Raw genomic sequence first — 57,671 nt, 5'->3', positions numbered from 1 at the left:
TTTGTATGTTAAGTATGCTATTGATGAAGGGTATAAATTGGAAGATGCTCATTTGTATGTAGGGTGTTTGGGTGATATTCCAGTTAATAAAAGTGGGAATCCACAAATTGGCCATTTCCCATATAATATGAGTGAAGATATGGTTGATGGTGGGATATTTGTAATTCCGTCGGATTATCTGTTGAACTTAGAATGTGACTGCTGGGTGGTTGCTGCTCATGCAGTTGTTTCGAAAATGGTAGGTGAGGAATATTGGGAAGAGACAGCTTGGAGTGACGGAAATGAATTTGTGGATGATAGAAATTGGGGTACTTATAGTGTAAGTGATTGCTGGTGTAATGAATAGATATTGAACTGACTATGTGTTAGTAGTCTTAAGGGAATTGAAATTTTATAAGCCTGTTGGTTTTTTTTAAAAAAATCAACAGGCTTTTTCTATTTAGTTTTATGTAATTAATTAAGTCATTCAACAAAAAAAATATAGTGTTGATCACTTTATGAAAGAAGGTGCTGGTAGGAATATTATATTGGGTAACCATTTGTGGAAAAATCAATTCTTAAACCCAATTAATTGGGATTGAGGAGGCGAAGCTATATAATACATGCAAGATGTTTTTTTGTTTATAATTGTCATATTCCTATAAGTTTGAAGTTTATTAGAATATTATATGCGGTAATATTGCTTGTTATTAATAGCTATGGCTATTGTAATAGGGAAATAAGTTATGATGTAAAAGAGCTTAAGCTCTTATCTAAAGCAGATGCTGGAGAAGATGCAGAGGTTTGTGGTTTGGTATATAATCTACAGGCGGAATTAGATGGAGGTAGTGGATTTTGGGAACTGTACTCAGGTCCTGGGCAGGTAGAATATTTTTCCAATATAGAAGATCCTAATGCTACTGTTCAAGTAAATCAATACGGTACCTATGTGTTCCAGTGGACTGAAATATTAGGGGAGAGTCAATCAATAGATAGGGTTGAGGTTGCATTTAGGGATCACCCTGTTGCTTTTGCCGGAGAGGATATGATTTTGGAATATATTTTTTCAACTAAACTTAATGCTACCGAAATACTAGCCAATGAAATTGGGATATGGGAGCTTGTTAGTGGAGATGGTTCAATTTTAAATCCAGATATGGCCCATACTGAAATAAACAGTTTATCTTTAGGAAATAATGTCTTTAGGTGGACAGTTTCCAATGGGGTATGTCCTTCTTCTGAAGATTATATTGTAATTAAAGTAAATAACCTTGTTATACCTTCATTGATTACTCCTAATTATGATGGTAAGAATGATGTTTTTTTATTAAGGGGTATTGAGACATTGGGGAAAACAGAATTGTTAGTTTTTGATAAAAGGGGAATGATTGTTTACGAGAATCCAAACTATGATAATCAGTGGAATGGAGTTGATCAAAAAGGGAATCAACTACCTGATGATACTTATTATTACAGGATAAAGTCATCTGATGGAAAAACTATTAGCGGATTTGTTGTTGTTAGAAGGTAAATGTTTTCTATGAAGTTAAAGATTCTATTCAGCACTATTCTCTTTATTACTTTTACAAATGTAATATGTCAGAATATTGGTAATCCTACACAATATACCTTAAATCCAATTTCGATTAATCCTGCATTTGCAGGAGGTCGTGAAGCTCTAAATATTTCATCGTTTTTTCAAGAAAAATGGTCTGGGATTAATGGTGCACCATCTACATTTTCGTTGAGTGTTGATGCTCCGTTGTTTGATAATACAATTGGACTAGGGGTTATGTATACCAAAGATACTTATGGAGTAACTGATGATGATAAGTTTTATTTGTCTTATTCATATAGAATCTATTGGGGTAAAAGTGTTTTGTCGTTAGGTTTGGGAGCAGGAATAAATAATACTCAAACACGATATTCTGATTTAACAGTTATAGATGCAGGTGATGATATTTATCTGCAGAAATCAAAATCATATCTAAAACCAAATTTTAGATTTGGGATATTTTACTCATTTAAAGATTTATACTTTGGGTTCTCCGTGCCAGAAGCTGTAAATTATGCTTTTGATAAGATAAATGATGAATATATTGTTGATTTTGATTTTAAATATTATGAGTATTTATACAATATAGGATATGTGATCAGAGTAACTCCTAATTTTAAAGTTTATCCTTCTGGATTGGTAAGCTATATGTCCCAAAGAAATTCTTCAAAGTACTATTATGATGCCAGGTTTCATTTAGGTTTTTTTGATAAAGTATGGTTTGGGGGATCGTATCGAAGCGAACGGTCGCTAGGTAGCTTGATCCAGGTGCAGTTAAATAACCAATTAAGCATTGCTTACTCATATGATTTTGATATTGGTCAGTTAAGTAGGTACAGCAACGGTACTCATGGAATAATGCTTCGTTATGTTTTTCAACATAAAGGAGATGCGATTAGTCCGTTACTTTTTTAAGCTTATAATTATAATACGCTCTTATGTTTGTGAAAATTTTATCCATAGTATTATTTGCCATTAATGTAATTAGTATTTATGGACAACATGGTGTTTATACTGTAGAAAGAGCTGGTTTTTCTTCAGGAAGATATGATGAATTTTCACCTGTGTATTATAAAAATGGGATAGTCTTTTGTTCAAATAGAGGAAGTGTTTGGTTTCAAAAGTTTTCAAACTCTAAAAATCTTGAGCAGTTTAGTATTTATTATATAGAGAAGGACAAGTCAAATAGATGGCGTAAAGCTGTTTTGTTTTCTAAAGAATTGGATACTCAGTTTAATGATGGGCCAGCATCTTTTGATTGTAGTGGAGATGTTGTGTTTTTCTCAAGAAATATATTTGTGAATAGTAGTTTGGAGAAAAATACTTACAATAGTAATCGGCTGGGAGTATTTTCAGCTAGCAGATACGATGGTAGATGGACCCGGATTCGGGAATTTCAGTTCAACAATGATTGGTATAATGTAACTACACCTTGTTTGTCGAAGGATGGGGAACGGTTGTTCTTTGCATCAGATAAGCCTGGAGGGATGGGGGGCATGGATATTTATTATAGCGATAAAAAAAGTGGTTTATGGGGTGATCCTATAAATATGGGACCTAAAGTGAACACAGAAGGTAATGAGCTATATCCGTTTATAAATGATGTAGGCGAGTTGTATTTTGCCTCTGATGGGTATGGTGGATATGGAGGAAAGGATATTTATATTACAAAACAGAATGGTAACGACTGGTATGATCCTGTACATTTGCCTGGTTCATTAAATTCAAAAAGCAATGATTTTGGTATTGTTACAGATGGTTTAGGTAGAAAAGGGTATTTTTCTTCCGATAGAGGAAAGACTGTTGATATTTATGAGTTTTCAACAGTTAATAGAGACATATTATACAGTGTTCCTCAGGTTGAAAATGATTATCGTGTTATGTTGCAAGATTCTTGTAATGTGGCTATTGATACTTTTTTGTTGCAGCATGAATGGGAATTTGAAGATGGTACAAAATTGTATGGAGCCAAGGTGTGTAGACGATTTGATAAAATAGGGAGTTATAAGGTTAAACTTAATATAGTTGACCGATCAAGCCATAAGTTATTCATGCAAAAAAGTGAATATCTAATTAAAGTAAACGATATAGAACAGCCATATATCAATTCCAGGGATTTTTTTACAGTAGGAGAAAGTGCTCTGTTTGATGGATTGAAATCAAATTGTCAGGACTATGAGGTTGTAGATTATTATTGGCAAATTGGTGATTCAACATATTCCACTGGTTCAAATATTTCACATGTTTTTCAAAATGTGGGGATACACAATGTGAAGTTAGAAGTGGTGTTTAAATCAAAGATTGATGAAAGCTTAATTAAAAAATCGGTTTATAAATCGATAAGAATCTTTAACAATACTTCGAGTAAAGATGAGTTTTTAAAAAACAAGTCTGAAGCTTATGATTTAACCAGGCGATATAAAAGCAACCATACAATATCTGATTTAAATTTCATTCCTTGTGATGTTCAGCCCAGCGTGTTTAGATTGGTGCTATTTTCATCAAAAAATAGAGTTTCATTACATAGTCAGGTGTTCAGAAATATTCCGGAAAAGTTTGATGTTATTGAGTCATATGATCAGTTAGATAAAATATATAGTTACTGGATTGATGAACAATATGACCTGATGGATTTATATCTGACATATAAAAACTTGTTAAAGATAGGGGACGAAGGTTATAAAGTTGAATATATAGAATTAAATGATCCGGTAAAAATTGAATTGTATAAGATCGTTAATAAGTATGGCAATTGTACAGATGATTATTTCAATGATAGAAATATTTTAAAGACAAATGGGATTCTTGTTTTAAATAAAGTAATAGGGTTGTTGCACAAAAATCCCAAAATAAATATAAAAATAAAAGTGCATACAGATAATAAGGCGTTGCCAAGTCAAAATAAATATCTTTCGCAAATGCAAGCACAACGTATCTTTGATTATATTACAGGAACAGGGATTAAGTCGGATAGGTTAGTGGTTGTAGGTGTAGGGGATGAAATTCCTGTTGCATCAAATGAATCTGAAGTTGGCAGGAGGAAAAACCGGAGAGTAGAGTTTCGTTTGGTAAACAATAGATAATAAAATGTGAAAATGATCAAATTTTTAGATATAAAGAAAATAACTGATAGTTATCAGCCGGATATCAAAAAAGCTGTAGAAAGAGTAGTGAGCAGTGGTTGGTATTTATTGGGGGAAGAAACAAGTGGTTTTGAGGAGGAATATGCTAATTATATTGGTACAACGGAGTGTATTGGTGTAGGAAATGGATTAGATGCTTTACGTTTGATTTTTAAAGCGTATATAGAGCTGGGGATTATGGAAGAAGGTGATGAAGTAATTGTTCCAGCCAATACTTATATTGCGTCAGTATTGGCAATAACTGATAATAATCTAAACCCTGTTTTTGTAGATGCCGATATTAATAGCTATAATTTAGATTTATCTTTAATAGAAAAATATATTTCACCAAGGACAAAAGCTATTTTAGTTGTTCATTTATATGGGCAGGTTTGTTGGTCTGAGGAGTTAGCTGATCTGGCAAAGAAACATAATTTAAAGATTGTTGAGGATAATGCTCAAGCAGCTGGTGCTTTCGGAAGATCAATGGACAAAGGTCTAAGGTCATTGAGGCGAAGTGGTTCGTTAGGTGATGCCGCTGGGCATAGCTTTTATCCAGGAAAAAATTTAGGTGCCTTGGGTGATGGAGGCGCAGTAACTACAAATGATATTGAATTGGCATCTGTAATAAGAGCTTTGGCAAATTATGGATCTCAAAAAAAATATGTAAATGAATATAAAGGATTAAATTCAAGATTAGATGAAATTCAAGCTGCAGTTTTGCGTGTAAAACTAAGGGGGTTGGATGAAGATAATCAACATAGAAGAGAGATTGCTAATTATTATTTCGAGAAAATAAAACATCCAGATGTAATTTTGCCAAAACTAAGTTCTAATGTTTCTTCACTCATTTCTTTAGATCATGTATGGCATTTGTTTGTAATTAGACATCATGATAGGACTAAACTGCAAGGTTATTTAATGAATCATGATATACAAACCTTAATTCATTATCCAATACCTCCCAATAAACAGGGAGCATATAATGAATATAATAAATTGAATTTCCCTATTACGCAAAAAATGCATGATGAGGTATTGAGTTTGCCAATAAGTCAAGTGATGACAATGGAGGAAGCTAATGTAGTTGTTGATGCAATTAATAAATTTTATGTTTTGTCATAGCATTATTGTCATTTACCAAAAATACATTAGTGTTGATCATTTAAGCTTTTTAAAAGAGAGGAGTATTGTTAATTTAGAAAAGTATAATACTCTTATATCCCTTGTTTGTCATGGGAGTGAGGAGACGAAGTTGTGTCTGTGTTTGAAAATATTGATGAAGTTTATTATGGTTTTTTAGGAACATAAAGTTCTATTAATAAAGAAATATCTTATGAAAATACAGATGGTGGATTTGGTTGGTCAATATCAGAAAATACAGAATGATGTTAATGCATCAATTCAAGAAGTTATAAATTCTGCCACATTTATAAATGGCCCCGCAGTAAGTTCCTTTGAGAAAAATCTAGCAGATTTCATTAATTGTGTAGAGGTTATTGGATGCGCGAATGGAACCGATGCTTTGCAAATTGCTATGATGACATTGGGGTTGAAGCCAGGGGATGAGGTTATTGTGCCGGTACATACATATGTGGCAACTGCAGAGGCGATTGCTGTGTTAGGCCTGGAGCCTGTTTTTGTGGATGTGCAAACGGAATTCTTTACAATTGATGTGTCCCAAATAGAAAATAAGATAACAGCTAAGACAAAAGCTATTGTTCCGGTGCATTTATATGGTCAATGTGCGGATATGGAGACAATAATGAAGATTGCAAATAAATATAATTTGTTTGTAATAGAAGATACCGCTCAAGCTTTGGGTGCAGAATTTTCTTTTTCAAATGGGAAACGTTCAATGGCTGGAACAATAGGACATATTGGATGTACTTCATTTTTTCCATCAAAAAATCTCGGTTGCTTTGGAGATGGAGGTGCATTGATGGTAGATGATAGGGAACTTGCAGATAGAGCCAGGATGATTGCCAGCCATGGTCAGAAAATTAAGTACCATCACGATATTGTAGGTTGTAATTCACGGTTGGACAGTATACAGGCTGCAATATTAAATGTTAAGCTTCCTTTTTTAAGCAAATACAATGAAGCTCGTCAAATTGTAGCACAAAGATATGATGAAGCATTTAAAGATATTAGTGAAGTTGTTATCCCACAAAAGGCACCTTATTCTACACATGTTTATCACCAGTATACAATAAAGGTTGCAGGAATATGTCGCAATAAGTTAAAGCAAAAACTTCAAGATAAAGGTATCCCTTCAATGATATATTATCCAGTTCCCTTACATTTTCAAAAAGCATATGCTAAACCAGGTATAGGGAAAGGTTCATTTCAAGTGTCTGAGCATCTGTCTGAGGTTGTGTTATCTCTGCCTATACATACAGAAATGACATTAGAGCAACAGCAATATATAGTTTCAGAAGTAAAAAAGGCCATAAAAGAATTATTATGAATAAACCTTTTTTTGTACACGAATCATCTTTTATTGATGAGGGATGTGATATTGGAGAGGGAACCAAAATATGGCATTTTTCTCATGTTATGAGTAATTGTAAAATAGGAGAAAAGTGTAATATTGGACAAAATGTTGTAGTATCTCCTGATGTTGTTCTTGGCAAAAATGTAAAGGTACAGAACAATGTTTCTATTTATACTGGAGTTGTATGTTGTGATGATGTTTTTTTAGGCCCCTCAATGGTTTTTACAAATGTTATAAATCCCCGTAGTGCTATAAACAGACGAGGGAAATATGAAAAAACAATAGTGGGACAGGGAGCCTCGATTGGTGCAAATGCAACAATTGTATGTGGAAATAATATTGGGAGATTTGCCTTTGTAGGAGCAGGAGCTGTAGTTACAAAGGAAGTAAAAGATTATGCGTTGGTTATAGGTAATCCGGCTAAACAAGTAGGTTGGATAAGTGAATATGGTCATAAACTGGAATTTAATGAAGAGGGGGTAGCTGTTTGTATAGAAAGTGGGGAAGTGTATAAACTTATTGATAATAATGTAAATAAAGTAAGTAAATGAAGCAATTTGCCTTGATTGGAGCATCAGGATATATAGCTCCACGACATTTAAAAGCTATAAAAGAAACAGGAAACAATTTGGTTGCAGCTTTAGATCCTTATGATGGAGTTGGCATAATGGATAGTTTTTTTCCGAATGCTGATTTTTTTGTCGAAACAGAACGCTTTGATAGGCATATTGAAAAACTAAAATATGAGAAAGGAATTGATTTGGACTTTATGAGTATTTGTACTCCAAATTATTTACATGATGCTCATATACGAATGGCTTTAAGAAGAGGTTCGGATGCAATATGTGAAAAACCATTAGTTCTGAATCCATGGAATATTGATGCCTTGGCAAGAGTTCAAGAGGATACCGGAAAGAAGATCTATAATATTTTACAATTACGCCTGCATCCAAGCATTATTTCACTAAAAAAGAAAGTGGAAAGTGGGCCTCAGGACAAGGTTTACGATATTGACTTATCTTATATTACTTCCAGAGGTCATTGGTACTATACATCGTGGAAAGGAGATGTTAGTAAGTCTGGAGGGATAGCAACAAATATAGGGGTGCATTTTTATGATATGCTTTCTTTTATTTTTGGTAACGTTAAACAAAATATAGTCCATATACACACGCATGATAGGGCTGCTGGCTATTTGGAGTTTGAGAAAGCCCGGGTGCGATGGTTTTTATCCATAAATGAAGATGTTTTACCAAATATGATCAAAGAAAAAGGGCAGCGTACATTTAGGTCTATTACAATTGAAGGCGAAGAATTAGAGTTTAGTGGAGGATTTACCGATTTGCATACGCGTTGTTATGAAGAGATATTAAAGGGAAATGGTTATGGGATTGATGCTCCTCGTCAGGCAATTGAAATTGTGCATGCCATCAGGCATGAAAAGCCCGTTGGGCTGATAGGAGACTATCATCCTTTGGCAAAGAAACCTCTGGCAAAACATCCTTTTGAGAAGTAATAACCAAATCGATAAATTATATTCATGAATATTGTAACTATTATAGGTGCTCGACCTCAGTTTATAAAAGCAGCTACAGTTTCAAGGGCAATAAGTAAGCAAAAAGGTATCAATGAAATCCTGGTACATACGGGACAGCATTTTGATTCAAATATGTCGGATGTATTCTTTGATGAGCTGGAAATACCTAAACCAAATTATAATCTTGGTATAGGGGGTGGATCTCATGGGGAGCAAACAGGGCTGATGTTACAAGAAATTGAAAAGGTATTAATGAATGAAAAGCCGGATTGGGTATTGGTTTATGGTGATACAAACTCAACTTTGGCAGGGGCCTTGGCTGCTTCAAAAATTCATATTCCTGTTGTTCATGTAGAAGCCGGACTTCGATCCTTTAATATGAGAATGCCTGAAGAGCAAAATAGAATATTGACTGATCATATATCTTCTGTATTATTTGCACCAACAGATATTGCAATAAAAAATCTTGAGAAAGAAGGAATCTATAATAACGTTTTGAACGTTGGAGATGTTATGTTTGATGCAGCTTTGTTTTATGGTGACTTAGCAGAAAGGAAGTCAAACGTATTGAAAAATATAGGAGTACAGACAAAATCTTATGTATTGGCAACAGTTCATCGGGCAGAAAATACAGATGATTCCAATCGGTTATTGATGATTTTTTCGCAACTAAATAAAATAGCTATTCAAGAAAAAGTTATTTTACCCTTGCATCCCAGAACGAAAAAGGCTTTGGAAAGAGAAAAATACGATTTTTCAAAGTCATCAATTTTTTTTATAGATCCTGTTGGCTATTTGGATATGGTGGCTTTAGAAAAAAGTGCTAAAATGATAGTGACCGATAGCGGAGGAGTTCAGAAAGAAGCATATTTTCATAATGTGCCATGCATGACTTTAAGGGATGAAACAGAATGGCTTGAGACTGTTGATGCGGGTTGTAACCATATCATCTCAGATCTGTTATCAATTTTTGATAGATTTCAATCTTTAAGTAAACAACAATTCGATTTCTCCAGGAAATTATATGGAACTGGGCGTAGTGCTACAGAAATAGTTGAGTATCTTATGAAGTAAAATGTCTATTCAAATTGGGTCTAATATATCTTTACTATTTTAAATATGACTAAATATCTATTAATATATCTTTTTTTGATTGGTTTGTTTGGAAGTTCATGTACTTCACGCAAGAATTTAACATATCTAAAAAGAACAGGCATAAGTAAAGAGCATCATGACAATAACTTAATGTATGAAGAAATAGATCGGGTTACAGAATATAGGATAATGCCTTATGATCATTTGTACATTAGTGTTATATCTCCTGATCCGCAGTGGTCCTCAATTTTTAATACGGTTTCTGAGGAAGATATAGATGGTTATGCAGTAGATAATCAAGGTTATGTTGATATTCCTTTTGTTGGAAAAGTTGAGGTTAAAGGAAAATCTTTAAATGAGGTAAAAGATATATTAAAGCATACTTTTAGTAATTATGTAAAGGATGCGTCAATTACCGTCCGTTTGGTGAATAATCATATTAGCATTATTGGCGAGGTTGAAACTGCTGGAAGATACTTATTAACCAAAGATCGAATAAATATCTTTGAGGCTTTGGCTTTGGCTGGTGATTTAAGCGAGTATGGAAATAGAAAGAAAGTTCAATTGGTAAGGCCGACGCAATATGGTCCTGTCGTAAAAGAATTATCATTGTCAGATCAAAGCATATTTACATCTGAATATTATTATGTTATGCCAAATGATGTTGTTTATGTCCCTCCGCAGAGGGGACGAACATTCCAAATGAATGTGTCAATTTATATGTTAGTTTTTAGTTTGTTAAATACAGCTGCTGTTGTATATACGTTGGTGCAAAGCAATTAGTGCTAATCTGTTTGTAGGTCGATGAATACAGGGGTAATCTTAAAAGGAAGTGAGTTGATCGGATATGAATAACAATAATAATAAAGAATCCAAATTTAGAGAAGTTGGAATAGATCCGTTTGTTCTTTTCAGGATTTTTATAAAAAACTGGTATTTTTTTGTACTTACAATTGTAGTTGCATTTGTATTAGCGAAAATGAAAATAGCAGATACTATTCCTACTTTTAGGGTATCATCAACAGTTTTGATTTTTGAAGAGGAAGAAAGAGGGGGAAATGAGAATGAACAACTAATGCAAGGATTAGGGATGCCTGCTGGTATGAGAAATTTAGATAATCAAATTACCATTTTGAAATCTAGAGATTTAACATCTAGGGCACTGGGAGTGTTGGATTTTGAGGTTGAGTATTTCTATAGGGCATCAGGAGACTTAATTCCGTTGTATCATAGCTTGCCCATACGAGTAAAAAAAAATAAAGGTGCAGATTTCCCAAAGGGTGTGCCAATTGATTTTACTTATTTGGGTGATAATAGTTTTAAGCTAAAATCAGAGAATGGGAATATAGATATACAGGCATCTTTTGGAGATATTATAAATATAGGAAGTGGCTCAATTACTATAGAATGTTATAATACAGATTGGTTTGATTATAATCCAGAAGTAACACTTACTTTTGTTTTTAGGAGTCATGTGAGTTTGGTTAGAGCTTTTAACAATCGTCTTAATGTGAAAGCACTTTCCAATACAGGTTCAGTATTGGAAATTAGTTTGGTAGGTACAAATGTTGCACGGGATGTGGATTTTTTAAACAAGCTCACGGAAGTTTTCCAAGCCTTATCATTGGAGAAAAAGAATCAGGAAGCAAATCGTCGCATTCAGTTTATTGAAAATCAGTTGGATGGTATTTCTGATTCCTTGGTTATAACAGAAAACCAGTTACAGCAATTTCGTTCTACACACAGGGTCATGAACTTGTCTGCGCAGGGACAAGAGATCATAAGTCAGGTTTCGCGATTAGAAGAAGAAAATGCCAGATTAAAATTAGAGGCAAATTATTATGATAATCTTGCTGATTATTTACAAAATGATATAACAGGAGACCTTCCTCTACCTATAAGCATGGGTATTGAAGACCCTGCTTTGTCAGGATTAGTTACTGAATTGGCAGATTTACAATCTCAATTAGCTGCATCTGGAGCTGGAGAAATGAATCCATTGCAAAATTTATTAAGTCAACGGGTTGGCACTAAAAAGAATGAGCTGATGGAGACATTGAATGGTTTACGAAGGGCTAATATTATTGCAATTAGTGAAAATCAGTCACAAATAAACAGAGTAAATTCACAAGCTTCTGCGTTACCTGTTACAGAACGGCAATTGTTAGGTATTGAAAGAAAGTTTAAGCTCAATGATGAATTATATACCCTTTTGCTGGAAAAGAGGGCTGAGCTACAAATGCAAAAAGCCTCTAATAGGCCAGATAATGAAGTGATAAACCCAGCAAATTTGTTATATGCAGAACAGGTTGCTCCCAATCCTCGCATGATTTATTTCATTGCATTGTTTTTAGGTTCTTTTATCCCATTTGTTCTTTTGTTTCTTAAACATTTACTTAATAAAAGGATACATGAAGAGGATCTTCAAAGGTATAATCATATTCCCGTTGTAGGAACGATTCCAAGAGTGAAAAGTATTAGGAGTATAGAGGTGTTAAATAATCCAGATTCAGTTTTTGCTGAGTCATATCGGATAATGCGGTCAAGGTTACAGTTTATTACAAAAAGTAAAAAGAATCCAATTATTCTTGTAACCTCAGCAATGCCTGGAGATGGGAAAACGGTTTCTGCCATAAACCTGGCTTCGGTATACAGTTTATTAGGAAAAAAAACGGTTTTGGTAGAATTTGATCTTAGAAACCCTAAAGTTTCAAAGGAGTTTGATGTAGATAGAAACAAAGGAATTTCTACTTATTTGATTGGTCGGGAAAGTATCGATAATATTATTCAGGAAACCCAGTTCAATAACCTTTCAATAGTTACTGCTGGTCCAATTCCTCCAAATCCTTCTGAATTAGCAGCGTCATCAGAAGCTAAAGAGTTCTTTGAGCAATTAAGGCAGAGGTTTGAGTATGTAATAGTTGATTCGGCTCCGGTAGGTCTGATCTCCGATACTCAAAACCTGGTTGAGAGTGCTGATGCATGTTTAGTAGTTGTTAGGGTAAAAAAGACAATTAAAGATATGCTTGGAAAGACTTTGTCTGAATTACAAACTAATACTGGTCATTCATTAAGTTTGATTGTGAATGACGTTACTATTGATACTTCGCGGTATGGTTATGGAAAAAAATACGGATACATTAAGACCTGAATTTAATTATTAATATATGGATGCTACATTAATAACACTACCTAAACATCATGATATAAGAGGGAACTTATCTTTTATAGAAGAGGATACTCATCTTCCTTTTGATATTAAAAGGGTGTACTGGATATATGATGTTCCTGGGGGTGAAAAAAGAGGGGGGCATGCATTTAAAGAAACTGAAGAGCTTATTGTTGCCTTGTCTGGTAGTTTTGATGTAGTATTAAATGACGGGACAAGGGAATATAGGTTCTCTTTGAATAGGTCTTACTATGGTGTGTATATTCCAAAAATGATGTGGCGGGAGTTGGAAAATTTTTCCACAAATTCTTTGGCAGTTATAATATCGTCTACAGATTACAGCGTTAATGATTATATAAGAGATTTTGAGAAATTTAAGGGGCTGAAAGGATGTTAAGTTTTATTTCTGATATTCATAATTGTAATGTTGTTGAATTACCTAAAATTCACAATAGAGCAGGTAATATTACTGTTATTCAAAACGGGGATCACCTACCATTTGATGTAAAGAGACTTTATTATTTATATGATGTTCCAGGTGGTTCCGATAGGGGCGGGCATGCGCATAAAAATTTATATCAGCTAATTGTTGCGGCTAGTGGTTGCTTTGATGTCATTATCGATGACGGCAAGAATAAAAAAATAATTCAACTTAATCGACCAAATTATGGTCTGTTAGTTATACCAGGAATATGGCGTGAAATTGTAAATTTTTCATCTGGAGCAATTTGTTTTGTGTTGGCTTCGCAGAAATATAGTGAAGAGGATTATATTAGAGACTATGATGAATTTCTAACCTTTAAAGCATCAAGTAATGATCATTGAAATTGATGAAAGAAAATTTCAGAATATTTTTGGCATAGATCCCCATCCTTTCATATCAAATAAGTTCTTATCTCTAAATAGAAATAAAGTAGAAAAAATAGTATGGCTTGTTGAGAATATTGGTAAACCAGAAATAGGATTAGTGGCTGGTATTAAAGATGATAAGTTGTTGTCTCCTTTTTCAGCACCATTTGGAGGTTTTCATTTTAAAAAGGAAAATATATATTCAACAACGGTTGATCACTTTATTCTATTGCTACAAGAATATGTTATGTCTGTTGGTTATAAGGAGTTCCGGGTAACACTTCCTCCAAATATTTATCATCAAACATTTAATGCCAAATGTACAAGTTCATTATTAAGGGCAAATTTTCAAAGTTTAATACCTGAAATTACTAGTTGGGTTGATTTACAGCAATTTAAGGGGGTGTATGGCCAAAAAAATAGTAGAGAGTACTACAGACAGGCCTTGAGAAATGAATTAGTTTTTGAATACACAGAAACGGAAGATGATAAATTAGAAGGATATAATTTAATAAAAGATAATAGAGCGAAGTTTGGACGACCTATTTACATGTCTTTAGATGACATTAATCAAACAAGTAATCTTTGGCCTGTGGATTTTTTTAAAGTATCAACAAAAGAAGGAAATATAGTTTCTTTTGCAATTTTATATCGTTTAAATCCCCAAATAGTTTATGCTGTATTTTGGGGAGATAATGAACTGGGAAGATCCCAGAGGGCTATGGATTTTTTGTTGTTAAATCTATGGTCTCACTATCATAAACTGGGTTATAAATATGTTGACCTTGGGATATCAACAGAAGATAGCATTCCAAATAGTGGATTGTTAAGGTTTAAAGAGACTCACGAAGCGGTTTCATCTCTTAGATATAAATTTAATTTGATAAATTAATTTTTTCGCTCTTCATAAATTCATGATTTGATGTTTGTGTTAAATCCGGACCCATATAGTTTACCATCCTATAGAATAGGACCTTTTCAAACAAAACATGTGGCTCTTAATAATTCTTTGCCAGACAATAATGGTGTTGTACATTATTTAAATGAGAAATTTGAGGGAAACGATTATTATTTTACTGAAAATGGAAGACAGGCTATTAACATTGCGTTATCGTATTATAATCTAGACAAAAATGATGTTGTCACAATACTTACCACAAGTGGAAATTTTTATATAAGCGGTTGTGTTACTAAGGAAATAGAAAAAATATGTCAGTGGTCAAGAAACATTTTATCAGAAACAAAACTAATTTTTGTTAATCATGAATTTGGTTATGTATACCCTGAAATGGATTTCTTGTGTTCTTTAGATATTCCTATTATAGAAGATTGTTGTACAACTTTTTTTAGTCAGGATGAAAAGGGAAAAATAGGTAAATATGGAGATTTTGCAGTGTATAGTTTTCCAAAGTTTTTCCCTGTTCAGGTTGGAGGGGTTTTAGTAAATAATAAAAAGAATAGATTGAATAAAGAACCTCAAATTAGTGAACCTCTGTTGCAATATATAAAAAATGTTATTAGCTATTATGTAGCCGACATAAAGGAATTGGTAGGGCAAAGAATATCTAATTATGATTATGCTATATCAGTTTATAAACAGTTGGGATTAAATGAGTTTTTTACTAAATCCAGCCAGGAAGTTCCATCTGTTATGATGTTAAAAAATAATTCAATAATAAAAGATCTGAACTATTTAAAGGAGACCCTTTGGGCTCATGGAATTCAATCGAGCATTTTCTATGGTGAAGATGCTTTTTTCTTTCCTAGCCATCAAAATTTAGGTAAAGGTGATATTCATTATTTTGCAGATGTTTTAAATTCTTTGATATTAAATAGAAAATAAATGATTATATCAAATATTTCTTTAGGTGAAAGAGTGGATGTGGATCCATCTTCAAACATAAATTATGCAAAGATAGGAAATGGGGTTAAAATCGCTAAGCGTTGTAGTGTTTTCGGTGGTCCGGATTGTCAATTGGAAATTGGAGATGAATCCTATTTTGGGATAAACACTGTCGTTATTGGTTATTGGGAGAAAATAATAATTGGCGGAAATGTTAGTATTGCACAAAATGTGAATATAATGTCTGCATCGGGACCAAATGCTTCAGCTAAAATGCAAAGGGTCTTCCCAATAATGAAGGGGAAAGTGGAGATTGGAAATCATTGTTGGATTGGTGCAAATTCAATTATTATGCCTGATGTTGTGTTAGGAGAATATTGTGTTGTGGCTGCTAATAGTTTTGTTAATTCTTCATTTCCACCTTATTCAGTTATTGGTGGGAATCCAGCAAAGTTAATCCGGATTTTTACGAATGAAGAAATTGCTAAACTTGATGAAGATTGTTGATTGTGTTTTGATGGTTAGAATAATTGTAAAGAAGAATAATTTGTCACAATGAGTTCTAATAGTGAAGTTTTGCAAGATAATCCAATGATAATGGATGTAGACAAAGAAGGCAATAATAATGGTTGTGTTGCTGAGGATAGATCTTCTTATAGACAAATATTAAAGGCCACATCCTTATTTGGTGGTGTTCAGGTGTTCAATATTTTTGTAACCTTATTAAGAGGCAAATTGTTAGCTGTTCTTATAGGTACCGCTGGGATGGGATTGAATGGTTTATTGAATTCAACACTAGAAGTAATCAAATTGGCATCCGGTATGGGGCTTAATGAAAGTGCCATCCGTGATATATCAAAGGCTAAAGAAGCAAATGATAAATCAGAATTAAAGAAGGTATATACTATATTTAGCAGTTGGATATGGCTGTCTGCTATTTTGGGAGTCATTCTTACTATTGCATTATCTCCTTTGTTGAGCAGATTGACATTTGATGATTATAGTTATACAAAAACATTTATGTTTTTATCAGTAACGTTTTTGTTTACAGCCTTAACGGGAGGTTTATATACCCTTTTAAGAGGGATGAGAAAGATAAACCTTTTAGCAAGTGCTAATATTTCAGGGTCTGTAGCTGGTCTTTTGGTAGTAATTCCTATATTTTATTTTTATGGGATAAATGGTGTAGTTCCTGCAATAGTAGCTTCTTCTGCTACAACTTATGTTGTTTCTCTATACTTTAGAAAGAAAGTAAATGTAAAAGCTATCAACATGAACTTTCGAGATGTTTTTGCAGGAGGAAAACAAATGGTTGTGCTGGGTGTCGTTTTAACATTGAGTACATTGTTAACAACAGGAAGCAATTTTTTGCTCAATGCGTTTATTTCTAAAGTTGGAAGTCTTGAAGAGCTTGGGCTTTTTAGTGCTGGGAGTAGTATTATGACTGGATATGTGGGTATGGTTTTTGTTGCCATGAGTACGGATTATTTTCCTAGGCTATCTGGGGTTATTAATGATTCAGCAAAATGGAAAAATGTTGTAAATCAACAGGCAGAAGTAGTTATTTTAATTCTAGGGCCTATTCTGTCAATTATTTTATTGAGTGCGCCTATTTTAGTGAGATTATTGCTGAGTGAAGAGTTTTTACCGGTTATTGGTTATTTAAAATGGGCATCACTGGCTATTATGCTTAAAGGTATTACCTGGGTTTCAGGTTTTGTGCTTATATCTAAAAGAGATAATAGTCTGTTCTTCATAACAGAGTTAATAGGAGTACTTTGGTTTTTGTTTTTTAACGTTCTTTTCTTTAAACTATATGGAATAGAGGGATTAGGAATTGCACTAAACATTAATTACTTGTTTAGTGTAATCATGTTATATGTTATATTAAAGAGGAGATATGGTTTTGTTATATCAATGTCAGCATACAGACTTGTTGGGTTGTATATGTTTTTGTTATCTATTGGAGTTGGATGTATTGTTTACCTTGATTTTCCGAACGCATATTATGGATGCGGTGTTGTAACTATAGTAGTGAGCATTATCTCTTTGAAAGAACTTGATAAAAGAATTGGAGTAAAAAATATCATAAGTAATTTCCGAAGTAAATTGTTTTAAAGAGGATAATCATGGATTTAGTTACAATTGCTACCAGTACTTATAATAGTAGTAAACATATTATTGAAACCTTAGAGAGTTTTGCGCAACAAACATATCCAAATATAGAGGTTGTAATCGGAGATGATGCATCAACTGATGATACTTTAGAAAAAGTAAAATTGTGGTTAAATTTAAATAATAATAGGGAGCGTTTTGTAGACGTTAAAATAATTCAGGTGTCGGAAAATACTGGTGTTTCCGCTAATGCAAATCGAAGTCTAAGAGTTGCCAGTGGAAAATGGATTAAGTTTATAGGAGCTGATGATGTTCTTTTACCAAATTGTATATCTGATAATATGCAATTTGTTAAAGAAAATTTTGGTGTCAAGGTGTTGTTTTCAAAGCTTAAAATTTACAAAGATAGCTTTGAGGAAAAAAACTATTTAAACACAATTCCAAAAGAAGTTGATGAAACAAGTATTGTTTTTAATGAGCTTACGTCTGAAAATCAATATCAATTACTTTTGACCTCAGATAGGATAAATTTTTCGCCTTCTGTTTTTCTTCATAAAGATACGCTATTATCCGTAGGAGGGTTTGATGAGCGTTTTAGGTTGCTTGAGGATTATCCATTATGGTTAAATCTTACAAAGAATGGCTATAAACTTAGTTTTATGGATAAAATCACAGTTAATTACAGAAGGCATGCAAAGGCAATAAACAATAACGGAAAGAAGTGTGTTGTTAATCCTAATTTTTTTAAGCAGGAAGAATTTAGGCGAGTTTATATTTATCCAAACCTACCTAAAGATATAAGACTTAATCAGCGATTTGTTTGGTGTGTTTCCCAAATTTATAGGTTAGATTGGATTAATAAAAAGTCAATATTATCAGATTTGGTTTATTTGTTTATTACAGTTTGGATAAACCCTTTTCGGTACTTTTTATGGGTAAAGAAGAAAACATCATTTTATGCTAAAAATAGTATGTTTTATCAATAGCTTAATGTTAAGATTATAAATTTAATAATGATACGTCTTTCTGTGATTATTCCAATGTACAATGTTGAGCCTTATGTCGAGAGGTGTATACGTAGTCTTCAAAATCAGGATTTACCAAAGAATACATATGAAATAGTATGTATAAATGATGGTTCTCCAGATAATAGTTTGGGTGTTGTTCAAAAGCTCTCTGAAGAATTTGATAATATATGTATTATAGATCAGGTTAATCAGGGAGTATCCATGGCTAGGAATAATGGTATGGATATAGCAAAAGGAAAATATTTACTTATGATTGATCCTGATGACTATGTAAAAGAAAACACTTTAAAAGAAAGGTTGGATATTCTTGATAGAAACGATATTGATGTAGCATTGACTGGGTATATAATTTTAGATGTATCTGGCGAAGAGGAATATGTTTTTGATCCAATCCACGAAAAAAACGAGGTTCTTAGCGGTATTGATTATTTTGATAAATATGTAAGAGGTAAATCTGAAATTCGGGATCCCCATCGTTCTGTTGCCATTTTTTATAATAAGGATTTTCTTGATCGAAATAAGCTTAGGTATTTATCCGGAGTACCATATCTGGAGGATGGGGAATTTTTAGCTCGTGTTCGATGCCTGGCAAACAAGGTGAATTTTATTAATAAACCGTTTTATCTAAGAACAACCAGGCCAGGATCAGCTACGCATAGTGGATTGTTTTACACAGAAAGGGCAAGAGAGGGGTTCCTCAACGCAGCTAAGAATTTAAAGGTGTTTAGGAATAAATGTCCATTAGAAAAACAGAAAACTTTCTTAAACCAGCCCATTATACATTTTACTCTTTTGTATATTTTTTCGTTTGGAATAAGTAATTATTTAAAGAATAGAAAAGAAATAAAGGAGTCGCTTAAAATAAATTCATTATCCACATTAGAAGTGAAAGGTTGTAGCAAACAATATGCTCTAATAGGTAGATTATATAATGTTTCTATTAGGTATATGTTAGGGTATATTTTACTGGATAGGTTTATAGATTCATTGAGAATTAGGATGAAATTTAATTAAATTTCCTCGGAATTTCTCTGAATGTTTGACAAACTGACCTGGTTTCTCTGAAAATTATAAACGCATGAAAAAGAATATTAGTGTTCATTTATATGGTGCAAGTCATTATATATCTTCGGCAGATGGAAAATTTGATATCTATTATCAAGGTATTCCTTCTTTGTTGAATATCAATAATTCGGAAGTAGATTGGGGCGACAGAATATTGAAATGTATGGAAAGTCGTTTGGATGTCGAAAGTGCAGTTATGGATGTCATAGAGAATACTACTGGTTTATTTTCATTAATAATTGTTTCTGAAGGTGAGTGTATAATTGTTTCAGATATTATTAGAAGTTTTCCCCTGTTTTGGGGAAATAGAGATCAGAATCTCTTTATTACAGATCAGTTAGAAAAGTACCAGCAGGAATATGATTATTTCTCAATTGATAAGAATAAGCTGGAAGAATATACAATCTCTGGTTTAGTGTTTGATAATGGTACAGTATATGAAAAAGTATATGGGATAAAACCAGGGGAGGTAGTAGTTTATAAAGAAGGAGAATTCAGTCATAAGCAATATTTTAATTTCTCTAAAAATAATAACTACCCGCAATACTCTTCTATTGATGTCTATGCAACAAAAGCTGATGAGGTTTTATTATCTTGTTTTAAAAGGATGCTGGAAAACTTTCCCAATGTAAGGAAATGGGTAGTTCCTTTAAGCGGAGGACATGACTCCCGATTGATAGTAAACTATCTTCATCGATTAGGTGTGAAAAATGTACTTTGCTTTTCATATGGGCAATGCAATAATAACGTTCAGGCTGACATAAGTAAGGAAGTGGCGAAAACCTTAGGTTTTGAATGGTATTTTGTTGAATATAGTGAACAAAAGTGGAAGGAATTACATGATGATGGACTTATTGATCAATATTTGGAATTTGCATTTAACGGTGTTTCAACTTCACATTTCCAGGATTTATTGGCGATATACGAATTGAAAAGTAGGAATGTTATTAGTAGTGAGGATGTTGTTATTCCAGGACATACCTCAATGTCTAGCAGACTTTGGGGTAAAGAATTGAATGATTTGTCATATGAAAAGATAAGAACCGATGCATATTTTGAAGATTTAATTGTTATACATGCTCAAAAACATAAAGATATTTATAACTATGTAGAAGCATTCGGTAAAGAGGAAAGCTTAGAAAAGGACATGTTCAGGGCAAAATTTCATTGGCAGGAAAAACACTCTAAATTTATAATCAATAGTATACGAGGATATTATTTTCAGGGATTAAGAGTGGCACTTCCTTTATGGGATAAAGAATTAGCAATTTTATGGTTAAGTCCATGTTCATTCGAGCTTCAAGGTAGAAAACTTCTTTATGAAATAGAGAAACTAACATTGTTGACAGATAGCTTAAAGCAGGTGAGATTTGCAAACGATCATGGACCCAAAAAGGTATTAACTTTAAGAGGTGTGCTAAAGAATATGATTCCATTGTCAATAATACATTTGTTAGTAAGATTTTTAGGGAAAAATGTGAAAACCAGTGAGGGAATGAATCAATTATATGCATTGAGGTTTAAAACGATTAAAGATTTAATATTGCCAGTGAAACATGTAATGCCTGTCAAATTACTTCCATATATAAAACCATATTATAATAGGTCGCCTTATCGTATGGATCCAAATATGATGACTGTTCTATTTACTTTAACGAAGCTATTAAACAAAAACAAACTCTAAAAATTTAATGGATAAAAAAAAAGTTTTACTAGTTTCTAACGGATTTTACCCTGAAATTTCACCTAGAAGTTTCAGAGCTACAGAATTAGCAAAAGAACTATATAGAAAAGGTCATTCTGTTACAGTTTATTCAAAACATAGAGATCATGATTATTCTTCTTTTCTGAAAGAATATCCAATAACTTTTAAAATGTGGAGGAAACCGTTTTTTCCAGAGCTTAGAAGTGTTGGAATATCTTTCCTTGATAGATTATTAGCTATTATTAAAAGGATCTTAGGAATTTTGGTGGAATATCCTGCTATAATGGATATGTTAAAGGTAAAGTCTGTTTTAAATAATGAGGAGAATTACGATTTGCTGATTTCTTTTGCAGTTCCATACCCCGTTCATTGGGGGGCTGCCTGGAGTAGAAGTGGAAAACATCGTATTGCAAAAGTTTGGGTAGCTGATTGTGGGGATCCCTATATGCTATCCCGGTTTGATTCTTTTAGAAAGCCTTTTTACTTTAAATACATGGAAGACTCTTTTTGTAGGAAATGCGATTATATTTCTATTCCATTTAGTGAGTTGCAAGAGCAGTTTTACCCTCAGTATAGATCTAAAATGAGAGTTATTCCTCAGGGGTTTAATTTTAACGAGGTTAAATTAAGTACCGTCTCACACTGTAACAAAGAATTAACTTTCATTTTTTCGGGTAGTGTTATCCCCGGGGTACGAGATTTAAACTTGTTTTTTGATTATATATCAAACTCAACTCATGAATTTATATTTGTAGTTTATACTAATCAGCCTGATTATTATAGAAAATATAAGGATGTTTTAGGTAATAAGTTGGAACTTAGGGATTATGTGGATAGGTTGTCTTTGATTTTTGAGTTAAGCAAAGCCGATTTTTTAATTAATGTTGATACAATACATGATAGTAATGAGAACATTGAAGCTATTCCGAGTAAGCTTATAGATTACTCACTTTCCAATCGACCTATCCTAAATATAAATTCAGCTAATCTTGATGAAGAGAATATAGATCGTTTTTTTAATAAGGACTATTCTGGGAGAAGAATTATTGATAAAGAAAGATTTAATATTGAAAAAGTAGCAAATAAATTTCTTGAGCTAACAAAATCAGAATAATCGTAGTGTCAAATGGCTGATTTTATGAATTCACGTTTTGAAATATGGAATTATTATACCAGGAATAATAGAAGTGTTTATTTCTATATATTATTTTTTATTTGGCCATTTGTTGGATTTTTGAGTGCAGTTTTCAATTTTAGGGATCAAAATGCTCGAAGAGTTATTTATCTTTTCCTGATCTATTATGGATTTTTATTTGTAAATGATACGGTAGGGATTGATTCCTACTCATACAGTCTTAAGTTAGTTGAAAATTCCTATTTATCATTTAGCGAATTTTGGTCTTCAGTAGATACTGATATTGTTGAGCCATTAATATCATTTTTAATCTCCAGGATAACGACAGAGGATAGTTTGTATTTTGCTTTTTGGGCTGCATTTATGGGCTATTTTTATATTAAGTCTATTGAAATGCTAAGTGAAAAATTTGACCCCTCCTTTAATATAAATAGAATAATTTTTGTTGTTTTATTTATATTTATCTCCCCAATAACAGATATTAGTGGTATACGAATGCCAACCGCGACCTGGGTTTTTTTTTATGGAGCAATGCGCGTTCTAATTAATGGAGATAAAAAGTTTCTATTACTGACTCTATGTGCATCTCTAATACATTGGAGTTTTATTACTGTAAATTTACTATTGTTTGTTTATGTTTTAATGGGCAATAAAAATATTATATATATTCCAATCGCTGTTTTATCATTTGTATTGCCTGGTTTGTTGAGTCCCTTGTTTTCATTGCTTTCAGTAAAGTTTGGAGGGTCGGTACAGGAAAGATACAGCGGTTATAGCAATGAATCATATATGGAGGCTGTAATAGCTGCCAAAGAAAATGCTTCCTGGTTTATGAAGGTTATGAATGAATATATGTTTTACTTTCTGATTTTAGGGATCATTTTTGTTTTTGTTATTAGTTTAAAAATGCAAAAAACAAAAGGTGAATCAAACCTATTTAGTTTTTTATTGCTATTGGTTTCGTTTGTCAATTTTGGGAGTGCAATTCCAACCTTTGGAGGTCGTTACAGATATGTTTTTTATTTATTTGCTTCTTTCTTTATTCTGTTGTTTTTTAATAAAACAGAAGGGCGAAAGATTCATCCTATAAACATGGTGGGACTATTACCTATTTTAGTATTTGTTATGGTTCAGTTCCGAATAGGAACCGGAAGTATAAATGCTTGGATGTTATGTCCAGTATTCGGGTTGCCCCTGTTTATTGGTGATTTGTCGTTATCAAGTGTGTTGTTTAATTGAAATGTAAAACGATTGAAAACAAAAATAATTAAAAACATAAAAGGACTTTATAACTTATTTGGTTGGTCCACATCAAGAAAAATTGTTGTAATCGAGTCTGATGATTGGGGGAGTATTAGAATGCCATCCATCGAAGTTTATAATAAATTTAGACAAAAAGGTTTTGATCTGACAAATTCTGATTATAACAGACTTGATAGTTTAGAATGTAATGACGATCTGAGTGAACTTTTGGGGGTGTTGGATTCTTATAAAGACTCCATTGGTAATTCGGCTGTAATAACGGCTAATATGGTAGTGGGGAATCCTGATTTCAGGAAAATTAAAGAATCTGGGTTTACTGAATATCATGTAGAGAAGGTAGAGGAAACCCTATCGAGATATGATCATCATGATAGAGTGTTGAGTTTATGGAAAGAAGGTTATTCAAAACATTTGTTCTATCCTCAGTTTCATGCCCGTGAGCATGTAAATGTGGTGAGGTGGATGGATGAGCTTAATAAAAGGACTAAGGAGATTCTTTATTCATTTGAAAATGGAACTACGTTTTCGGGAAAGGGAGATTATAGCTTTATGGAAGTATTGGATTACAATACTCCGAAAGATCTGCATTTTATGAAAGAGAGCCTTAAGGAAGGGTTAAATATGTTTGAGGAATTATTTGGTTTTAGATCAAAATCATTTATTCCTCCATGTTACGCATGGGATAGTAATGTTGAAGACACTCTGGCAAAAGGAGGGGTTAAATATATACAAGGATTATTTGTGCAGTGTGTTCCTACGGGTACTTTTGGTGAATATAAAAGAAAGTATCATTTTATGGGAAGTAAAAACTCTTATGGGCAAAGGTATTTGGTTAGGAATTGTTTTTTTGAACCGTCTATAACAAATAATAACGATCCGGTTGGAGAGTGTTTGCAAAGGATTCAATACTCTTTTAGGTATAATAAGCCAGCAATTATTTCTTCGCATAGAATTAATTTTATTGGGGCTCTTGTAAAGAAGAATCGGGAAGTAAATTTAATATTGCTTGGAAAGTTGCTGAAAGAAATAGTAAAAAGGTGGCCTGATGTTGAGTTTATGACTTCCGATCAACTCGGGGATTTGATGACGGCCAATGACTAAACATTTACTATGCATTATAGAGTTTGTTGTAGCTAAATATTTTGACTATAGTGAATAACGAGACAGTAAAAATACTTATCACGGGCGATTTTTGTCCTATAAATAGGGTTGAAGAACTTTCTAAGCAAGGAGAAATAAAATCAATATTTAATGATTTTATAGAAGAGCTTAAAGGAAATGATCTGAATATTGTAGATTTAGAATGCCCTTTAACAAATTCGGAAACAACAAGACCTAAGACCGGTCCATATCAGAAAGCACACCCTATAACAATTAATGCATTAAAATATGCTGATGTTTCAGCAGTAACCATGTCGAATAATCATATTATGGATTACGACAGCAAAGGGGTACAAGAAACTTTGAATCTTTGTAGTGCCAATGGAATAGAAACAATTGGAATAGGAAAATCAGGAGATGAGGCTTCAAAAATATACTCAGTTAATATAAAAGGAAAAAAAATAGGTGTTTTGACCTATGCCGACAATGAGTTTCTTACTACTTCTGAAGGAATTTATTCTGCTAATCCTTTAGATACCGTAAAATGCTATTATGATATTAAAGAAGCAAAAGAATCACACCACTACGTAATTGTAATTATTCATGGTGGAAATGAATTCTATAACTTACCTTCTCCGCGTACTAAAAAACTTTTTAGGTATATGGTGGATGTTGGTGCAGATGTAGTTTTATCACATCATACTCATGTTTTTTCCGGGTATGAGCAATATAATGGGAAACCTATTTTTTATGGCTTGGGAAATTTTGTTTATGATTGGCCCGGTAAAGTAAATTCAGATTGGAATAGAGGGTATGCTGTTCGACTTGAAATTTCTGATAATATTGATTATAAAATCATTCCTCTTAAACAAGGAAATGAACAACCTGGCGTATTTAAATTGTCACAAGATGAGAAAGTTATTTTTAGTAGAGATATTGAAATGTTAAGTAAAATCATTAGTGATGATATTGAGTTAGAGAAAAGATTTCAAGAGTATTGTGAGTCTGTTTTTCCTATGTATGATGCGTTTATCGAGCCGTATTTCGGTAAGTATATAATGGCTCTTCAAAAAAGAGGGTTTTTGCCGAAATTGTTGTCAAGAAAAAAACGATTATTCCATTTAAATTTATCTCGTTGTGAATCTCATCGAGAGGTTTTGTTACGAATGCTTCATAAATATGAGTGTAAATAATTTTTAATTTATGTGTGGAATTGCTGGATATATTTGTAAAAAGTCAATCGGAATACAAGATACTTCTAACATTATTTCTATGTTGAAGGTGCAAAAGCATAGAGGACCTGATGATTCTGGTATAAGAGCTTTTGATATGTGTTCTGGTGACTCCATGGAATTTGGTTATGATATGACTGAAGAGGTTAAAGCTCATTTTAATGGAGTTTTGGGATTTAACCGTTTGAGTATTTTAGATCTTTCCTCCAATGGGCATCAACCTATGATTAGTCCCAATGGTAAGGTTATATTGTCCCTGAATGGGGAGATTTATAATGCTTTTGATCATACAAAGGAGTTGGTTGAATGGGGGTATGCTTTTAAGAGTTCAACCGATACGGAAGTTGCATTGGCCTTGTATCTTAGGTATGGATTTGAAGGTATGTTGAATAGATTAAATGGTATGTTCGCCATTGTTGTAATCGATTTATCAAAAAAAGAGCTCTATATAACCAGAGATAGGTTTGGGATAAAACCAATGTACTACATTGATAATGGAGAAGTGTTTGGGTTTTCTTCGGAGCTCAAGAGTTTTAAATATCTACCAAATTTTAAGTTTGAACTTAATCATGCCAAACTAGATGAATATCTGTTATTTCGAAATAATTTGAATGGAACCCTATACAAGAATGTTGAAGCGCTTTTACCGGGACATTATTTAACTTATTCCGAAAAGAATGGGCTATCTGTCACTCGCTTTTTCAATATAGATGAGTATAAACGGGATAACAATTCTCAGGAAAAAATTGAAGGTTTTGGGATGAAACTTGAATCATGGCTGGAAAAAAGTGTGAAAAGTCAATTGATGAGTGATGTAAAGTTAGGATGCCAGTTATCAGGAGGAATTGATTCATCACTTGTAACATGGTTGGCAAACCGGGCCAGTTCAAATGGAAACTTCGAATCTGTTTCAATAGTTTTTGATAATGAACGGTTTTCAGAAGAAAAGTATATAAATCAGGTAAGGGATATACTAAATATTGAGGCTCATAAATTTCTGCTGGATTCAGAGTATTATCTGAATAATTTTGAAAAAGCTACCTGGCATTTAGAATCCCCTATTAATCATCCTAATACCATAGGAATATACAAGCTTTCTCAAAGAGCAAAAGAGTATGTTACTGTTCTTTTAAGTGGTGAAGGTGCTGATGAGGTTTTTGGTGGATACCAAAGGTTTTATGATTTAAATTATCCCTACCATTACTTAAAGGTTTTAAGAGAAGTAAAGAAAGGATTAAAATATCCTTCTGGACTAATGGATTACATGGATCCATCTTATAGGGCTATAATGGCTACCTCGTTTATGAATCCCCAAATGGCAAAAGAAATAATGCCCGACTTTAATAAAGAGAAAGCCATCTATGATAGAAGAGCTCTATATAATTCAGTTTCCGGATCAATTTTCGATAAACAGGTAAAATATGAAATGCAAACTTATTTGCCCGATTTATTGGTCCGACAAGATAAAATGTCAATGGCGCATTCTATTGAAAACCGAGTTCCTTTCCTCGACAATAATATTGTTGAGAAATCATTTTCAATTCCAGAAAAGTATTTGCTTTTAAGAAAAAGTGAAGAAGGAAATAATGCTAACAAGTATTTATTAAAGAAGATGACAGCAAAGGCTTTCGGAAATCATTTTGCGTTTAGGGATAAAATGGGCTTTGGTATTCCTATTAGGGAGTTTTTTCTAAATCATTCTTTTAAGGAGTACCTTAATGATGAGATATTGGTTTCTGTTCGTAGAAGGGGATTGTTTAATGATGCACAATTTAATAAGTGGATTTCGAACATAAGAAGTTTGAGATATGCTGAGTTGGAAGCATTGTGGGTTGTTGTATCGTTTGAGATATGGGCTTCGATTTATTTAGATGGAAAGCGAATAAACGATTAGTATAATTAGAAATCAATCCTAAAATTGAAATTTATGAAAATTGGTATACATAAAGCCAAAGGTTCCTTTAGTGAAAGGTGGATTCCTTATTGTGAAGAAAATAATATTGATTACAAGATTGTAGACTGTTATAGGAGCAATATTATTCAGCAATTGTCTGATTGTGACGCTTTGATGTGGCATTTCAATCATAAAGGAGCCAGGGAATGTAAGTTTGCCAAGCAGTTATTATATGCAGTAAAGAAGTCGGGTAAAGAAGTGTTTCCTGATTTCAATACAGTCTGGCATTTTGATGATAAGGTAGGGCAAAAGTATTTGTTAGAGGCTATTGGTGCGCCATTAGCTCCTTCATATGTATTTTATACAAAGAAAGATGCCATAGGATGGGCAAAGAATACTGTTTATCCAAAAGTTTTTAAACTACGAAATGGGGCAGGTTCTGATAATGTGAAACTTGTAAAAAACTATGGTCAGGCTAAGAGGTTGATAAATAAATCGTTTGGAAAGGGTTTTAAACAATATGAAGCATGGTCTAATTTGAAAGAAAGATTTAGAAAGTTTTCAATAGGAAAGGCAACACTATTGGATTTAGTGAAAGGATCGGTTAGGTTATTTTACACTACTGAATATGCTAGGATGGCAGGTAGAGAAATTGGCTATGTTTATTTTCAGGATTTTATACCTCAAAATAATTTTGACATAAGAGTTTGTGTTGTTGGAGATAAGGCCTTTGCCATAAAAAGAATGGTTAGAGAAAATGATTTTAGAGCTTCCGGTAGTGGTTTTATTTATTATGAGAAGGATCATTTTAATGAAGAAACTATTCAATGGGCGCTTGAAGTGTCAAATAAGCTAGGAGATCAATGCATGGCCTATGATTTTGTGTTTCAGGATAAAAATCCATTGATTGTGGAAATTAGTTATGGATTTGCTAAAGAAGGTTATGATGCCTGTGTTGGCTATTGGGATAAAGATATGAATTGGTATGAAGGAAAATTTAATCCCTATGGTTGGATGGTTGATGGGATTGTTAAGAATATTAACTCAAAAATATGAGAAATAGAAGATTCTTATACTTATATCGAGAGATTAATCCATATAACATCCCAGTTCTTAAAGAAATTGTTAAACTGGGATACGAAGTGATATGTGTACATGAGACAAAGAAAAAGCTAGTGCCTTATCAAGTGCCTGATTTAAAGAATGTAGTTTTTTATGAGAGAAAAGATTTTGATCAAAGGGCGATTAATAGAATGGTGTTAGAATTTAATCCTCATATTGCATATGTCAGTGATATTACTATTCCAATGTATAATAAAGCAGCCAAGTTATTGAGGAAAGAAAATGGGATATCAGTTATAATGGGATTTGATACACAATGGCGTGGTGGGAAACAATGGGCAAACGTATTGACAGCAGGATTTAGACATAGAAAGTATTTTTCGCATGTTTTGATTGCCGGTATGAGACAATATGAATATGCCAAAAGATTGGGCTATAAGAATAATCAAATCCTTTGGCCTATGAATTCAGCGGATATAGATACTTTCCTTAAAGTTCCTATCGAATTTGAAAAGTTTAATGGACCCAGGAAGTTTCTTTACGTAGGAAGATTTGCAGAAGCAAAAGGGCTTAAATATTTAATAAAAGCCTGGTCTGAAATAGAAAATAAAAATGGAGCAACCTTAACGTTAGTAGGTAATGGTCCTTTGAGAGCCCAAATTGAATCCTATAAGGATATAACAATAAGGGAATTTATGAGCCAGGATGAGTTGTCTAAATTGGCAGAGGAATCCAGCTGTTTTATTCTTCCCTCTATCTTTGAGCCATGGGCATTAGTGATACACGAATTTGCGGCGTCTGGATTACCGTTAATAGTAACCAATGCTTGTGGAGCAGCTTCTCATTTTTTAATTAATAATTATAATGGCTTTTTAGTAAATCCTCATAGTAGTGATGAACTGAAAAAGGCAATAGAAAAAGTAATTTATTCTTCTGATGAAAAATTATTTGAATTAGCTGAGAGAAGCAGGGCGCTATCCAAAAGTATTTCACCTATAATGGTGGCTTCTGCAATATCATCAGTTGATTTAACATGTTCCTGATTATGCAAAAACTAATATCGCTTTTTATATGAATTGTTCAGATATGAAAATTTTAATCGTTTTACCCAAATTAACCTGTGGAGGAACAGAACGTAGTGCCGCAGAGTTGGCAAATTATATGGCTGGTTGTGGAGGGGATGTCTCTATTGTGCTAATGTATAACAAACCTAAATTTTATGAACTTCATCCTAAAGTAAAGTTAATTGAACCCAATATCAATCAAAGTAAGATTAGTAAATACCTTTATATTTTTTTTGTATTATATTTTCTTAGATCACAATTTAAAAGATCAAAGCCAGATGTTATTTTTTGTTTAGGTTATATAGCTTTATCTTTATTTTCTAGTCTGGGGCTAAAATCAAAAGTGGTTGTATCCTTTAGATCGAGTCCAACTAGGGTAAGGTACCCCAATAACAGGCTCCTTAATAAAATATATAAGATTGCTCATTATTTAATGAGAATACGAGTTGATGGGGTAATTGCACAAACAAAAATGGCAGCCAGTGTTTTTGGAAAAAAGTACAGTGCTCCGGTTGAAGTTATTCCTAATTTTCTTAGAAAAATAAATAAGATAGAAGCTGAAAGAGAAAATCAAATAATAAATGTAGGGCATTGTGCGTTTGAAAAGGGACAAAAATACTTAATACAATCATTTGCAAAACTCAATGCTCCGGATTGGAAGTTGGTTATTGTTGGTGATGGTCCCTTGAAGGATGAATTAAAGTTGTTGGCTTCAGAATTGGGAGTAGCTGACCGAGTTGTTTTTGCAGGATATCAAAAGAACGTGGATTTGTTTTTATCAAAAAGTAAGATATTTGCATTTACATCCATTATTGAAGGATATCCAAATGCCTTAATTGAAGCAATGGCTATCCCGCTTCCTCCTGTTAGTTTTGATTGTGAAGCAGGTCCTTCAGATATTATTCAAAATGGGATAAATGGATATTTGGTTAAAGTTAAAGATGTCGAAGAATTCGCATCAAAACTTCAAATGCTAATAGATAATGAGGAGTTAAGAAAAAGCCTTCAAAATAAGGCATTGCAGATAAGAGTTGCTAATGACTTGAAAATAATAGCTGTTAAATATTTAGATTTTTTTGATTTTATATATAAGGGTAGGGGGAAAAAATAATACTTAGTTTTATTGACTGACTTAAAAATATTAATTGTTAAATGTAAGCAAAAGTATGATAGCCTTAGTTGATTCATGTAAAGATACATCTGGCCATAATGTGATTTATTTGAAAGAGTTGCATTCAATTGAAAATACTGAAGTTGTTTCTTTAGATATAGATAATGGAGAGCAGAATAATGTTTTTGCATTTTTATATAATAGATATAAAAATTTTAAAAAGCAGCTAAGTGTTGCAAATTCTGCAAGAATTATACACTTTTTACATGCAGATTTGTATTATATGGTTCCATTTTTAAAAAAATTCTATAATAAAGAGCGGCGGGTGATACTGACGATGCATTATTTCCCAACAGGAAGAATAAGACAAAAGTTATTGAAAAATTTCTGTAGTAAAGCTAATAAGGTAATTGTTCATTCTTCATATATAAAGAGTCAGTACAATAATATTGGAATAAGGAATGTAGAATACATTGATTATCCCTCATTTTATGATTATTCAAAAATACAAAATAGTAGAGTGTTAAAAATACAAATGGGATTAGAAGAAGGTGATATTGTTTTTAGCGCACTAGGGGGTACACGATTTGATAAAGGTTTGGATATTTTAATAGATGCATTTTCTATGCTATCCCCAGATATAAAAAAGAGAGTGGTGTTGAATATAGCTGGTAGACCATTGATATTTAAAGAAGATTTCATTAAAAAAAAGGCATTAGGTGCAAACTTTAAAATGAGACTAGTTTTAAAGGAACTGTCAGAAGATGAATTTCTTGAAAATGTTGTAGTTAGTAATTATATTGTTCTTCCCTATAGAAAAGATTTTACTGGAAATAGTGGTCCTATGACTGAGGCTGTTGTTAATAGAATACCTTGCATTGTTTCTGATCATGGTAATATTGGGTATTTAACAAAAGTATTTAAAATTGGAAGAACATTTAGAAGTGAAGAACCGAATAGTTTAGCAGATGTAATAAAAGAAGAGGTGCTTAATTCAAAAGATTACGATTTTAGTTATGCCAATAATTTATCGAAGAAGAGTTTTATTGATAAGCATAAATATTTGTATAATAGTGTTGTGTAATTTTTATGAAGGTAATAATTATAGGTTCCAAAGGTTTTATTGGTCAAAATCTTGTAAAGTATTTTGAATATAAAAACTATCAAGTTTGGAAGGCGGATGTAGTCGTTGATTATGCGGATACTGATCGATACTTTTTAATTGATGTATCAAATTCTGATTTTAACACAGTTTTTCATTTCCAGAAATATGATATCTGTATTAATTGTTCAGGAGCTGCTAGTGTGCCGGATTCTCTAAAAAATCCAATGCGAGATTATTATCTCAATGCAGTTAATGTATTTAAGATTTTGTCTGCAATTAATCAGTTTCAACCAGAATGTAAGTTTATCAATTTAGGAAGTGCCGCGGTTTATGGTAACCCACAAACACTACCTGTATCCGAAGATGCAAAGCGAAACCCTTTATCACCCTATGGATTCCATAAACTTCAGGCAGAACAGATATGTGAGGAATTTTATAGCTTTTTTAAACTACAAACATGTTCTCTGAGAATATTTTCGGTATATGGAGCAGGTCTTCAAAAGCAGCTTTTTTGGGACTTAAATAAAAAAGCAAATTCAGGAGAAACTTTTACCTTATTTGGAACAGGAGAAGAATCAAGAGATTTTATTCATGTAGATGATCTGGCAAGGGCTATTGAACGAGTGGCCCAATCGACATATTTCAGGGCAGATGTAATTAATATTGCCAATGGTGAAGAGGTAAAAATAAAAGATGCGGTTGCTACTTTTTTTAGTTTTTATCCATATGATATAAGGTATTCCTTTTCTGGGGATTCCAGAAAAGGAGATCCTCTTAATTGGAAAGCTGATATTCTACGTTTGAAGTCTCTAGGCTATCATCCATCAGTAAAAATGGTTGATGGACTTAAAGGCTATTATGATTGGCTTCATGTTGAATAATGTATTGAGCATATACTATTTATTTATAATAGAAAGTATAATTTTTTTTTAATGACTTCACCTAATTTGAAAAGACTAAAAATAGGCCTTTTATTTAATTTTCAGCCTACCTGGATGGGGGGGATTACCTATATTATAAATTTGGTAAAAACTTTCAATTATTTAAAAGACGAGGATAAACCAGAGATAACCCTATTTTATAGTGCAGATCTTAAGAAGCATATTGGGGAGTTTCAATATCCATACCTTAAGCTAATAGAACAAAATGCTCCCTCGTTAATTAAAGGTTTTCTTTTGTCTTTTATTAAAAGAAAAAACGTTTTTGTCGATGATCTAGTGGTAGAGCATAATCTTGATGCAATTTATCCTGCACGTAATTATCCGGTAAAGAGCAGAACAAAGGCCAAAATAGTAGCTTGGTATGCAGATCTGCAGCATAAATACTATCCAAAATTTTTTACCAGAGAGACATTAGTGCATAGAGCTGTTCGGTTATTTTTTATGCTTAAGAATTCTTCTGATTTAGTAGTTTCCAGTAGGGCGGTTTTGGATGATTTTTATCGATTTTATAAAATTCGAAAAGAATTAAATATACATGTTTTTCATTTTGTGTCCATAAATAAGGATTTTGAGAGTAACGGAATAGAACAGCTAAGGGGAAAATATAATTTGCCGGAGAATTACTTTATGGTATCAAATCAGTTTCACAAACACAAGAATCATAAAGTTTTGTTACTTGCATTAGCTCGGCTGAATGAGATAGGAATAAAAAAATATATTGCAATGACTGGGAGTTTTCCCCAAGCGACTAATTCTCAATACATTGCAGAATTACATGAGTTGATAGAAAAACATAATCTTTCAGATCAGATTAATTTTTTGGGGCTAATACCACGTGCAGATCAGATACAATTAATGAAAAACTGTCAGGCAATTATTCAACCTAGCTTATTTGAAGGTTGGAGTACGGTGATTGAAGATGCTATTTCTATTCAGGTGCCAGTTATTGCTGCAAATTTGCCTGTAAACATTGAGCAGTTGGGAGATAAAGCAATTTATTTTGAGCCACATAAAGACGAACAATTAAGCGATATTTTATGTAACTATCCAGAAAGGGATTTTCATCATAAGCCATATGGAAACTACGATGAAAGAATAGTGAATTCTGTTGAGATATTGATGAAGGTATTTGTAAAATAATTGTTTGAAGAGAATTATCATATATTATTAAAACAATAAATGAAAATGCATTTTGGAGTGCAGACTGCGATATGAATGCACTTCGTCAATATTTCCATCATAAAATCTCAGGGTATAATGAGCAGAAATACTATTATGGACAATGCTGGAAGACGGATTGATAACTCAGGAATATTATGATAATATAGTAGCAGATTTTGATCAGACCGACGGTGTAGCAGAAATTATTTGAAGATCTGGAATATCAAAGAAAGCGGTGAAAAAATATGAGAAATATTTAGCAAGTAATAATGGGAGCTATCGAAACTAAACCCAAAAGAAAAATTGTATTTGTTAATCAGGCCACTGGTTATCTCACAATTGATGTTGTAAACACCTTTGCGAAGGATTATGATGAGGTAGCCCTGATATGTGGAAGTGTCAGAGTGCAAGATGTTGAATTGGATTCCAAAGTGGATATATCTAAAATATCCATATACGATAGAGGTAATAACTTTAGAAAGGCTTTTAGTTGGGCACTAGGAACATTGCAAGTTTTCTTTTTGCTTCTCATAAAATATAGAAAGCATGAAGTGTTCTATTATACAATACCACCTTCTGCATATTTACTTGCTTCTTTTTTTAGATCTTCATTTTATATTATGATATATGATCTCTATCCAGATGCACTAAAAATACGAGGGCGTTCTGAAGATCGGTTGCTTTATAAATGGTGGGCAAAACAAAATAAAAAAGTGTTTCAGAAAGCATGTAAGGTTTTTACATTGAGTAATCAGTTGAAAGAAGGTGTAAAAAAGTATTACCCGAATGCCAATGTGGAAGTAATTCATAATTGGTCTGCTTTTTCTGGGAAATTACCTGTTGACAGAGAGCATAATAGTATTATTAGAAGAGAAGGATTGTCAGGAAAATTTGTTGTGCAGTATTCAGGTAATATTGGTGTTACACATAATGTTGAGGTAATTGTAGAACTTGCTGAAAGCCTGAGTAATAATGGTGATATTGAGTTTTTGATAATAGGAAGAGGAGAACGTAAAAATGTAATTGAGAGACTTATTAAAGAGAGGGATTTGGGAAATTGTAAGGTTTTGCCTTTCCGTAAAGATGAAGAGTTATATGAATCTTTGTGTGTTCCTTACATATCAATTGTAACACTGGATGATAGAGTTCCTGATATAAGCGTGCCAAGTAAAGTCTACAATATTTTAGCATCCGGGGTTCCAATTATGGCAGTAGCATCTCTTGAATCTTCTATTGCAAATTTGGTGCAAACTCATAATATAGGCCGTACTTTTTTAAAGGATGATATAGTAGGAATGAAAGAATTTATCTTAGATCTTAGAAACAACCCTGATAAGTTGAAAGCTATTAGCCGTAATTCTATTGAGGCTTCAAAAGAGTACACAAATCAAAATGCTGTTAGAATATATGAATCTTGCTTAGGCTAAGTATCATTAAATATATTCCCTATGAACTTTAAAGAGATAATTAAGACCAATCTTAAAAATATACCAGGAAAACATATAAAAAAAAAATATGTGGTTATTGAATGTGATGATTGGGGAGGGATTCGTATGCCTTCAAAAAAGGTACATGAAAAAATAATTAAATCAGGTTTAAATATTAAGCCTAGTAGGTATGATTATGATACATTAGCCAGTTCAGAGGATTTGCAAATATTATTTGAGTGTTTGGAGCAGGTAAAAGATAGTAAAGGAAATAGTGCTGTAATTACAGCAGTTTGTAACATGACTAACCCTGATTTTGATAAGATCAAGGAGTCAGGATATAAAACATATTTCTACGAACCCTTTACACATACCCTGGAAAAGTACTACGATAATAATGTATTTAATATATGGAGGCAGGGGATTGATAGAGGAATTTTTTTTCCAGAATTGCATGGACGCGAGCATATTTCGGTTCAGGTTTGGATGGAGGAGCTAAGGCAGGGTAATGAAGAATTACGAACTGCATTTGATCATGGCTTTGTTTCACTTTGCTTATCAAATATACATAAAGAAGTTCAGGGGTTTAGGCCAGAGTTTTTTTTTGCTTCAGAGCATCATATACCTTTTTTAAAACAATCAATATTTGATGCAGTAAAAATTTTTGAAACCACTTTTGAATTTAAACCAGAAGTATTTGCCCCATCAAATCTTGTATTTCATCCAATTTTTGAAAAAAGTTTAGCAAAATCAGGAATAAAGTATTTATATGTTAATCGCAATATGACTATTCCCGATAGTAGAGGTTCAATAAAAGTAAAAAAGTACACACCTGGCAAAAAAACAAATGATGGATTAATATATTATACACGTAATTGTGTATTTGAACCTACAGAAAAGAATTATAGAGGTATTGAATATACCTTAAAACAAATTGAAGCATCTTTTAGGTGGGGGAAACCTGCTAACATAAGTACTCATAGGGCAAATTTTATGGGAACAATATGTAAGGAAAATAGGGATGCGGGGATTAGTGAGTTGGAGAAACTTCTTAAACAGATTGTGAAAAAATGGCCTGATGTAGAATTTGTTACATCCAGGGAGGCAATGAATAATTATTTTTACCTATTGTAAGTTTTTAAACGCATTAAAAATATTTAAATGAGTTTGTTTAGACGGTTCATGTATTTATGCTACTACCTTAAGCAGGGGGAGTTGAAGAAGACAAAAAAGTTTTCAGAATATGTTGCAAAGCTAAAAGGTAAACCTCGTTTGCTTATCATTTTTCACTCAATTATTGATGTATTTAAATTTAATATATCAATAAAAGATTATTACCAATTTCGTTTTTATAATTTAAAAAGAATTGAGAAGAGTAATTGGGCTGGGTCAGGATTTATGTATGAGTTCCAATTAAAGATGAATCCAAGGAAAAATAGATCGGTATTAGAAAATAAAATTGAGTTTTTAAATCTCTATAAGGAATTTATTAGGAGGAAATATTCTACTCTTGATATGATTCAATCTAATATAGCTTCTTTGCAAGAGTTCATAAAAAATGGTTCGAAAAAGTTAGTGCTTAAAGGTTCTAAGGGACAGGTAGGAGCAGAAGTTGAGGTCATCCAATGTTCTGAATATTCACCCCAAAGCCTGGTTGAATATATGAAGGATAGTGATTTTGATATGGTTGAGGAGTACGTTGTTCAACATGATGAACTAATGAAGCTATCTCCTTCAGGTTTAAATACAGTTAGAGTTTTTACTCAGTTAAATAATGGCAAAGTTGACTTTTTAGGAGCAAGGCTTAGAGTTACTGTTAATTCGCCAGTAGATAATATGGCAGCAGGAAATATTGCTGCTCCTATTGATATGGAATCCGGTGTTGTGTGTGGAGCTGGAGTTTTTAGTGATATAATGAAGGATGATGTTGATATTCATCCAATAACTGAGGTAAGTATAAAGAATTTTCAGATTCCATTTTGGAAGGAAGTAGTTCAAATAGTTGAACGAGCAGCTCTTTTTAATCAGGATAATAAATCAATTGGCTGGGATGTTGCAATAACAAATGCGGGACCAGAGTTAATAGAAGGGAACCATAATTGGTGTAAAACTTTATGGCAATTACCTGTAAAAAAAGGTTTGAAGAGTAAATTATTAGCATACCAGTAATGGAAAAAATCTTGATCTTTGTTAAACATCATTTCGCTATTTTGTGGCGTATCCTTGAAGGTGTTAATGATATAATATTTAGAGTTGTTTACCAGGGAGAATTGGATAAAATACTTGAAGAGGTTTATAATAGAAATAATACAGAAGAGTATACTTTTAGATCACTTGGTAGAATAGATATTTCGGATTTATTTTATTTGATTGATAATCAGAATGAAAAGGATTTGAGATACTTTAGTCCTCATGGCTTTGATATAGTATCTCTTCAAAAGCAACTTAATAAAAGTGCCTTTTTAATGATGGGGGTATTCTGTAAGGATCAACTGGTTGGTTATTTCTTTTTGCGTTTTTTTTGCAATAAAGAATGTTTCGTGGGGAGACTAATTGATAAAGATTTCCGAGGAAAAGGAATCGGGGAGTTAATGAACAATATTATGTATACTATATCGTGGAATATGGGATTTCGTTGCTTATCCACAATAAGCAAAAATAATACAGCAGTAATTAGTGCACATAAGAAAAATACTGCGATGGTTGTTATAAAGGAACTATCGAATGATTACTTATTAGTAGAATTTGTGCAGAAATGTAAAGTTGATAATTAATTGATTTACTTGCCTGAATAAAAAAGAATGAAGATATCAAAATATACTAATAGCATTTTCGAACAACCATGGTGGTTAGATGCTGTAGCGCAAGGTAACTGGAGAGAGATATTGATTGAAGAAAATGAGGAAGTGATTGCCAGGTGGCCAATTGTAGAGTATAATAAAATGATATGCATGCCAATTTTAACTCAAACTTTAGGATTTTGGATGTGTAATAGTATCGTATCTACGGATAGACATTTGAAAAATCAGAGAATTATTGTTGATAAACTATTAAAAATGGTTCCGGAAAGGTCAGAAGTAAGTATTTGTTTGGATACTAATAATAAAGATTTTATGCCATTCTATTGGAATTATTATAAGATTACTCCAAAAGTAAGTTATCGCCTCAAAGATATTAGTGATGTAGATATTGTATTTAAAGGCTTTTCTGGAAATGTTAAAAACAGTATAAAAAGAGCGCGTAAAAAACTCGAATTAGTACATAGTGAAGATTTGGATCTTCTTTTGTATTTATTGGATAAAACCTTTGCTAAACAGAATATGGGAAATCCTTGGTCCAAAAAACTTATTAAAGATATTTATAGTGCAGCAAGAGAAAATAATGCGTGTAAAATGATCTTTGCAAAAGATAATGAAGGTAATATTCATTCTGGAAATTTGTTTATTTATGATGAGAATGTTTTCTACAATTTAATTTCAGGAACAGATCCTAAATATAAAAATTCAGGCGCTGCAGCTTTATTATTATGGGAAGGAATTAATATTGCTTCAAATATCTCTAAATGTTTTGATTTTGAAGGTTCAATGATCAAAGGGATAAATAGTTTCTATAGCCAATTCGGTGGAGCTCAAGAAGTGTATTTTCATGTTTATAAGGACAGAATCAGTAATACTAAACATAAAATAAATCTTTTGAAGAATAGGCTAAAGACTGTTATAAAAAAATGGATTGGGTATAATAATAAATATAAATAATAATACGAATATTAAAGTTGTTTATGTTGCATATTACAATTCCTGTAGATAATATTAATGAACGTTGCTATATTCTAGGTGTTATATTCAGACAATTCCTGGGATTAGAATATTCTATATCAGCGAATGAATCTAATGAAGGTTATTCAATTGGTTTTAATGGAAGTTTGATTCTTTTTAAGGATCATTTCTGGGGTAATTTAAGGAAGGAAAAATCTTATCTTAATAAAAATGCAATTCCCAAAGACGTAAAATTATGTAAGAATAAGTATATCGTTGAAAAAGATATACCAGTTTTATTTGGTGATGAAGAAATGACTATTACAGATGAAACTTTAGTTTGCGGAATCGATATATTTGCTTCGTCTTTTTTTATGCTTTCCAGATGGGAAGAATATTTGGGAATGAATAATGATGACCATGGTCGATTTCCCGGGAATCAAAGTTTATTAGGGAAAAACAATCTTCTTCACCGACCAGTTGTAAATGAGTATGTTGAGATGCTTTGGAATATGTTGGTGGATTTGGGATACAAAGGCAAAAGAGTATACAAAGAATTTCAGCTTTCATTAACACATGACGTGGATGCTTTAACATATTCATCTTATCGTACTGTATTGGGGGATTTAATCAAGAGGAGAAATCTATTGTTAGCGGCTAAAAATCTTGGATATGTTTGGGGGAAAGATCCTTTCGATACATATGAGTATTTAATGGAGGTGAGTGAAAAATTGGGACTTAAATCCCATTTTTATTTTATGTCTACAGATAGTAAGCAACCTTTTGATACGAGTTATTATATCAAAAGAAAGAAGTTTTTATCAGTGGTAAATAAGATAAAAGAGCGGGGACATATTTTAGGATTTCATCCGGGATATTATACTTATAATAATATGGAAAGATGGGAGTATGAAAAAGATATGATTGAGAATGCCTTACAGCAAAAGGTTTCTGAAGGGAGGCAGCATTTTTTAAGAATGGATATGCCAAAGACACTTTCTATATGGGATAGTTGTGGAATGCACATTGATAGTTCTCTAGGATATGCCGATATAGAGGGATTTAGGTGTGGTACTGGAGATGAATTTACCGTTTTTGATTTTATAAACAGAAAAGAATTAAAATTAAAGGAGCGTCCTTTAGTAATTATGGATGGTACATTAAAGCAGCGTAGGAATTATTCAATAAATAAATCAAAGGAAGTTATTAGAAATTATGTTTCAATTGCTAAAAAGTATCACATGGGTCTCACTATATTATTTCACAATTCAAGCTTTTTTGGATATTGGGATGGATTTTATGATGTTTATAATGAATTGCTAAATGTATAAGGACAAATATGATAAAGCGTATTTTTGATATTGTGGCATCTTTTATTGGACTTTTATTTCTATGGCCGTTGTTGTTAATTATTACATTTTTAATAAAATTAAGAATGCCAGGTCCCGCTTTGTTTGTTCAAAAAAGAGTCGGTCGGTACGGGAAATTATTTAAGATTTATAAATTCAGAACAATGATTGTTTGCCATGGGGGAAATACTATTTCTGTTAAAGGTGAAGATAGAATTACTCCTTTGGGGGCGGTATTAAGAAAATTTAAACTTGATGAACTCCCAGAATTATATAATGTATTAATTGGAGATATGAGTTTTGTCGGTCCCAGGCCGGATATGCCCGAATATTATGAAAGACTATCCGGCGAGGAGCGAAAAATATTGGAATTGCGTCCGGGGATAACAGGACCGGCTTCTTTAAAATATGCTAACGAGGAAGAAATATTAGCCTCAGTGGATGAGCCAAAGACTTATAATGATGAAGTGATCTGGCCTGATAAAGTAAGTATTAATTTAACATATTATTATAACAATTCACTATTTACGGATATTAATATAATACTTAAAACAATTTTTGGTTTTAAATAGGTCGGTATTTAGTGTGAGAAATATTATTGCTTGCCGCATAATTGATGGAATAAGAAAGGGATTTTGTTTCTATTAAATACCTCCGCACTAATTTTGTGCTATTTTATAATTGATTATGCTTCTAAAATCTTATAATGAAAAAGTTTATTGAGCGTTTACTTTTATTTACAGTTTCATTGTTTTTTGTTTCTATTTTTATTGATTCACTGCTTTCAATTAAAATAAAAGAAATTCATGAGTATCCTGGGGAATATGAAGTATGGAATGATATTTATAGCGAAGAATTAGATGTGGATGTAGCTGTTTATGGATCGTCAAGAGCTTGGGTTCATATTAATCCGAATCAGATATTAGATTCAACAAAACTAATGTGTTATAATTTTGGTGTTGATGGCCAAAATTTCAATATTCAATTTCTTAGACATAAAGAATACATCGAACGGAATAGACCCCCAAAAATGGTTATTTTATCAATAGATGTGTTTTCCCTAGCTAAAGCAAAGGATTTGTATGGATTAAATCAGTTTTTGCCATATATGCTTTGGGATTGGGATATTTATCAATTTACAAGATCATATAATGGATTTTCATTTTTAGATTACGTCTTACCATTAGTAAGGTATAAAGGAAAGTCAGATCTTTTATTAAAGCTTTTCTCTAATAATGAAGATAAAGTCAGGACAAATGGATATCTAGGTATGGAAGAAGACTGGAATGAGGATTTTAATATAGCAAAAAACAAATATGAAAATTTTGAAATTCAGATAGACCCAGAGCTTGTGGATTTGTTAGAAGAGTTTATTAAAGAATTGAAGCGTCAAAATATTTTGTTAACGTTTGTGTATACCCCAGAATATATCGAAGGACAGGATTTTGTGAAGAACAGGGAACATATTTTCGAAATATATAACCAATTAGCAAATAAATATGATATTCCATTTATTGATTATTCTAATAGTTTTTTGAGTTACAATAAAAGTCTGTTTTATAACGCCAGTCACTTAAATATAACAGGTTCTACCATGTTTACTCAAGTCCTCATTTCTGATTTAAAAAAAACATTTAGTCAAATCAATAACAACCAACACTAGAACATACATCAATGTTATTTAATTCTATTGATTTTGCCATATTCTTGCCAGTTGTCTTTATATTATACTGGTTTGTGATTAATAAGAGCCTGAGATTTCAGAATTTACTAATTGTAGCAGCTAGTTATCTGTTTTATGGATGGTGGGATTATCGATTTCTTTCATTAATATTCTTTAGCACATTAGTTGATTATAGTGTAGGGCTTAAACTAAAAAATGAATCTAAAGTATCACGCAGAAAAGTACTATTATGGATTTCAATTCTGGTTAACCTCGGGTTTTTAGGATTCTTTAAATATTATAATTTTTTTCTGGATAACTTTATTACAGCCTTTAAGTTTTTAGGAACAGATATTAAAGCTAATTCATTGAATATTATTTTACCTGTAGGGATAAGCTTTTATACATTTCAGACTTTAAGTTATACAATTGATGTTTATAGAAAAAAACTTGAGCCAACAAAAGATCTTATTGCGTTTTCTGCATTTGTTAGTTTCTTTCCTCAATTAGTAGCAGGTCCAATTGAACGAGCTACACATTTGTTACCTCAGTTTTATTATAAACGTGATTTTGATTATTCAAATGCCGTAGACGGAATGCGACAGATTTTATGGGGGCTGTTTAAAAAGATTGTAATTGCTGATAATTGTGCAGAATTTGCAAATTTAATTTTTAATAATTCAGAAGCATATTCGGGTAGTACCTTATTACTTGGTGCCTTTTTCTTTGCGTTTCAAATTTATGGCGACTTTTCAGGTTATTCTGATATTGCAATAGGAACTTCACGTTTATTTGGATTTAGTTTAATGCAAAACTTTAATTTTCCTTATTTTTCAAGAGATATTGCCGAGTTTTGGCGTCGCTGGCATATATCTTTGTCAACATGGTTTCGTGATTATCTATATATACCTTTAGGAGGAAGTCGTGGCGGAATTTGGAGTAAGGTGAGAAATACCTTTGTTATCTTTATTGTTAGTGGTTTTTGGCATGGAGCAAATTGGACCTTTATTGTATGGGGTGTACTAAATGCCATCTATTTTCTTCCTCTTTTGTTAGCAAAAAAAAACAGAAGCAATTTGGAAGTGGTTGCAAAAGGAAAAATTCTTCCATCAATACGTGAGTTTACTTTAATGATGGTCACTTTTAGTCTGACTCTTATTGCATGGGTGTTTTTTAGGGCTAATGACATCTCGCATGCCTATAGCTATTTGTTGAGTATGTTTTCTGTGACAATTTTTTCTGTCCCAATGTTTTTAGGGATGAAAAAAGCTTTGTTGGTTTTAGTAATAGTAATGTGTTTTCTCCTAATAGAGTGGAAAGGCCGCTCATGTCAATATGCAATTGAAAAACTTTGGGTTGATTGGCATGTGTTATTAAGGTATACTATATACTCAATAATTATTTTCATGATTGTAATTTTTAATGGAAGTGAACAGGAATTTATTTATTTTCAATTTTAAATTGTAGTTGTGTGATAATTCCCTAATCTTAAATATTTTAATAGTATGTTAACAAATGAATTAAGAGTATTTCTATCACCTCCGAATATGTCTGGTAATGAACAGAAATACATAAATGAGGCATTTGATCAAAACTGGATTGCGCCATTGGGTCCTAATGTGGATGCATTTGAAGAGGATTTATCAAGTTATTGTAATGTCAGAAGTACTGCTGCTCTAAGTTCAGGAACTGCAGCATTACATTTAGCAATGATATTATTAGGTGTTAATTCTGGCGATGAAGTGATGGTATCTACGTTTACGTTTTCGGCAACTGTTAATCCAATAGTATATCAGGGAGCTATGCCTGTCTTTATTGATTCAGAAACTACAACATGGAATATGGATCCTGAATTATTAAGAGAGGCTTTGATGCACAGGAAAAAGAATGGAAATCTTAATAAAGTTAAAGCAATTGTAGTTGTTCATCTTTATGGAATGCCTGCCAAGATGGCTGAAATCATGGAAATTTCTGAGGAATTTGGTATTCCGGTTATAGAAGATGCAGCAGAAGCTTTAGGTAGTACATATAGTAATAAACCACTTGGATCGTTTGGTAAAATGTCGATACTTTCTTTTAATGGAAATAAGATTATTACTACTTCCGGAGGAGGAGCTCTTTTGGCAAATGATGATGAGTTAATCCGTAAAGCCAGGTTTCTAGCAACTCAGGCCAGGGATAATGCGCCACATTACCAACATAGCCATATTGGATATAATTACCGGATGAGTAATGTATTAGCTGGTATCGGTAGGGGGCAGCTTGAAGTAATTGATGAAAGAGTTAAGCAGAAGCGGGAGGTTTATTCATATTATTATCAACAATTATGTGGTATTGATGGTATAGAGTTTCTGGAAGAACCAGATGGTCGTTTCTTTTCAAATCGATGGTTAACAACGATGATAATTGATAGTAAAAAAATAAGAGTTAATAGAGAAATAATTCAGGAAAAATTAGAAAAAGTAAATATTGAAACACGGCCTTTATGGAAACCAATGCACTTGCAACCAATTTTTAAACATTATCCAAAATACCTAAATAGTGTTTCTGAAAAATTATTTGATGTTGGATTGTGTTTGCCTTCAGGTTCTGATCTATCGGACGATACTTTAGAAAGAATTTTAGGTCATTTAAAAGAAATATTAATAAAATAAAAAAAAGGGCCGTAATAGCCCTTTTTTTGTTTTATTAATTTTTTGATACTGGTATTTGTGATAATGAGCCCCCGTCTGTAATTTCAATTTTATAATTTCCCGTTGGGAAATCTATAAAGTCTATAACTATTTTGTTTGAAACTTTTTGGGGAGATATGGTCTTGTAGTGACTTGATTCGCTGGTTTGTAAGTTGATAATGTTTACTGTGATGTCATTTAATCCAGTATAATCAAAGAAGATTGCAAATAATCGTTTTGTTGGATTATTAGACGTTCTTTTTATAACAATATTGTTAGGAGGTACTGTTTGTGGCTTTGTAATTTTTATTGTTGAAGAAGTAGTTTTTGCATTATTATTGTCTGTAGCAATAGCTTTAACGAAGCTATTGCCCAACGGCACTCCAGTCCATTGGAAAGCCCATGGAAATGAGGATGACTGTCCAATTTTTATTTCGTCATTATAGTATTCTACTAAAGTTATTTCTCCATCTGAATCGGATACTTCTACTTCAATATTTACGGAATTGACTGATGCTTCAAGTACTGTTTCATTACTCGGAGAAGTAATACTAATAACAGGGCTAACATTAGCTACTGCAGTGTTTTTAGTTACTGTGATAACTGAAGAAGCAGTTTTTGCATTTAGATTATCTGTAGCTATGGCTTTTAAAGAACTAGTTCCGGAAGGAATATTATCCCATTGGAAAGCCCATGGAGATGAGGATGACTGTCCAATTTTTATATTGTCACAATAATACTCCACTAGAGTAATCTCGCCATCTGCGTCAGATACTTCTACTTCAATTTTTATTGAATTTACAGATTCTTCAAGCAAAGATTCATTGACCGGAGAAGTAATACCAATTTTTGGACTTTGATTGGCAATAATCGGTTTTCCAAATTCGAAAGCGCCAATATCGGGTGCTGTTCCATTATATGGCAATCCCACATAAGTTCCGGCATCAATTAAATCACTACCTTCAGCTAATTGAAATACGGTTATGTCAGGTAATGATCCATCAGATTTGCGTGGGGCTGTTAATTGTGAGATAATTTCCAAGGAATCAATGCTTACAAAATCGTCATCAGTAACAGTTACCGAGTCAGTAATCTGAAAATCCGGGTATCCATCTTTTACATCCCATGTATTATGACTCTCAGGATAAATAAGGCCAGGGTCACTCATGAGGACAACCCCATATGATCCCCCAATAGCACTTATGTCTGTTGATTTATATTCAAGATTATTCTTATATATTGCTGTACGAGGATTGTCTTTGGTTCCAACACCAGTTCCCCCGTATCCTTGAACACAATAATATGCAGTGTTGTTATAAAACAAGAAGTTTCCTCTCGGCTTGTTTTTTTCAAGCGTTCCAAACCCGCCATGAGCAAATGCTGCAACGCAATTTGAAACCGTTCCCATATGCACAGAATTTGGAGGATCGTAATATGGAGTACTACTTAGTTTAAAGCCATTGTGTTCCATTTTTTTATCCCCAAAGTATTCATATTCATTCATACCCGGCATAGCCCAGCATTGATTAATTCTCCATTCTCCTCCGTTGACCAATGAGGGATCAATAGCATCATCAGTATAGTTCCAGGCCCGGCAACCTTCCCAAGAAATATAGTTGCCTCTATAATGTATTGTCTTCCAGGCGTCAGCAGCATTTCCTGGGGTTGGGGATATGGAGTCACATAAATTATATACATCACAGTTAATAAAACGTGTAGTATCTTCGGGTGTATCCCAATAAGGATATACATCAGTATCCCCATCGTTATAGTGTGTTATCCAGGCCCCTCCATTCATGTAAAAACCTCTTTGTCCTATGTCGTGTAATATAATGTGTTCAAAAGTTAAATTCCGAGAATAGCCAGTTGAGATTGCTCCGTTTACCCCTTCACTGCATTGATAAACATTCCGAATCTCAAAGTCTTTAAAGTATAAATGTTCAGCGTAATTAATTGTGAGGGCACTATTGTATTTTATTTCCGTAGAATCACAATGGTATCTACAATCCAGAATTGGCCATTCACCAGGATAACCAAAATAACAAATAGGGTTTTCTTTAGTTCCGCAATATCCAACTCTGCCTTTCCAGTATTCGGGATCAATCCTTGTAGGTTCTGTGGTCAAGTATACCCCCCCTCTTATGTAAACCGTATCACCAGGCATTGCAACATCGATTGCTCTTTGCCATGTGGCGAACGGTTGATCATACGTACCAGGATTGTCGTCGTCCCCGTATACAGAAACATAATAATCCCCGCCAATATCACCAAATGTGTTATGGTCTTCTGTAACATCACTTGAAGAATTCCCCAAATCCTCTTGTGTTTTTTCAGAAGAATCACTAATGCCGTGCTTATTCATTAACCATTGAATAATGCTGATTTCATTAGAGTCAGAATCATCAATTCCCCTAACGATTAGTTCTTTTACTGAGCCATTTAATTCATTATGAGATAATAGTAATCTGACTGCATTAATAGAAGCATTGACTGTACCTCCAATATCGGGAGTGTTTGTATTAATTCTTACTGATGAAGATGTTCCATTAAAAGTAGCAGTAAGAACAACATATTTGTGCTTAGGTACCTTATTAGAACTAGAAGCATTTAGTTTTCCCCCATCAGAAACAGATCTAATTCCCCAAGATATTGAATCCCCATCTAAATATTCATAGATGTTAATGTCGTCAAAATCAACAATTTCATGGTAGCCACCACTATATCCATAACGTTTAAATACTAAATAAACAGTGATGGGTTGAGATAGTACAAAGTCAAGATTTTCTAATTGATCCAAATATGTGTCAAAGACGACACTATCTCCGCTAAATGTAGGCCTGTAATCTAGAGGAGAGGATGGTTGCCATAAATTGTAATTATTGCCACTTTTATCAGCCCACTCGTCAACATGGTTGCCACTAATTAATGTCATGTATTCTGATTCAGCAACATACCAGGCTTTTGTGTCTGGGCTTGACAATATGCTTGGCTCCGTTTGGGCAAATAAATTACTGCATAATAGAACCAAAAAAAATAATCCTAAAAATAACTTTTTCATAACTGTTGTGTTGTGTTTTGTGTTTTAATCTTTATCTCTATTCTTATATAATATATTTTTTTAAACAAGTCAATGTATTCATCAAAAAGATTACGTTGATAATAAAAATAGGTTTCGCTTATTTGTCATTGATTCAATGTAAAAGAACTGGTTTTATTCCCAAATCCAGAAATGTCATAAAAAATCCTATTTTATCCATTAATTTTTAAGGTTAATCAAATTTGTAATTATCCGGTTCTTCATTTTGTTAGATTTGAGATGAAATTTTAATTGACGATAGATTAGCATGGATATTGTTTCATTATATTTTATTTGCTTAGTATTTGTTTCTGCAGTTGTTTATTATTTATTAAACAGGCCTTATAGAAATTTGTTCCTAGTGATACTTAGTTGTGGTTTTATAGCTTCGTTGAGTATAGAACTACTTATATATTTAATTTTTTATTCTTTAGTAAATTATTTTTTAGCTATAAGGATTGTACAGGCAAACGTTAAAAGGAAGAAGTTATTATATAGAGCAGGAATAATAATAAATCTTTCACAGCTCATAATTTTGAAGTATACCAGTTTTACGATTGATCCCATACTTAGATTTGGAAATATAGATTTTGTTTTTAATAATCTGGAAAGATATATTATTCCTGTTGGGGTTTCTTATTTTACATTGCAGGCAATAGGTTATTTGATAAATGTAAAAATGGGTTGGGAAAAACCCGAAAAACGATTTGTAAATTTGTTGTTATACCTTACTTTTTTTCCAAAATTTATTTCCGGCCCGATAGAGAGATCAAAACATTTTTTTAAAGAACTTCATAGAGAAAAAGATTATGAAAAGGGGAGTGTTTCTATAGGATTGAAAACTATATTGCTTGGCTTATTTAAAAAATTAGTTATTGCCAATCATTTAGCTCCATTTGTTCAATTTGTATATTCAGATGTTGGGGATATAGGTACAGAATATATCTTATTGCTATTTGTTGTGCAGCCGTTGTATTTATATTTTGATTTTTCAGGGTATACAGATATTGCAATTGGAATGGCCCGTTTGTTTGGAATAAATCTACTGCCAAATTTCAATCGTCCATTTTTAGCCCAGAATATAACTAATTTCTGGAAAAGGTTTCATATTTCATTATCATCATGGTTTAATGATTATATTTTTAAACAAGTAAGTTTCAGAAGAAGGAAATGGGGAGTTTATGCATCGGTTTATGGGCTTGTTGTTACTTGGATGTTGTTTGGGATATGGCATGGCGCCGGATGGAATTTTATGATTTTAGGATTTGTTTTGGCACTCTCAATACTATTTGAATTTTTTACAAAAAGACAAAGAGGAATCTTTTTTTCTAAATTGCCCCAAAATGTAAGAGTTTGGTTAGGTAGAGGATTTACATTTGTTTTTTATGGATTTGCATTGAGTTTTTTCTTTTCTCCTAATCTAAATGTGACAATTTTGCTATTTGCAAAATTGTTTGAATTTAATTTTATTGGAGATTTTGGTATCTCAGTAATGCCATTGGTTTTTGGAGTTTCTTTAGCTTTAGGTTTCATACTTATTGAAGTTTTAGAAGAAGATTATAAAGTGACCTATAGCAAGATAAATAGTTATTGGGAAAGATATCGTACCGTTAGAATAATGGCATACTATATCATAGCTGTTTTTGTTCTTTCGGAATTGAGTGGAGGGTCTTCGTTTGTTTATGAAATGTTTTGATATGAAGAATAAATTAGGTAAAACAGAATTGTGGTCAGAATTAAAAAGGGTATTACTGTTTAGCCTTCCTTTTTTTGTGTTGCTTCTTCTTTATGTGATTATGGATCCGTTTATGGTGTTGTATGAGTATAAGGATTTCAATAAGAATACATACATCCATAAAAACTTGGATTTTATTTCTACAAAAAAGTATATGGTGAATGCAGATAGTTTATCATATGATTCTTTTATCTTTGGAGGTTCTACTGCTTTGTATATCAGTCCAAAAACCTGGAGGGAATATTTGGGTAAAGAAGATGAGCCTTATTCATTTATTGCATCAGGTGAACATATTAATGGGATCTGGTCAAAAATCAAATATATACATAGAAGTGGTGCTGATATAAAAAATACAATAATTGTATTGGATACAGAGGGTAGCTTTCATGAATTCATCAATGATAATCCTATATTTATGAAGCATTATAAAGTGTTTCCGTCTTCTGCGTTAATGTTTCATTATCTGACTTTTACTCAGTTTGTCAATGTTCGTTTTTTAAGGGCTTTGGTTCATTATGAGTTATCTGGAAATTTCCATGATTATATGGGGACATATTTAGTTTGGAAAGAGTGTTATTATGATAATATTTCAAATGAATATTATAATGTGGGTATTTTAGAGGAAATAAGAAATGATTCTATAGGATACTATAAAAGGAGACCGGGAAGTTTTGTGAGAAATCGATTAGAAAAAGAGCATTATATATCTCCACAGCTTAATGAGGAGTATGTTCAGAAACTAAAAGAAATCAAGCGTATTTTTGATGAGCATAGGACTGAATATAAAATAATTATAGGGCCAAATTATTATCAAAAGGTTTTTAATAAAAGTGATTTGGTGAAAATTAGAGCTGTTTTTGGAGATGATAATGTATTTGATTTTTCCGGACAAAACCACTTTTCTAAAGAGAAGTCAAACTTCTACGATAACGTTCATTTTAAAAAGTATGTAGGTGATCAGTTAATAGATATTGTATATTCACAAAACAAAGATGATAAATAAAGGAAGGGGATTATTCATAGGATTAAGATTTTTCTCCAGTTACTAAGGTTGATTTTCCTCCTGTTTTTAAAATGTCCAATATTCTTTGAAATAGTAATTTAGATGCTTTTTCTGCAAATTTTTTGTTCGGATGCGAATCTGTTTCTGATCTGGCAAAGTCTTCTTTAAAATATATTGAATCTTCTGTTTGGAGTGAATATAAGTCCCAGATATAAATGTTATCTTCTTTTATGTCCCAAGAGTTTACAACCCAATCGAAAAATTGTTTTGCTCTTATTGCTTCTTCTTTTGTTATTTGTGATTTGACTTGAGCAGCTCCAGTGAAAACAATAAAATTGTTGTTAGGATATTTGTGAAATAATTTTTTTAAAGCATCATACTGTAACTTATAATTGTCAAGAGTTCTTGTTTTAGAATTGATATCAGCAGAGTCAAGGTTCTCTTTAATGTTACATACGGGAAAGCAGTGTTTGATTATGATTGTCTTGTACTCTTTAGTCAAAGTTCTTAAAGTAGGCTCTTCCATGTAATTCTCATTATTGCCATTTTTAACCCAGATATTATAGTAATCGTATGGATAATTTTGCCAGCCATATGGAGAAAGTTTAGGAAAAGTTTTCTCTTCAATTTGATATTTGTACTCGTTTTTTGTGTTGTAGTTTTCAAATTGTTTTAGAACCATAGGTTTACCCTTTATGAAGTTCGCCAATTTGGAATTCACTTTTCTGGCTGCTTTGTATATAAAAGTTTGATCCTTACCTCCTTCGTAAATTATACGTCCAGTACTATGATGTAAAAGAACAATTTTCTCATCATATTTAATTTCGTTTTTTGAGCACGAGAATAGGAATAAAATTAATAAGAAAGCAAGTGTTGTTTTTGGTGTATTCATGGTTTATTTATTGTTAAGTGAATGATTTAGACTCATTGAGCTTTTTTCAAATATAATAAAATACAAGGTGATTTGATGTTGTTTTTTAATAAACAACGATATAATCGCCAATAGTGTAAGAAAAATAGATGTGTTATTAGGGGACAAATTCAATGGTTAATGCAATAATAGGATTAAATATTTTTTAAAGGAAATTAATTTGATTTTTAGGATCTACTCTTTTAAAGGTATTGACATGTTGTTTTTTATTGGATATATTGAGTTCTTTAATTTTTATGAATTCAATTATTTAACTATGTTAAAATTAAGGAAGTTGTTTTTGCTGGTTTGCATTGCACCAATATCAATTGTTTTACAGGGGCAAATTATTGCTGACCATAATGTTGTTGACGAATATGAAAATATTCCTAATCAGTACATAGAGAAGGTAAAGGAGATGTGGTTTGTTTTGGGAGGAGAATCTCATTCCCGGGCATATCGCAGAGGTTTGGAAAGTTTGGAGGCCTTGGATGCAACCTTTCAGGTGAATGCTACTGAAGCAGGCAATCCAGAAGCATACACAGATATGCATTTGCGTGTTAGTTCTGCTATGTGGGGAGATTACGATACACCAACTGGTTGGGAGTATTGGATTGGTGAAGAGGATTGGTGGACTAGTCAGGATGCTATTGATCAGGTGAAAACAGGATTATCTTATTGTAGTGCTATTAGTAATCCAATTAGTGTTATAGGTTTTGGATGGTGTTGGGACGCTTCATGGGGGGCGGCTTCAAGTGGTACCGACCCTGTAACAGGGAATCATTGGTATGGTGAGTTGGTTAATAGTCCTGGAGGAGTACAGCAATGGGGCTTAAGTGCTGATGATTTTGATGCAACAGGGAATAGTTTATGTATGGATAGTTATTTGACAGCAACGCAAGAGTATATCTCATATTGTGAATCTAATTATATTCCAACTCAAGTTATATTTACTACCGGTCCTGTTGATAATCCTGGATTTAGTAATGAGGCAATGTATCAGCAACATCTTAAATGGGAATATATTAGAGAGTATGTAAGGTCCGATGCCAATCGGATTTTGTTTGATTATGCAGATATCCTTTGTTATGATGATGATGGAAGTATGACAACCTCCTCCTGGAATGGCAATGAATTTCCAGTTATTACTCCAACAAATCTTGGGGATGAAACAATAGGTCATATTGGTGAAGCAGGGACAATAAGGATTGCAAAAGCAGTTTGGTGGATGTTGGCAAGAATTGCAGGTTGGGATGGGATTCCTACAGGTCAAGGAAAAGGTTTAATAGGTGAAGATAAAACTATAGTCTATAGGGCAGGAGATAAGATATGTGTGGAAATTGAAGGGACAATGAGCCTTCAGAAAATTAAAGTGCTAAACATTAATGGAAAGCAGGAGTTTCAAACGTTTTTAAAATCAAATAAATGTTATATAAATACGGATGGCCTGGCTGCAGGGATGTATTTTATTGTTGTTGAAAATTCATCAGGAAGTAAAGTTTCAAAGGTTGTTGTTAATTAGTCATTATTTTTGATTGATTAATCAAAAAAGAATTGACATTCATCTTTTATAGAAGGTTATTTGTGCAATGAATAATTAAGTAAGAATCGATCTTTTAGATACTTGCCTTATATAGAATAGTATACTATTGGTGAGTTCTTTTGTATACCGTTGAAAATGTAAATTATAAAGAGATGAGAAAAGTTTGGATATTAGCAATATCAATTTTAATTTTTGGATTGTCTTCTTGTGAAGACAATTCGACAGCTGTCGAGAGTGGAATTTCTGGTCTGGGGCAAAATAAAGGTAATATAGAAGTTAAAGAAAAGTTCGAATTGCCAGATGGGATATTTATTACTGAAGATATAACGGGACTAGCTTCTCCGGAGTCTGGTAAGGCCAATTTAAAAGGGACAGAATTATTTTATCTCCCATGTTATGGTAGTGGGAGTCAGGTTCAGCTTCAGCTAACACTTTTAAACACACGTAGTTATCCTATGGCTGTCTTTTTTCCAAAAGGATTGGTGTGGGAGTGCAAAACTGGTGGTTTTCAACATGGATTGCAAGTTCAGTGTGTTTGGGTTTGTTTGCAACCAAATGAGACCAGAACCATTAGGATTGACCTATATTGTGCAAATTTAACTTATCCTACTCCGGATCAGACCGGGATATACTCCATTTTAGGGGTCACAAGTTCTGATATTTTGTGGAAATTTTTAAATTGGATTGGCTGGCGAATGGTGAATTATGAAATGCTTGTTGGAAATGATGATTTGAAAAGTTCTCAGGTTGGGCCTTCTTATGAAGAGATTGTCAATAGATTTCAGGTAATTGTTCATAATTTAACTGATAGGGGATTGGGATTAAGTGATGATGATATTGCCTTTATTGAGAGTATACCTGAATTGCCTGAGGATAAGCGACCTGAAGTTGATGAAAATGGAAATTACCCTGACTATTTTGAGGAGTTTGTGGTTTCTTATGAATAGGTAATATTTAGTGAGAGTTTATTGATAAATAGAAATAATTATATTAATTAAAAAGGGGTTACAAGGTTAACTCCTTTTTTTATGGCATGAATTCAATCGTTCGTCATAAAAATTAAGCTCTCTATAAATTAAAAGACCTTGGATTAAGGAAAAAAGCTAAATTGTAAGGAGAAATGAATTGTTTAATTAAGGAAATGCAAAACCTGCATTATTTGTAATTTTTTAGAGACTTTTATTTTACAAAAGTTATAAGTAAAAACGTAGAGTTTATGAAGTCTATATTGTTGAATATTTTTAATGGAAGGATAGTTTCTCCCTGGTGGATATTGTTTATCGATGTTGGCATAGTTATTAATTCTTTCGTAATTGCTTTTGTTCTTAGATTAAATATCAATTTACCTTCTTATTCAGTCTCTGAAATGGTTCTAAACTGTACAATTGTGTCCAGTTTATACCTGGTTTCATTTCTGAGTTTTGGTTCCTTTAAGGGTGTAGTAAGGCATAGTAATTATAGTGAGTTTAAGAATTTGATTGTTGCATGCTTTGTTGCATTTAGTTCTTCTTTATTTATAAATGAACTTGTTGGTTTATTGTCAGATAGTTGGATTTCTACGCCTAGATTGGCCTTGGTTTTCCATTTTTTAATGACGTCTATGCTTGCTTTTGCATTCAGGATGTTAGTGAAAGAGACTTATAGCTCGTTGACAAAAAAGGATACATCTCAAAATGTATATGTTTACGGAGCTGGAGAAATGGGGCAGATAACCTTGGAAGCCATTAGGAACGATAGAGATAACCAATACCGGGTTGTTGGGTTTATAGATGATGATGCATCCAAGTGGAATATGGTTTTGCATTCCATACCTGTTATAAGTTGGGAGAAGGCAATGACCTTAAGCAGGGGGAAACAAGTGAACCTTGTGATTTTGGCAATTAACCATATCTCGGTACAGCGCAAACATGAAATCACAGCAGCATGTTTAGATATTGGTTGGAAACTGAAGGTGATGCCATCTGTAGGTAATTGGGTTAATGGTATTTCTAACCAAAAGCAAATCAGGGATATTCGTATTGAAGATATTTTAGGCCGGGATGAAATAAAACTCAACCTATTAGAAATTATGAGTGGGCTGGAGAATAAGGTCGTACTTGTGTCTGGGGCTGCTGGATCTATTGGTTCTGAAATTGTACGCCAGTTGTTGCGATTTCCGGTGCAAAAGATTATAATGGTGGATGTGGCGGAATCGGCACTCTACGACTTGCAGCAAGAATTGTTGTTGGCACACACTGATTCTCCGTTTGAAGTAATCCTGGCTGATGTTACAAATATTCAGAGAATGCAGGAGGTTTTTGGTACTTATAAGCCGCAACTTGTTTTTCATGCGGCAGCCTACAAACATGTTCCTTTAATGGAGCAATTCCCTTATGAAGCTATCCGTGTTAATGTTGGTGGTGTGAAAGTGATGGCAGATTTAGCAATAGAGTATGGTGTTGGGAAATTTGTTATGGTATCAACAGATAAGGCAGTGAATCCCACTAATGTTATGGGGGCTTCAAAACGGATATGTGAAATATACGTTCAGGCTCTGTCTCAACAAAATAACATACAGACTCAATTTGTAACAACCCGGTTTGGAAATGTATTGGGATCAAATGGCTCAGTGGTTCCATTGTTTAAAAAACAAATTGAAAGAGGAGGACCTTTAACTGTAACGCATAAAGAAATAACCCGTTACTTTATGACAATACCGGAAGCTTGTCAGTTGGTTTTAGAAGCCGGATTTATGGGACAAGGGGGCGAGATATATGTATTTGATATGGGTGAACCAGTTAAGATTGATGATTTGGCAAAAGAAATGATTCGTCTTTCTGGGCTAAAATTAGGGGAGGATATAGAAATCGCTTATACCGGTTTGCGGCCTGGTGAGAAATTGTATGAAGAGCTGCTTGCCAATAAAGAAAATACTTTGCCTACGCATCATGATAAAATTATGATCGGGAAAGTCCGCAGGCATCAATATGAGGAAGTCAATAGTAGTATAAATGATCTTCTCTTTGCATTGAAAATTGAGAGTAACCATCTTCTGGTTTCAAGAATGAAGGATATAGTTCCGGAATTTAAATCACAAAACAGCTGTTTTGTGTCACTCGATAAAGTAATGCCTGAAAGATAAAGATGTTGGCCTAAAAAAAAATGCGGTTTATCGATAATATCTTGGTATTCAACAAAGAATTTCAGGACATAACTTACTAAGTGTTATATTTAAAATCACTAGAATATATTTGGTAACCTTTAAGTGATAGGTATATAGGTTTATAATCTTGATACTTAATACTTAATACTTGATACTTATTAAAATATGAAAGATCAAATTAGAAATTTTATTGCAGAAACTACATTTAATGATCCATCAATTATTAAGGATGATACATTAATATTTGATGAAGGAATTTTTGATTCTATGGGTTTGTTAGGATTGATTAATTTTCTAGAGAGTGAATTTAATGTAGTAGCCGAAGATTCGGATCTACAGGAAGAGAATTTTGGATCAGTAGAGAGAATTGTTGCTTTTGTTTTAAGAAAGCAGGCAGCTTAATTATGTCATGGGTAGAATTAGTCATTTGCCATTAGTTATTGTGAGGATTTTCGTTAACTAATGACAAATGGCCATTGACTTATTTTAAATGTGCGGAATAGCCGGATTTATTTCCCAACATATAACCCCCGATGCAAAGCGAACCTTAAACGCAATGCTTACTCGGATACATCATCGTGGACCGGATGAGTGTGGTCTGTATTTATCTGATGAGGCATGTTTTGGTAATGTGAGGTTGAGTATTATTGACCTTGCTTCTGGGCAACAGCCTTTATGTACTCCGGATGGGAGGTTCTGGATTGCATACAACGGTGAGGTTTTTAACTATCCGGAACTTAAAAAGGACTTAGAAAGTAAAGGACATGT

Annotated in this window: 50 protein-coding genes (2 of these 50 only partly in view); 48 read left to right on the top strand and 2 right to left on the bottom strand. The window is 32.8% G+C overall.

The window, feature by feature from the left end; translation table 11 throughout:
• The 41 genes from OM074_RS00960 to OM074_RS00760 form a co-directional block, all read left to right on the top strand.
• Positions 1–346: the final stretch of a hypothetical protein gene (locus OM074_RS00960; protein ID WP_301197392.1), read on the top strand. The gene continues 620 nt to the left of window position 1, outside the view; 346 of the gene's 966 nt are visible here — the last part of the coding sequence; the start codon falls outside the window, past its left edge; the stop codon is at positions 344–346.
• Between the two features lie 300 nt (positions 347–646).
• A complete protein-coding gene (locus OM074_RS00955; RefSeq protein ID WP_301197391.1) occupies positions 647–1,510 on the top strand; it encodes a T9SS type B sorting domain-containing protein in 864 nt (287 codons plus the stop codon).
• 9 nt (positions 1,511–1,519) lie between these two features.
• Positions 1,520–2,449, top strand: a complete 930-nt coding sequence (locus OM074_RS00950; RefSeq protein WP_301197390.1) for a PorP/SprF family type IX secretion system membrane protein — start codon at positions 1,520–1,522, stop codon at positions 2,447–2,449.
• Positions 2,450–2,472: 23 nt separating this feature from the next.
• Complete coding sequence (locus OM074_RS00945; protein WP_301197389.1) at positions 2,473–4,617, top strand: PKD domain-containing protein; 2,145 nt, start codon at positions 2,473–2,475, stop codon at positions 4,615–4,617.
• A 12-nt stretch (positions 4,618–4,629) separates the two neighbouring features.
• Entirely contained in the window at positions 4,630–5,781 is a 1,152-nt protein-coding gene (locus OM074_RS00940) for a DegT/DnrJ/EryC1/StrS family aminotransferase (protein WP_301197388.1), read from the top strand.
• A 211-nt stretch (positions 5,782–5,992) separates the two neighbouring features.
• On the top strand, positions 5,993–7,126 hold the full coding sequence (locus tag OM074_RS00935) for a DegT/DnrJ/EryC1/StrS family aminotransferase (RefSeq protein ID WP_301197387.1): 1,134 nt from the start codon (positions 5,993–5,995) through the stop codon (positions 7,124–7,126).
• Positions 7,123–7,704, top strand: coding sequence for an acyltransferase (locus OM074_RS00930; RefSeq protein ID WP_301197386.1), 582 nt, complete (start codon positions 7,123–7,125; stop codon positions 7,702–7,704). Before OM074_RS00935 ends, OM074_RS00930 begins: the two co-directional genes overlap by 4 nt.
• Complete coding sequence (locus OM074_RS00925) at positions 7,701–8,669, top strand: Gfo/Idh/MocA family protein (RefSeq protein ID WP_301197385.1); 969 nt, start codon at positions 7,701–7,703, stop codon at positions 8,667–8,669. Before OM074_RS00930 ends, OM074_RS00925 begins: the two co-directional genes overlap by 4 nt.
• A gap of 24 nt (positions 8,670–8,693) precedes the next feature.
• Entirely contained in the window at positions 8,694–9,764 is a 1,071-nt protein-coding gene (gene wecB / locus OM074_RS00920; RefSeq protein WP_301197384.1) for a non-hydrolyzing UDP-N-acetylglucosamine 2-epimerase, read from the top strand.
• 45 nt (positions 9,765–9,809) lie between these two features.
• Complete coding sequence (locus OM074_RS00915; protein ID WP_301197383.1) at positions 9,810–10,568, top strand: polysaccharide biosynthesis/export family protein; 759 nt, start codon at positions 9,810–9,812, stop codon at positions 10,566–10,568.
• A 64-nt stretch (positions 10,569–10,632) separates the two neighbouring features.
• A complete protein-coding gene (locus OM074_RS00910; RefSeq protein ID WP_301197382.1) occupies positions 10,633–12,936 on the top strand; it encodes a GumC family protein in 2,304 nt (767 codons plus the stop codon).
• 16 nt (positions 12,937–12,952) lie between these two features.
• A complete protein-coding gene (locus tag OM074_RS00905; RefSeq protein WP_301197381.1) occupies positions 12,953–13,351 on the top strand; it encodes a sugar 3,4-ketoisomerase in 399 nt (132 codons plus the stop codon).
• Positions 13,345–13,779, top strand: a complete 435-nt coding sequence (locus tag OM074_RS00900; RefSeq protein ID WP_301197380.1) for a sugar 3,4-ketoisomerase — start codon at positions 13,345–13,347, stop codon at positions 13,777–13,779. The genes OM074_RS00905 and OM074_RS00900 overlap by 7 nt, the downstream gene beginning before the upstream one ends.
• Complete coding sequence (locus OM074_RS00895; RefSeq protein WP_301197379.1) at positions 13,769–14,695, top strand: hypothetical protein; 927 nt, start codon at positions 13,769–13,771, stop codon at positions 14,693–14,695. The genes OM074_RS00900 and OM074_RS00895 overlap by 11 nt, the downstream gene beginning before the upstream one ends.
• A gap of 30 nt (positions 14,696–14,725) precedes the next feature.
• On the top strand, positions 14,726–15,646 hold the full coding sequence (locus OM074_RS00890) for a DegT/DnrJ/EryC1/StrS family aminotransferase (RefSeq protein ID WP_301197378.1): 921 nt from the start codon (positions 14,726–14,728) through the stop codon (positions 15,644–15,646).
• A complete protein-coding gene (locus OM074_RS00885; protein ID WP_301197377.1) occupies positions 15,647–16,153 on the top strand; it encodes an acyltransferase in 507 nt (168 codons plus the stop codon). It abuts the gene before it with no gap.
• Positions 16,154–16,201: 48 nt separating this feature from the next.
• On the top strand, positions 16,202–17,764 hold the full coding sequence (locus tag OM074_RS00880) for an O-antigen translocase (RefSeq protein ID WP_301197376.1): 1,563 nt from the start codon (positions 16,202–16,204) through the stop codon (positions 17,762–17,764).
• A gap of 11 nt (positions 17,765–17,775) precedes the next feature.
• Complete coding sequence (locus OM074_RS00875; RefSeq protein WP_301197375.1) at positions 17,776–18,747, top strand: glycosyltransferase; 972 nt, start codon at positions 17,776–17,778, stop codon at positions 18,745–18,747.
• A 27-nt stretch (positions 18,748–18,774) separates the two neighbouring features.
• The gene (locus tag OM074_RS00870) at positions 18,775–19,803 is read left to right on the top strand and encodes a glycosyltransferase family 2 protein (protein ID WP_301197374.1); all 1,029 of its coding nucleotides are present in this window, start codon (positions 18,775–18,777) and stop codon (positions 19,801–19,803) included.
• 64 nt (positions 19,804–19,867) lie between these two features.
• Positions 19,868–21,538, top strand: a complete 1,671-nt coding sequence (locus tag OM074_RS00865; protein WP_301197373.1) for an asparagine synthetase B family protein — start codon at positions 19,868–19,870, stop codon at positions 21,536–21,538.
• Positions 21,539–21,545: 7 nt separating this feature from the next.
• Complete coding sequence (locus OM074_RS00860; protein ID WP_301197372.1) at positions 21,546–22,673, top strand: glycosyltransferase; 1,128 nt, start codon at positions 21,546–21,548, stop codon at positions 22,671–22,673.
• A 24-nt stretch (positions 22,674–22,697) separates the two neighbouring features.
• Positions 22,698–23,933, top strand: a complete 1,236-nt coding sequence (locus OM074_RS00855) for an EpsG family protein (protein WP_301197371.1) — start codon at positions 22,698–22,700, stop codon at positions 23,931–23,933.
• A gap of 12 nt (positions 23,934–23,945) precedes the next feature.
• Positions 23,946–25,058, top strand: coding sequence for a hypothetical protein (locus OM074_RS00850; protein WP_301197370.1), 1,113 nt, complete (start codon positions 23,946–23,948; stop codon positions 25,056–25,058).
• A gap of 50 nt (positions 25,059–25,108) precedes the next feature.
• The gene (locus OM074_RS00845; protein ID WP_301197369.1) at positions 25,109–26,251 is read left to right on the top strand and encodes a CapA family protein; all 1,143 of its coding nucleotides are present in this window, start codon (positions 25,109–25,111) and stop codon (positions 26,249–26,251) included.
• A 10-nt stretch (positions 26,252–26,261) separates the two neighbouring features.
• Positions 26,262–28,184: an asparagine synthase (glutamine-hydrolyzing) gene (gene asnB, locus OM074_RS00840; RefSeq protein WP_301197368.1), complete on the top strand. Its 1,923-nt coding sequence runs from the start codon at positions 26,262–26,264 to the stop codon at positions 28,182–28,184.
• Between the two features lie 33 nt (positions 28,185–28,217).
• Positions 28,218–29,240, top strand: coding sequence for an ATP-grasp domain-containing protein (locus OM074_RS00835; RefSeq protein WP_301197367.1), 1,023 nt, complete (start codon positions 28,218–28,220; stop codon positions 29,238–29,240).
• On the top strand, positions 29,237–30,289 hold the full coding sequence (locus OM074_RS00830) for a glycosyltransferase family 4 protein (RefSeq protein ID WP_301197366.1): 1,053 nt from the start codon (positions 29,237–29,239) through the stop codon (positions 30,287–30,289). The genes OM074_RS00835 and OM074_RS00830 overlap by 4 nt, the downstream gene beginning before the upstream one ends.
• Before the next feature lie 43 nt (positions 30,290–30,332).
• Positions 30,333–31,421, top strand: a complete 1,089-nt coding sequence (locus OM074_RS00825; RefSeq protein ID WP_301197365.1) for a glycosyltransferase — start codon at positions 30,333–30,335, stop codon at positions 31,419–31,421.
• A gap of 55 nt (positions 31,422–31,476) precedes the next feature.
• A complete protein-coding gene (locus OM074_RS00820; protein ID WP_301197364.1) occupies positions 31,477–32,505 on the top strand; it encodes a glycosyltransferase in 1,029 nt (342 codons plus the stop codon).
• A 5-nt stretch (positions 32,506–32,510) separates the two neighbouring features.
• On the top strand, positions 32,511–33,407 hold the full coding sequence (locus OM074_RS00815) for an NAD-dependent epimerase/dehydratase family protein (protein WP_301197363.1): 897 nt from the start codon (positions 32,511–32,513) through the stop codon (positions 33,405–33,407).
• Between the two features lie 66 nt (positions 33,408–33,473).
• Positions 33,474–34,607, top strand: a complete 1,134-nt coding sequence (locus OM074_RS00810; RefSeq protein ID WP_301197362.1) for a glycosyltransferase family 4 protein — start codon at positions 33,474–33,476, stop codon at positions 34,605–34,607.
• Positions 34,608–34,897: 290 nt separating this feature from the next.
• A complete protein-coding gene (locus OM074_RS00805) occupies positions 34,898–36,055 on the top strand; it encodes a glycosyltransferase family 4 protein (protein ID WP_301197361.1) in 1,158 nt (385 codons plus the stop codon).
• Between the two features lie 21 nt (positions 36,056–36,076).
• Positions 36,077–37,189, top strand: coding sequence for a hypothetical protein (locus OM074_RS00800; RefSeq protein ID WP_301197360.1), 1,113 nt, complete (start codon positions 36,077–36,079; stop codon positions 37,187–37,189).
• An 81-nt stretch (positions 37,190–37,270) separates the two neighbouring features.
• Positions 37,271–38,224: a sugar-transfer associated ATP-grasp domain-containing protein gene (locus OM074_RS00795; RefSeq protein WP_301197359.1), complete on the top strand. Its 954-nt coding sequence runs from the start codon at positions 37,271–37,273 to the stop codon at positions 38,222–38,224.
• Complete coding sequence (locus tag OM074_RS00790; protein ID WP_301197358.1) at positions 38,224–38,829, top strand: GNAT family N-acetyltransferase; 606 nt, start codon at positions 38,224–38,226, stop codon at positions 38,827–38,829. The genes OM074_RS00795 and OM074_RS00790 overlap by 1 nt, the downstream gene beginning before the upstream one ends.
• A gap of 27 nt (positions 38,830–38,856) precedes the next feature.
• The gene (locus OM074_RS00785) at positions 38,857–39,810 is read left to right on the top strand and encodes a GNAT family N-acetyltransferase (protein ID WP_301197357.1); all 954 of its coding nucleotides are present in this window, start codon (positions 38,857–38,859) and stop codon (positions 39,808–39,810) included.
• A gap of 23 nt (positions 39,811–39,833) precedes the next feature.
• Positions 39,834–41,141 (top strand): polysaccharide deacetylase family protein, encoded by a 1,308-nt coding sequence (locus OM074_RS00780; protein ID WP_301197356.1) that lies wholly within the window; start codon positions 39,834–39,836, stop codon positions 41,139–41,141.
• An 8-nt stretch (positions 41,142–41,149) separates the two neighbouring features.
• Entirely contained in the window at positions 41,150–41,731 is a 582-nt protein-coding gene (locus OM074_RS00775) for a sugar transferase (protein WP_301197355.1), read from the top strand.
• A gap of 134 nt (positions 41,732–41,865) precedes the next feature.
• Positions 41,866–42,822, top strand: coding sequence for a hypothetical protein (locus OM074_RS00770; RefSeq protein WP_301197354.1), 957 nt, complete (start codon positions 41,866–41,868; stop codon positions 42,820–42,822).
• Positions 42,823–42,833: 11 nt separating this feature from the next.
• A complete protein-coding gene (locus OM074_RS00765; protein WP_301197353.1) occupies positions 42,834–44,282 on the top strand; it encodes an MBOAT family O-acyltransferase in 1,449 nt (482 codons plus the stop codon).
• Between the two features lie 45 nt (positions 44,283–44,327).
• Positions 44,328–45,476 carry an aminotransferase class I/II-fold pyridoxal phosphate-dependent enzyme gene (locus OM074_RS00760; protein WP_301197352.1) on the top strand — a complete coding sequence of 383 codons (1,149 nt, stop codon included), beginning with the start codon at positions 44,328–44,330 and terminating at the stop codon, positions 45,474–45,476.
• A 34-nt stretch (positions 45,477–45,510) separates the two neighbouring features.
• On the opposite strand, the gene OM074_RS00755 is transcribed toward OM074_RS00760, so the two are convergent.
• Positions 45,511–48,552 (bottom strand): right-handed parallel beta-helix repeat-containing protein, encoded by a 3,042-nt coding sequence (locus OM074_RS00755; protein ID WP_301197351.1) that lies wholly within the window; start codon positions 48,550–48,552, stop codon positions 45,511–45,513.
• Between the two features lie 286 nt (positions 48,553–48,838).
• Between OM074_RS00755 and OM074_RS00750 the strand changes: the two genes are divergently transcribed.
• Complete coding sequence (locus OM074_RS00750) at positions 48,839–50,266, top strand: MBOAT family O-acyltransferase (RefSeq protein ID WP_301197350.1); 1,428 nt, start codon at positions 48,839–48,841, stop codon at positions 50,264–50,266.
• A gap of 1 nt (position 50,267) precedes the next feature.
• Positions 50,268–51,308 (top strand): hypothetical protein, encoded by a 1,041-nt coding sequence (locus OM074_RS00745; RefSeq protein ID WP_301197349.1) that lies wholly within the window; start codon positions 50,268–50,270, stop codon positions 51,306–51,308.
• Positions 51,309–51,330: 22 nt separating this feature from the next.
• Here OM074_RS00745 and OM074_RS00740 read toward each other — a convergent pair whose 3' ends face one another.
• The gene (locus tag OM074_RS00740; RefSeq protein WP_301197348.1) at positions 51,331–52,200 is read right to left on the bottom strand and encodes a hypothetical protein; all 870 of its coding nucleotides are present in this window, start codon (positions 52,198–52,200) and stop codon (positions 51,331–51,333) included.
• Positions 52,201–52,435: 235 nt separating this feature from the next.
• Here OM074_RS00740 and OM074_RS00735 point away from each other — a divergent pair, with 235 nt between their 5' ends.
• The 5 genes from OM074_RS00735 to asnB (OM074_RS00715) form a co-directional block, all read left to right on the top strand.
• Positions 52,436–53,740 (top strand): T9SS type A sorting domain-containing protein, encoded by a 1,305-nt coding sequence (locus tag OM074_RS00735; protein WP_301197347.1) that lies wholly within the window; start codon positions 52,436–52,438, stop codon positions 53,738–53,740.
• A gap of 173 nt (positions 53,741–53,913) precedes the next feature.
• On the top strand, positions 53,914–54,708 hold the full coding sequence (locus OM074_RS00730; RefSeq protein WP_301197346.1) for a hypothetical protein: 795 nt from the start codon (positions 53,914–53,916) through the stop codon (positions 54,706–54,708).
• A gap of 269 nt (positions 54,709–54,977) precedes the next feature.
• Positions 54,978–56,882: a polysaccharide biosynthesis protein gene (locus OM074_RS00725; protein ID WP_301197345.1), complete on the top strand. Its 1,905-nt coding sequence runs from the start codon at positions 54,978–54,980 to the stop codon at positions 56,880–56,882.
• A gap of 186 nt (positions 56,883–57,068) precedes the next feature.
• Complete coding sequence (locus tag OM074_RS00720) at positions 57,069–57,305, top strand: acyl carrier protein (RefSeq protein WP_301197344.1); 237 nt, start codon at positions 57,069–57,071, stop codon at positions 57,303–57,305.
• 88 nt (positions 57,306–57,393) lie between these two features.
• Positions 57,394–57,671, top strand: the 5' end (the start) of a protein-coding gene (gene asnB / locus OM074_RS00715; protein WP_301197343.1) for an asparagine synthase (glutamine-hydrolyzing). 1,675 nt of this gene lie beyond the right edge of the window; the window shows 278 of its 1,953 coding nt (coding positions 1–278); the start codon lies at positions 57,394–57,396; the stop codon falls past the right edge of the window.

The sequence above is a fragment of the Plebeiibacterium marinum genome (assembly GCF_026013615.1).
Classification (GTDB): Bacteria; Bacteroidota; Bacteroidia; order Bacteroidales; family Marinilabiliaceae; genus Saccharicrinis; species Saccharicrinis marinus_A.
This window is presented reverse-complemented; position numbering and strand designations above follow the sequence as displayed.

Coding starts and splice junctions, on each gene's coding strand:
- OM074_RS00950 (WP_301197390.1), top strand. CDS start 1,520: ATGAAGTTAAAGATTCTATTCAGCACTATTCTCTTTATTACTTTTACA.
- OM074_RS00825 (WP_301197365.1), top strand. CDS start 30,333: ATGAAAATTTTAATCGTTTTACCCAAATTAACCTGTGGAGGAACAGAA.
- OM074_RS00935 (WP_301197387.1), top strand. CDS start 5,993: ATGAAAATACAGATGGTGGATTTGGTTGGTCAATATCAGAAAATACAG.
- OM074_RS00780 (WP_301197356.1), top strand. CDS start 39,834: ATGTTGCATATTACAATTCCTGTAGATAATATTAATGAACGTTGCTAT.
- OM074_RS00815 (WP_301197363.1), top strand. CDS start 32,511: ATGAAGGTAATAATTATAGGTTCCAAAGGTTTTATTGGTCAAAATCTT.
- OM074_RS00765 (WP_301197353.1), top strand. CDS start 42,834: ATGTTATTTAATTCTATTGATTTTGCCATATTCTTGCCAGTTGTCTTT.
- OM074_RS00885 (WP_301197377.1), top strand. CDS start 15,647: ATGATTATATCAAATATTTCTTTAGGTGAAAGAGTGGATGTGGATCCA.
- OM074_RS00800 (WP_301197360.1), top strand. CDS start 36,077: ATGAACTTTAAAGAGATAATTAAGACCAATCTTAAAAATATACCAGGA.
- OM074_RS00735 (WP_301197347.1), top strand. CDS start 52,436: ATGTTGTTTTTTATTGGATATATTGAGTTCTTTAATTTTTATGAATTC.
- OM074_RS00930 (WP_301197386.1), top strand. CDS start 7,123: ATGAATAAACCTTTTTTTGTACACGAATCATCTTTTATTGATGAGGGA.
- OM074_RS00770 (WP_301197354.1), top strand. CDS start 41,866: ATGAAAAAGTTTATTGAGCGTTTACTTTTATTTACAGTTTCATTGTTT.
- asnB (WP_301197368.1), top strand. CDS start 26,262: ATGTGTGGAATTGCTGGATATATTTGTAAAAAGTCAATCGGAATACAA.
- OM074_RS00835 (WP_301197367.1), top strand. CDS start 28,218: ATGAAAATTGGTATACATAAAGCCAAAGGTTCCTTTAGTGAAAGGTGG.
- OM074_RS00830 (WP_301197366.1), top strand. CDS start 29,237: ATGAGAAATAGAAGATTCTTATACTTATATCGAGAGATTAATCCATAT.
- OM074_RS00905 (WP_301197381.1), top strand. CDS start 12,953: ATGGATGCTACATTAATAACACTACCTAAACATCATGATATAAGAGGG.
- OM074_RS00740 (WP_301197348.1), bottom strand. CDS start 52,200: ATGAATACACCAAAAACAACACTTGCTTTCTTATTAATTTTATTCCTA.
- OM074_RS00805 (WP_301197361.1), top strand. CDS start 34,898: ATGGGAGCTATCGAAACTAAACCCAAAAGAAAAATTGTATTTGTTAAT.
- OM074_RS00890 (WP_301197378.1), top strand. CDS start 14,726: ATGTTTGTGTTAAATCCGGACCCATATAGTTTACCATCCTATAGAATA.
- OM074_RS00725 (WP_301197345.1), top strand. CDS start 54,978: ATGAAGTCTATATTGTTGAATATTTTTAATGGAAGGATAGTTTCTCCC.
- OM074_RS00900 (WP_301197380.1), top strand. CDS start 13,345: ATGTTAAGTTTTATTTCTGATATTCATAATTGTAATGTTGTTGAATTA.
- OM074_RS00760 (WP_301197352.1), top strand. CDS start 44,328: ATGTTAACAAATGAATTAAGAGTATTTCTATCACCTCCGAATATGTCT.
- OM074_RS00750 (WP_301197350.1), top strand. CDS start 48,839: ATGGATATTGTTTCATTATATTTTATTTGCTTAGTATTTGTTTCTGCA.
- OM074_RS00860 (WP_301197372.1), top strand. CDS start 21,546: ATGGATAAAAAAAAAGTTTTACTAGTTTCTAACGGATTTTACCCTGAA.
- OM074_RS00915 (WP_301197383.1), top strand. CDS start 9,810: ATGACTAAATATCTATTAATATATCTTTTTTTGATTGGTTTGTTTGGA.
- OM074_RS00910 (WP_301197382.1), top strand. CDS start 10,633: ATGAATAACAATAATAATAAAGAATCCAAATTTAGAGAAGTTGGAATA.
- OM074_RS00820 (WP_301197364.1), top strand. CDS start 31,477: ATGATAGCCTTAGTTGATTCATGTAAAGATACATCTGGCCATAATGTG.
- OM074_RS00945 (WP_301197389.1), top strand. CDS start 2,473: ATGTTTGTGAAAATTTTATCCATAGTATTATTTGCCATTAATGTAATT.
- OM074_RS00720 (WP_301197344.1), top strand. CDS start 57,069: ATGAAAGATCAAATTAGAAATTTTATTGCAGAAACTACATTTAATGAT.
- OM074_RS00775 (WP_301197355.1), top strand. CDS start 41,150: ATGATAAAGCGTATTTTTGATATTGTGGCATCTTTTATTGGACTTTTA.
- OM074_RS00870 (WP_301197374.1), top strand. CDS start 18,775: ATGATACGTCTTTCTGTGATTATTCCAATGTACAATGTTGAGCCTTAT.
- OM074_RS00745 (WP_301197349.1), top strand. CDS start 50,268: ATGAAGAATAAATTAGGTAAAACAGAATTGTGGTCAGAATTAAAAAGG.
- OM074_RS00940 (WP_301197388.1), top strand. CDS start 4,630: ATGATCAAATTTTTAGATATAAAGAAAATAACTGATAGTTATCAGCCG.
- OM074_RS00785 (WP_301197357.1), top strand. CDS start 38,857: ATGAAGATATCAAAATATACTAATAGCATTTTCGAACAACCATGGTGG.
- OM074_RS00755 (WP_301197351.1), bottom strand. CDS start 48,552: ATGAAAAAGTTATTTTTAGGATTATTTTTTTTGGTTCTATTATGCAGT.
- OM074_RS00855 (WP_301197371.1), top strand. CDS start 22,698: ATGAATTCACGTTTTGAAATATGGAATTATTATACCAGGAATAATAGA.
- OM074_RS00730 (WP_301197346.1), top strand. CDS start 53,914: ATGAGAAAAGTTTGGATATTAGCAATATCAATTTTAATTTTTGGATTG.
- OM074_RS00925 (WP_301197385.1), top strand. CDS start 7,701: ATGAAGCAATTTGCCTTGATTGGAGCATCAGGATATATAGCTCCACGA.
- OM074_RS00790 (WP_301197358.1), top strand. CDS start 38,224: ATGGAAAAAATCTTGATCTTTGTTAAACATCATTTCGCTATTTTGTGG.
- wecB (WP_301197384.1), top strand. CDS start 8,694: ATGAATATTGTAACTATTATAGGTGCTCGACCTCAGTTTATAAAAGCA.
- OM074_RS00895 (WP_301197379.1), top strand. CDS start 13,769: ATGATCATTGAAATTGATGAAAGAAAATTTCAGAATATTTTTGGCATA.
- OM074_RS00880 (WP_301197376.1), top strand. CDS start 16,202: ATGAGTTCTAATAGTGAAGTTTTGCAAGATAATCCAATGATAATGGAT.
- OM074_RS00865 (WP_301197373.1), top strand. CDS start 19,868: ATGAAAAAGAATATTAGTGTTCATTTATATGGTGCAAGTCATTATATA.
- OM074_RS00875 (WP_301197375.1), top strand. CDS start 17,776: ATGGATTTAGTTACAATTGCTACCAGTACTTATAATAGTAGTAAACAT.